Below are 57,409 nucleotides of genomic sequence, written 5' to 3' on the forward strand. Positions count from 1 at the left end.
AAGCTTCAACCACTGCGGAGTGGTAGTTCAGTTGGTTAGAATACCTGCCTGTCACGCAGGGGGTCGCGGGTTCGAGTCCCGTCCATTCCGCCACTATTTTCCTTTCTTTTCGAAGTGCTGAAAAGATCGTATATAAGCCATCTGCTTAGTGGGCGTGTAGCTCAGTTGGGAGAGCGTCGCCCTTACAAGGCGAATGTCGGGAGTTCGAGCCTCTCCACGCCCACCACTAAGCCGAAGTGAAAGCTTCAACCACTGTGAAGTGGTGTTTGTTGGTTTGATTATCTATCTGTCACTTCTGTGGGGATAGGGGGTCACGGGTTCGAGTCCCGTCCACTGCGGAGTGGTAGTTCAGTTGGTTAGAATACCTGCCTGTCACGCAGGGGGTCGCGGGTTCGAGTCCCGTCCATTCCGCCACTATTTTAAGATGAAGGTTTTGAATACCTATCTTTCATCTTTCAAGGTAATGACTCGCGGTCTAATCCCGTCATTGCTATGCTTTTTTCTAGATTATCTTCGTTTTATAAATACCCTACTCTTCGTGCTGCATACTTTTCCCTTAATGGTTTAGCTCTTTTTCGTCTTATGTTTTAGGGTCTTGTCTGTATTCAATGTTTCTATATATGTCACTTTGAGTATTGGGAATAATGCTGTTGGCTGATACTGTGGTATAAACGTCAGCTACTTTTCTCCTCCGGTTTGTTGTTATTAGGATCTTATTGGGGATACTGGCTCTTTTGTTGCGGTCACTATTAAATGCACATGAATATTAATCAAGCAGAATTGATTTCGATCTGTCCTGATCCTGTCATTTCTATAAATAGACACGGAATTATTTCTGTGTTCAATCCGGCGGCTGAAAGTCTGCTGGGGTATGACGCTACGCAAGTCATAGGAAAGATGAGTATTCGTGAAATCTATCCAAGTGAAGGTGAAGCCAGGAAAATCATGCAGCTTATGATGGATAGTGAGTTGCAGGGAGCCGGCAGAGTCGAAGGGTATGAAACCTACGTACTTAATTGTAAGCGTGAGCGGGTGCCTATTCGGCTGTCTGCGGCGGTGTTGATGAAAGAGGGGCAGTATCGGGGCAGTGTTGGTTTCTTTCACGATATGACTCGCCAGAAGGCACTGGAAACCTCTTTATTAAAGCAGTCTATTACTGACGAGCTGACCGGTTTGTTTAACCAACGGCATTTTTATGTGCAGGTTGCCCGAGAGATGGTTCGGACAAGCCGGTATGGCGGAGAGCTGAGCCTGGTATGCATAGATCTCGATGGTTTTAAGCAAGTTAATGATAACCTTGGGCATCTTGAAGGCGATCAGATCCTTCGTCAGATTGGTAGCATACTAACAGACGGAATGAGGGGGTCTGATCAGTCATTCCGTTATGGTGGCGATGAGTTTATGGTGCTGCTCCCTAATACGTCACTGGATGAGGCGATGCTATTGGGTAATCGTATTAGAGAGGTGTTTAATGCTGAATGCACCTACTCACCTAACTCTCAAAGTAGCAGCGAAATAGTTGTGTCTATGAGCGTTGGTGTTGCTACTAGTTTGGGCATCGATCGGGTTGATTACTTTGTGCAAAAAGCCGATATGGCTATGTATAATGCCAAGCAGTCCGGGGGCGATTGTGTGAAGTCCTTTTTAGTTAATCAGGGCTAGCAATCCCTTACATATCGACTCCTTCGTCACAGTCAATGTCATCTTCATACTCTTCGTTCAGGCTTTCCAGTAACAGTTCTTCTGTGTACTCTTCCATTCTATTATCCTCTTGTTTTCTGGCGGATATCATATTTCTTATTTATGACGAAAAAGTGACAGGTACTTTACCGATTTATGAATGTTAATGAGTCTTCTTGTGTTGTAAATCCCAAGGTTCCGGTTGTTCCTGTAGAGCTACCCGATTTTCAAAAGGCTGGAGTCCGTTTAGATCTGCTGCGCCTAGATCGGGTGCATCCTCTGATTAGCGGCAATAAATGGTTTAAGCTGAAATATGCCCTTGAGGCTGTCCAGGATTCAGCGTGTCAACGTGTTCTCAGTTTCGGAGGGGCCTGGTCTAACCATATTCATGCGCTTGCTTATGCCGGCAGAGAGAAGGGGGTTGAGACTGTTGCAGTTATACGGGGGGAGCGATCGTCACTGCTATCGGATACCTTAGTCGATGCAGAAAACTGGGGAATGTCTCTGGAATTTGTATCCAGAGAGCAGTATCGCAATAAAAGCGATGAGCTATTTCTTCAACAGTTGCGAGCAAAATATGGAGACTATCATCTGCTACCTGAAGGTGGGTCAGGTGAATGGGTTGTTAAGGGTTGCCGTGAAATTCTATCGTTGTGTGTGGCTTCTGATTATGACGTTGTTTGCAGTGCCTGTGGAACAGGAGGGACTCTTGCAGGGCTTATTGCAAGTAAGCCAAAAGGGCTGCAGGTATTAGGTGTGCCTGTTCTGAAAGGGGGTGTTTTTTTGTATCAGGATATTCGTCGACTGTTACAGCAGTCAGGAGTTGATGATCCTGGTGGTTGGGAGCTAGATCTCGATGGTCATGAAGGTGGCTATGCTAAGGTAACATCTGAACTGGCTGAGTCCATGCAGCAATTTTTTGAAGCGACAGGAATTGAGCTGGAGCCGGTGTATACAGGGAAAGCATTTTTGGCGCTGCAGCGTAAAGTTGCACGGGGTGAATTGGCGCGGGGGTGTCGGGTTCTATTAATACACACTGGCGGTATGCAAGGGCTTAGGGGGATGCGTGAAACCCTGTTAAAAAAGCTTAGGCAGAGCAGAGAAATCAGTTAAAACGCTTTAATTATGAGTATAATGTTTTAAAAACAATCGGATAGATGTGATTGCAGAGTCATCATAAAGGTTCAGTAAAATGGCAATGGATAACTTTCGAAATATTGGTTTGATCGGGCGATTGGGTAGTACCAAGGTTCTAGATACTCTTAAGCACCTGATTCGGTTTCTTGATGAGCAGGGGCTGACCCCTATTTTGGATGAAAGGATCGCTTCGGTAATGCCTGGGCATAGTCAGCAAACCAGTACTCAGCGGATGATGGGTGAGATTTGCGACTTAGTTATTGTGGTAGGTGGCGATGGTAGCTTGTTAGGTGCAGCGCGTAATCTTGCACAATCTAATGTGCCTGTTTTAGGTGTTAACAGAGGTAGTCTGGGGTTCTTAACTGATATTTCGCCGGCTGAAATCGAAGCGAAAGTTGGTGAAGTGCTTCAAGGTCAATATACGGTTGACCGCCGTTTCTTGATTGATGTAGTGGTTAAAAGAAATGGTGAGCCTATCGGTGAGTCTACGGGACTCAATGATTGCGTTCTTCATCCAGGCAAGTCCGCTCGTATGATTCAATTTGAACTCTATATCGAAGGTCAGTTTGTTTACACCCAGCGCTCAGATGGACTTATTGTTGCGACCCCTACCGGCTCAACCGCCTATGCGCTGTCGGGCGGTGGCCCAATAATGCATCCACGTTTGGATGCTCTGGTTCTAGTGCCTATGTTCCCGCATACATTGTCCAGCCGTCCGATCGTAGTAGATGGCAATAGTGAGCTTAAATTGGTAATCAGCAAAGGGAATGAAACCTATCCAACTATCAGTTGTGATGGCCAGAAGCATATTAGCTGCGCACCAGGGGATACCATTACCATTCATAAGAAGCCCCATAAGCTTAAATTGCTTCATCCTCTTAGCCATAACTTCTACCAGACCTGCCGGGAAAAACTCGGTTGGGCCACTCCGTTGATCGATTAACCGGAACTGCTATGAGAAAAGCGTACAAGGGCTATGATTTGATCGGTGATGTGCATGGTTGTGCTCTGTCCCTTGAATTGTTGCTACAAAAAATGGGTTATAGTCGCAAAGCTGGGGTATATCAGCACCCACAGCGTCAGGCTATTTTTCTCGGCGATATTGTTGACCGTGGACCACGTATTCGTGAAGCGCTGCATATTGTCCGGGAGATGGTTGAGGGTGGACATGCCCAGATAGTGATGGGTAATCATGAGTTTAACTATCTGTCATACCTGACACCAGGACGACCCGATTCAGGCATGGAATATCTGCGAACCCATAATCGCCGTCACTCGCGAATTTTGAATGAAACGCTGGAACAATTTGCTAACCATCCTCAGGATCAGAAAGATTTTCTCCAATGGTTTATGGAGATGCCTCTGTTTCTCGACTATGAGCCGTTCAGGGTGGTTCATGCTTGCTGGTCTCAGGCTCATATAGATCAATTCGTTAAGGCTCAGGGAGGAAATCAGATTGATGATGATTACCTTCATCGTTCAGCTCATTACGGAACCCCAGAGTGGGAAACAATGGATAGGCTGTTGCGAGGTACCCACCTGAAGATGCCTAACAATGAGTTGATGGTGAGCAAAGATGGCTTTAAAAGGCGATTTTTCCGGACAAAGTTTTGGGCAGATAAGCCCCAGCACTATATTGATGTTGTGTTTCAACCTGATCCGTTACCTGAGCATGTCGCACGCTACCCGTTGACTGAGCAGGATCATAAGGATTTGCTCTATTACAGTGAGGCTGAACCTCTTCTATTCGTTGGTCATTACTGGTGTGATGGTGAGCCAAAGCCAGTGGCCCCGAATGTGGCTTGTATCGACTACAGCGCTGTTAAGTTTGGCAAGCTGGTCGCTTATCGCTTGGATCAGGAAACAGTGCTCGACCCTGCAAAGTTTATCTGGGTGGATGTATTGAAGGAGATTCGTGATGAATCTTGATGCTTTATTGTTGCGTATTAGCTCCCTATGAATGAAGTATTCCGTGTTCCTCTTAATGAGGATCTGAGTGGTTTTACCGCTATTCTATGGCAACACAAAATTCCTCATCGGGTTCTTGAGCAAGATGGAGAGCAGCTGGTGCTGGTGCCTTACAATGTTAATGCTGAGCAGATTGCTCAATTGTTTCAAAAGTGGAAAGAGGGTGCTGATCTCTCTGGATTGCAGGTTCAGAAACAAGGGCAGCAGAACAGTATCAGAGGTATTCTGCGTGCTAAGTTAACTCTGTTTCTGATCGCTATCAGCGTCATTATCACCCTAATGGTTTCTCTGGGTGAAAACCTGCAGTTAATGGGTTGGTTTACTATTGTTGAAATTCAGATAAAGGGAAATCAGGTCTATTACGCAAACCTGATTTCAAGCCTAACTGATGGACAAATCTGGCGTTTTTTTAGTCCGGCGTTTATGCACTTTAATCTGGCACATATTGTCTTTAATCTGCTCTGGGTCTGGGTGGTTGGGCGGCGGATCGAGCTGCTGCTCGGTTGGCCTTCGCTGCTCGGCTTGTTTATGTTTTCGGCACTGGCCTCAAATGTTGCACAGTATTGGGTGAGTGGGCCAATGTTTGGCGGTATGTCGGGCTTCGTTTTTGCGTTGCTGGGTTTTGCCTGGCTTTGGGACAAGGTAAACCCATCCCGTATGATAGGTTTACCGTCTGCGCTGATGGGATTTATGATGTTCTGGTTGGTGTTGGGCTTCAGTGGTGCCCTTGAGTCTCTGGGACTGGGTTCAATAGCGAATACGGCTCACTTGATCGGTTTGGTTGCTGGCCTTTGTTTTGTACCTATTGTTAGCTTTATACAGCGTCGATGAGCGGCGTTTCCCTATGATATTATTGCCGCTCACCGCGGAGGAAATGTAATGAATTTTGAAAAGATGATTGAGGCGATGACGCCCGATGTATACCAGAGTCTGAAAACAGCAGTAGAGCTGGGTAAGTGGCCAAACGGTGACAGACTTACCAGTGAACAGCGTGAAACTAGCCTTCGTGCCGTGATTGCCTATGATCAGACTAAACTGCCAGAACATGAGCGAACTGGTTATATCAATCGGACTAAGAAAGATGGGTCTCAGCACGGAGCTGATCCTCTCGAACCTCAAGTTCTTAAAATTTTGAGCGATGACTGATGCAGGTTATCGCACAAGGGGCATTACAGAAGATGCCCGCAGAGATTGATTCTGAAGTTAAATATCGGTTGAAACTGGGTGATCAGTCAATCGACCTGAATAGCTATGTGGGCCAATCTATTCAACTGGTTTATCAAGGACAGATTCATTGCACTCATTGCGGTCGCAAGACCAATAAAAGTTTCGCACAGGGTCACTGTTACCCCTGCTTTAAAAAGCTACCGCAATGTGATCTCTGTATCATGAGTCCGGAAAAGTGCCATTTTGATCAGGGTACTTGCAGAGATCCTGCGTGGGGAGAGCAGTTCTGTTTTCAAAGTCACTATGTCTATCTTGCAAACTCTTCAGGTATTAAAGTCGGTATTACACGTGGTACTCAGGTGCCGACTCGCTGGATAGACCAGGGTGCTATTCAGGCATTACCGATTCTCCGGGTTGATACACGTTTTCAATCAGGCTTGGTAGAACGGGTTTTTGGTGAGCATGTAGCGGATAAAACCAACTGGCGTGCAATGCTCAAAGGGCAGGTTGATCCGCTGGACCTTATCGCTGAACGGGATAGGCTGTTTGAGCTGTGCCGCTCAGAACTGTCTGAACTTGAGAATCGCTTTGGCCTCCAGGCGATTCAAAGACTACCTGATGCTGAAGTGCTGGAGCTGAACTATCCTGTACTTAATTATCCAGCCAAGGTAACCAGTCTTAACTTTGATAAGAACCCAGTTGTTGAAGGTGTTCTACAGGGTATTAAAGGTCAATATTTGATTCTGGACACCGGTGTGATAAACCTTAGAAAGTTTACCGCTTATGAAGTTCAGTTCAGCGGCTAAGATCTGTTAGTTAATTGTCTAATTGTCATTGCAGGATTTTGAATGAATCAGCCAGCTATAGAGCAACCCAGTGTTATCTTTTTAAAGGATTATGAAGCTCCCGCATTTCTGGTAGAGCAAACAGACCTTCGATTCGAGTTGGAGGAGGAGCAAACACTGGTTCGCTCACAGGTCCGTTATAGTCGTAATCCGGCTAGTGTAAATCGGCAACGGCCTCTGGTGCTTGATGGTCACGAAAGTCTTGACCTGCAAAGACTGAGTATCGATGGCGAAGTGCTCTGCGCACAGGATTACCGACGAGAGGGTGAGCAGCTTACTATTCCTGAGTTACCCGATTCTTTTACTCTGGAGTGTGTTACGCGAATCGAACCGCAGAATAATACGGCTTTGGAAGGACTATATAAATCCGATGGCATGTTTTGTACGCAATGCGAAGCAGAAGGGTTCCGGCGGATAACTTTTTATCAGGATCGTCCGGATGTGATGACGCTGTTTGAAACGACTATTGTTGCCGATAAACAGCTCTATCCGGTTCTTCTGTCTAATGGAAATCTGATCGACAGCGGGGATGAAGAGGGCGGACGACACTGGGTTCGTTGGCAGGATCCATTTCCTAAACCGGCTTACTTGTTTGCCTTGGTTGCCGGGAATCTTCAGTGTATTGAAGATCGTTACACTACCTGCAGTGGGCGGCAGATAGTGCTTAAAATCTTTGCTGAAGCAAAAGATCTGGACAAGTTGGATTACGCTATGACCTCCCTGAAGCATTCTATGCAGTGGGATGAGCAGGTTTATGGTCGCGAGTATGATCTGGATATCTTTATGATCGTCGCGGTCGATTTCTTCAATATGGGGGCGATGGAAAATAAAGGCCTGAATATCTTCAATACCTCCTGTGTTCTTGCTCATCCTCAAACCACAGTAGATGCGGGTTTTCAGAGGGTTGAGGGAGTTGTCGCGCATGAGTATTTCCATAACTGGTCGGGTAACAGAGTCACCTGTCGGGACTGGTTTCAGTTAAGTCTTAAAGAGGGCTTTACAGTCTTCCGTGATTCTGAATTTTCTGCAGACATGAATTCCCGTACGGTTAAACGTATTGAGGATGTGACCCTACTACGTACCGCTCAGTTTGCGGAAGATGCTGGCCCCATGGCGCATCCGGTTCGTCCAGCTTCTTTTATCGAAATCTCGAACTTTTATACGCTGACAGTGTATGAGAAAGGATGTGAAGTAGTGCGTATGCTGCATACGCTGTTAGGTGCCGATACCTTCCGTAAAGGGTCAGATCTGTATTTTGATCGTCATGATGGTCAGGCGGTAACTACGGATGATTTTGTGCAGGCGATGGCGGATGTTAGCGGCCGTGATATGAGCCGTTTTAAGCTTTGGTATAGCCAGTCAGGAACGCCTAAGGTTTCTGTCACCGGTGAGTATGATGCTCAAAATCAACGATACACACTGCATATGCATCAGAGTTGTCCAGCCTCTGCAGATATGGCATCGAAGCAGCCTTTTCTCATTCCTGTAGCGATAGGTCTGCTTGACCCTCAGGGAGATGATATCCCTCTAAATGGAGGGGCTACGACAGAAGTGCTTGAGTTGTTGGCAACTGAGCAAAGTTTTGTTTTTGATAACATATCAGTTGAACCGGTTCCATCGTTGCTGCGGGGATTTTCTGCCCCGGTTAAATTGAAATTCCCCTATAGCCGTGAGCAGTTAGTGTTTTTAATGCAGCATGACAGCGATGGGTTTAATCGTTGGGATGCTGCTCAACAGTTGGCTGTTGGTATTATGTCTGAGCTGATTGGTGATTATCAGCAGGGTAAAGAGTTGATACTTGATCCGGCTTTGGTCAATGCATATGGGGAAGTGCTGAGTAATCAGCGTCTCGATAAGGCGATGGTGGCTAAGGTTCTGACACTGCCTTCAGAGGCGTATCTGAGTGAACTGGCTGACGAGATTGATGTTGAAGCTATTTACAACGTTCGTCGTTTTATCAGGGGCTCTATTGCCGAAGCGCTTGAGCCTGTTTTCCTTCAGGTATACCAAGACAACAATCTGACTGAAGATTACAGTCCTGACGCGCAGTCTGTGGCGCGAAGAAGTTTGAAAAACTTGTCTCTGGCTTATCTGATGGCGACTGAGAAGGAAGATTATCTGGAGTTGGCGCGACAGCAGTTTGAATTGGCGAATAATATGACTGACAGTCAGGCTGCACTGACTCTGATAGCTCATTCAGAGAATCAGGATGCTGCCACGGAAGTGCTCGAGGCGTTCTATCAGCGCTGGCAGAATGAGTCGCTGGTGGTTAATCAGTGGCTCGGTGTGCAGGCAAGTGATCCTAAAGCGGGTGCTCTGGTGCGGGTTAAAGCCCTAATAGAGCATCAGGCTTATGATGCAACAAACCCTAATAAGATTCGCTCCTTGATTGCCGTTTTCTGTGCTCAGAATATGCTGAATTTTCATAATTCTGATGGCAGTGGCTATCGTTTTCTTGCAGATCATATTATTGTATTGAATAAGCAAAACCCGCAGATTGCGTCCCGGTTAATAACACCGCTAACTCGCTGGAAAAAATTTCCTGCTGAGCGTAGTGCGATGATGAAGGCTGAGCTGGAAAGAATTAGTGCCAGCGGCGACCTGTCCCGTGATGTATATGAAGTATTGAGTAAAAGTCTGGCAGGCTAAGGCCTGTATTTAAAGGATAATAAAATGCCAAGAACGATTTCCGAACAGGATAAATTTGAACTGCAACAGAATTTTCGCCGCTATCTGAAGTATCAGGATCAATATGATTCGGCGTTTAATGCATTAAAACATTCCCGTGCCAGCCGAGTATGGCTTGCGGGTCTGGCTACGCTGTTAATCAGCTTTGGCTCAGAGTTTTTTCTAGGAGCATCCGCCGCGCTGTTTGGTGTTTATTTTTATCGGATAGCAGCCGCTTGGTATAGCAGTTTTCAGATAGATGAGGGGCGCGAAGAGGTGTTGCGCTGGTTTTCCTCTAAAGGCTTGAAGTTTGAGGGCCGGATTCTCTATTTTAGAGATGATCAGAAGCTGGAAAAGCCTGTTGATCCATTTTCAGATGAGGTCTATGCCTGAGGCCGGGAGTTTGCCCGATGTCCGTACAACGAGAATACAGAGGGATAAGCCAGCGGGCTAAAAGTCTTCTGGCAAAGCCAGAAGGAATTGATGTTGATTTCAAGCGTGAAATCAATGGCATCAAAAGCCGTGATCTGGTCTCCTTTGCTAATTCGTTGTATGGCGGTGCCATTCTTGTTGGTGTTGATGAATATACCAGTAAAGATGGTTTGCAGCGTGGCCGGGTGGTCGGCTGTGATGTAGATGATGGCTCGCGTTTGAGTCTCATCAATAAAGCTACCGATTGCTACCCTATAGTTGATATTGAACTGATTGTTGAAAACATCAGTAGTAAACCTTTTTTTCGAATAGAAATTGCCCCAGGTGCTAAGCGACCTTACTGTACGCAGAGAGGTGAATACGCTATGCGTGCCGATGCCCGGTCCCGGGCGCTGTACCCTGAAGAATTATTAGCTATGTTTATGGATCGAGAGGGTGAGCTGTTCGTCAGTCGCTTTCGTGAAGCCGTAGCTCAGCTTGAGCACCGGTTAGGGGAGATGGATCATGCATTTGGTTCAGGAATGTTGCAGCTTGTGACACACCTTGATGAGCTTGATGGGCAGGTGCGAAGAACGCTGAATCGGGTTGATCAGATGACTGATAGTGCCAAGAAACGATCCCGAAATATGCTCCAGGCTTTGAAAGATTCCCAAGATAGTATCTCCGGGCTTGAGTCTTTGTTACTCGCCCAGAATGGCAATCCAACTGGGAGGATCGAGATGCTTCGGGATATCCGTAGTCGCCTTGATTTGCTGACAGAAAATCTGACTCCCGAGCACTTGAATCCGGAACAGATGAATCTGAAAAATGGTCTCACTGATGATTGAGCATATTCGAGGCGCTAAATACTGGGTATTTGATCTGGATGGGACTCTGACGCTGCCGGTACATGATTTTGAACATATACGTTTGGAACTTGGGCTTCCTGCGGGCTGCGATATTCTGGCGACTATCGAGGCTAAGCCTGATCCCGAACAGCGGCGTCTGAATCACCAGCTTGATCTGTTGGAGTATTTCTATGCTGAGCAGGTTGTTCCGGCAGAGGGGATTAAAGAGCTTCTGGGCTCACTTGTGCAAAGAGGTTGTCACCTGGGTATTTTGACTAGAAATAAACGGGATGTTGCTTTGCTCTGCCTTGAGAAGATGGGTGTTCAGCATCTTTTCAGTAATGCTGCTGTACTGGGACGGGATGAAGCGATGGCTAAACCTAACCCTGAAGGTATTAATATATTGCTTGGCCTCTGGCGTGCTGAGCCAGGTGAAGCGGTTATGGTAGGCGACTTTAGATATGACCTTGAAGTTGGGCGGGCCGCAGGCCTGGCGACGGTCCATGTGGATCAACGGCCTGACCGAGACTGGCCCGAGTTAACTGATCTTAAGGTTGCTTCGCTGGTGACATTAAACCAATGGCTAGGCTTTTGAATAGGGTGTTTTTGACTCCGGTCAAGATCAAGACGCAAAGCTGAGGTATAGTATTTGTTCTCAAAGGAGGGCGTTATGACTGTATTGAATGAGTTACATCAGGATCATGTAAACCTGAATAAGTTATTGGCAGTGTTGGGTTATAAGCTGGATAAACTGAAACAGGGTGAAATGCCAAACTTTGTATTGCTTAGTGATGCGGTTGATTATATCAGTAACTACGCAGATGCTTACCATCATCCCCTTGAAGATCAGATGTATGAATACTTTAAGGACTCAGGTTGTCCGGAGCTGGATGAGGCAATTATTCAGTGTGGTAAGGAGCACAAGCAGTTAAAGCTAAGCGCAGAAGAGTTGATAGAGGCGGTAGATTGTATTTTAAATGACGCCGTTGTACCGATGGATCAATTTGCAGCTAAGCTTGAAAGTTTTCTTGATCGCCAGGTTGAACATTTGAATTTGGAAGAGGGGACTCTGTTTCCGCTTCTGGATGAGATTGCTAGTGATGAGCAATGGAATACCCTGATCAAAGAATTACCGAAAATGGATGATCCGCTTTTTGGTGAACAACAGAAACAACGTTATATCGATCTTTATTCTGAGTTGCTGCAAGATATGCAGTAAGCTTAGTTCCCGTTGAGGCTGGGGCTCAAGGTGTTGAAGAGTTCTGGCTTCATATTCGGGAGAGGGCAGTATTCAATACGATTTCTGCCTCTGTCCTTCGCTTGGTACACCGCTTCATCGGCTGCTTTCAAGAGTGCATGAGCTTGGGCGTCCAGATCATCAAAGGCAAAACTCTCCGGTGTGCAGCAGGTTACGCCGATAGATGCGCTGATTCTGAATGGTTTGCATTCGCTATCATGAATCACCATATGAAGAATTTTTTGCCGTAATTGATTGCCAATCTCTATCGCTTTTTCCGAATTACAGTTAGGCAGTAGAATAGCAAATTCTTCACCGCCGTAGCGGGCGATAAAGTCTGTTTTGCGCAGGTTTTTCTTGAGCAATATCCCCACTGACTGTAAAACTTTGTCACCTATCTGGTGGCCAAAATTATCGTTAACCAGTTTAAAGAAATCCAAGTCGATAAACAGGCAACTCAACGCCGTTTTGTGGCGGCTGGCTCGGGATAGTTCTTTAACGATTTCTTGGTCAAAGGCGCGGCGATTATTCACCTTAGTCAGCATGTCGATAATACTGAGGCGTTTCAGATTCTGTTGGTTGATACAGTTTTCGATGCAAACTGAGATGACCGACGCCATATGACCGATATAGTCATAGTCAAAATGCTCGCTATATCGTGTTGGATCGTTGCTTCCAAGATGTAGGCTGCCAATGAGACAGTTATGACGAACCAGAGGTAGTAGCGCGCTGCTTAGAACTGAGGGAGTGCTTGGAAAAGCGATACTTTTCAGTGGGGCGCTGAGTTCTCCGACTCTCAGTTTAGGTGTGGGAAACAGGCTTGTTAATAATCTTTGATTATTAACAAAGCGCAGTGAATGTCCTGGCTCCGGAGGTGTGTAATCATCCAGTAGATCACGGGCAGCATTTTCTGGATCTAACAATATGAGGTTAACTGCTGTAAGCCGGAAATGCTCACGGAATTCAATCAGAATTAGATCAAGTAGCTCGTTAAGAGAGCTACAGCTGAACAATCGAATCTCCATTTCAAAGAATGAACGAAGAATAGCCTCATTTCGCTCGACCTTATTGGTAAGCAAATGAAGCGATCGGCGTAACTCTTTGTTTTCTTTTTCGATTGATCCCATACAAAGCCCGTTTTGCTCTGTGCTATGAAAGGTTTATCGGCCACGAGGGTCAACTATAGAGGAAAAAAAGCGAATAAAGAGAGAAAGATTAGACCTATTCGGAATAAACTTTGTGTTGTTTGACGTAGATGCTTGTTTTGCGGAGGCTTGCGAGGGATTTTGTTAAAAAATCCCGCTACCCAAAGTGAGTAGCGGGCTTAAAAAATAGCATATTTACGCGCTTGTTAAGCTGGCTGACCAGAATGTTCTGGATGTGTACTGATGAAGTGATTCAGTACTTTACGCAGCAATTCCTCGTGGGCTTTATCCCCTTTGAGTTGCGCATTAGCAATGTCATCAAGGATTATTTTCTTCACCTTAGCTTCGCCCTGATGGGTACATAGGTAATTGCCTATTGCCATGGCGATGATCGGGTCGGTGTGCTCATGTTCAGCGATCGCTTCAACTTCATCTTGTGTGAGGTCGCTCAAGTGGAGGCACTCTTCATAAGTTAGCATTACATTCCCCTTGTTATTCTAATGCTGTTTGCTTTCTATGCTTTTTGAAAGGCTCATAAGAAATTATGTACGGCTGCCTGCTACCTATAATACTAGGCCGGAGATGACCTTTTATCTAACCGTTTTGGATGATTTCTTATATAACTTTCTTCTTATAAATAAGTAAATGATATATCTCCGGGTTATAAATTCACCGTTACTGACTACCCCCTTGATCGCTGACGAAGCCTGTCTTAAAAAGCGATCAGATATCACTGTATTATGAGGCTTATATTTATATATATTAGTTTATGCTAAATTAGCATTTATGAAAAGTTATTATGCTGACTGGCAATAGCTTAGCTTTGATTAAGATCGACTATTTTATAAATTGGAAGTCACGGATGATGGGCAAGTTAAATGATGGATACTAAAGCAGAAGAAGGTATTGGTAAGCCTAGGAGACAGTGGGTTTTGATGATAGTTATCGTCGTGTCACTGGCATTGGGTTTTATCTTTTCTCAAATATTTCACTCAGCGCAGGGGCTCGCGGTTACTTTTCATAACAGCAGCGAAGAGGTGATTGAGTCTATTCAACTCGATTTTGGTAGTTCAGATACTCAGTCACGGATTCAGGCATTTCGTATACCGGCGGGACAGGAACGTCTGTTATTCCTGAATCATGAACCCGGCATGGGCTTTAATGTGCTGGTGAAATATAGGAATGGAGCTCAACAAGAATTCTGTGCACTGAGAGGAGATGAACAGTCAGCGCCGGTTCTATATTTACATCCCTGATTTTTGTCTATTCTTTTCTGAAAGGCAGTCGTTGCCGCAGAGTTTCCATGTCCTGTCGAAGAAGCTGTTCTTCTTCCTCGGTAAAGCGTTGTACCGCGTCGTTGAATCCTGAATGGGCAAGCCAGTGAGCAGACCAGGTTTCAATAGGCTCAAAGCCTCTCTGAATCTTATGCTCTCCCTGAGCCCCCGGATCGAATCGTTGCAGCTTGTGGCGAATACAGTATTCAATCCCCTGGTAATAGCAGGTTTCAAAATGCAGAGAGTCATATTCAGCCTGAGCGCCCCAATAGCGGCCATATAGCGTCGACTCTCCTTGTAAGAACATCGCTGCGGCGACAGGGTTTTTATCGCTGTAGTTGAGGTCAAAAGCAAAACAAATATGTAATTGTTCAGCCAGCGTATCTCTAAGCAGTTTGAAAAAAGTTTGGTTCAGATAACCCTGGCGGCCCCGCTTTAAATAGGTAATCTGATAGAACTGGTAAAACTGATCTAAGAGGTCATCGGTTAACTCTGCACCGCTGATAAAGCGATGCTGGATATTCTGTTGGGTTATTTTGCTACGCTCTTTACGCAGGTTCTTCCGCTTTCGGGAGCTGAAAGTGTCAAGAAAATCCTCGAAACAGCTGAAATTATGGTTAAACCAGTGATACTGAGTGCCAAGACGATAACTCAGTTCACTGAACTCTTGTTGTTCCAGTAGTTGTCCTTCAAGAAACAGTCCATGCCACCCGGATGCGTTGTATTGAGATGCCAGCTGTTTAATAGCTGAAAGACTATCCCGGGTAAGTGCCAGTTGCTCAGATTCATCCAGATGAGTAGCGAAAAGTTGTCTCGGCCCGTAGCAGGGAGTGAAGGGTATAGCGGTGATTAATTTTGGATAATAATCGATGCCGTTTCGCTGATAGGCTTCAGCCCAGCTCCAGTCGAATACATATTCGCCATAGGAGTGGTTTTTAAGATAAAGGGGCATGATTGCAAGGGTCTGTTCACCTTCTGTAATTTGGAGGTGGCAAGGCTGCCAGCCCGTTTCTGGCGTAACGCAACCGGATTGTTCGAGGCAATGAAGGAACTCGTACCGCAAAAAGGGATAATCGATCGGGCAGAGGCTATTCCACTGTTTCTCTCCGATCTCATTTATTGCGCTGTGGAAATTGAATTGCGGCATTTTGTCCTATACTGTTCTGAACAGTGATTATTATCTAACTGCCCGATAATAAAGCTAAAACTATATGATAAATGTACACATCAGCAGTCACATTGTGTTCAAGATAGCATGATTGTAGATATCTTTACTTTAGGAGATTAGGAATGGATGAGCTGGAGTTAGAATTTGAGCTGAACTCTCGTCTGGAACAGGATTGCATAACGCTGGGCGATTTTCCTCTATCGCGTTTGTTGCTTTTAAATGATGCTAATTTCCCTTGGTTTATTCTTGTGCCTAAGCGGGTAGACGTTAGCGAGATATATCACCTATCACTGGCGGATCAGGCTCAGTTACTGCATGAATCTTCGTTTTTGGCGGAAAATCTCCATGATGTATTTGATGCGGATAAGATGAATATAGCGGCGATAGGCAATATGGTGAAACAGTTGCACCTGCATCATATAGTTCGCTATGAGACAGATGCTGTTTGGCCTGCGCCGGTTTGGGGCGCGCTTCCTGCAACGCCTTATACCGATGCACAGATTCAGGAAATTCATCACAAATTACAGATGATGATGCCTCAAGAGGTTAATTTCGTAGCCAGTAATCTACTGAACTAGTTTCTCTTCTAAAATGGCCTAATTGCCCCTGTCAGTGGGCGATATTTCAGGTATAATTCGCGCTTTTCTTAGTAAGGTGGCTGTGCTTGAACATAAGCATGGGCTCTTTGTGTTTGTAGTGCTGTTTTTTAAAGGAACGTTGTTTTCCGAGGAAACGTTGCTAGCTATGCCTATCTTTGATTTTGAATGCCGCAAATGTGGCAATGAGTTTGAAAAACTGGTGCTGAAAATATCTGCACCAGCGCCAGAATGTTCTGCATGCAAGTCTGCAGATGTGGTGAAGAAAATATCGGCCCCTGGTTTTAGATTGTCCGGTAGTGGCTGGTATGAAACTGATTTTAAAACCGGAAAGAAAAAGAACCTGGCGAATAGTCAGGACTAGTCCGGAAACTGATTTTTAATTGTCTGAATGAACATTGATTCAGCGTGCTAAGTAACAGGAACATTTAACTATGCGCAGTCATTATTGCGGCGATCTTAGAAAAGAGCATATCGGCGAAGATATTACACTGACCGGGTGGATCCACCGTCGTCGGGATCACGGGGGAGTAATCTTCCTTGATCTTCGTGATCGTGAAGGTCTTACTCAGGTGGTGTTTGACCCTGATCGCGAAGAGAGCTTTGCACTGGCAAATAGCTGCCGTAATGAGTTTGTGGTTGAGATTAAAGGTACTGTTCGTCACCGCCCTGAAGGTACCGTTAACTCGGATATGCCGACCGGTGAGATCGAAGTATTAGGTAAAGAGATGGTAATTCTGAATAAATCAGAAACACCTCCTTTCCAGTTGGATGAACATCAGCAGGTGGGTGAAGATGTACGTCTGCGTCATCGCTTTATCGATCTACGTCGTCCAGAGATGCAGGAAAAATTACGTTTTCGCTCAAAAGTCAGCAACTCTATCCGTAATTTCCTGGATGACCATGGCTTCCTGGATATCGAAACGCCGATCCTGAACCGTGCGACGCCAGAGGGTGCGCGTGACTATCTGGTACCTAGCCGGGTTCATGAGGGTCACTTCTTTGCGTTGCCGCAATCTCCGCAGTTGTTTAAACAGCTGTTGATGGTAGCGGGTTTTGATCGTTACTATCAGATCGCTAAATGTTTCCGTGATGAAGACTTACGGGCAGATCGTCAGCCTGAGTTTACGCAGATCGATATCGAAACCTCTTTCATGAATGAAGAGGAAATTATGGGCATCACTGAAAAGATGATCCGTAAGCTTTTCCTTGAGCTGAAAGGCGTTGAGCTGGGTGAATTCCCACGTATGCCATATTCTGAGGCAATGTCACGTTTTGGCTCTGATAAGCCTGACTTGCGTTTCCCTATGGAGCTGGTTGATGTTGCTGATCTCATGGCAGAGATTGAGTTTAAGGTGTTTGCTGGTCCTGCTAACGATCCTGGCGGCCGTGTCGCTGCATTAAGAGTTCCGGGTGGCGCTAAGCTGACCCGTAAGATCATTGATGAGTACACCAAGTTTGTTGGTATTTATGGCGCTAAGGGTCTTGCCTGGATCAAAGTAAACGAGCTTGAGAAAGGTGCTGAAGGTCTGCAGTCTCCGATTGTTAAGTTCCTTGGCGAAGAGGTAGCGATGGCTATCATGACGCGTCTGGGTGCAGAGAACGGCGATATTATCTTCTTTGGCGCAGATAAAGAGAAGATTGTCTCTGAAGCGTTGGGCGCTCTGCGTATTAAAGTAGGTGAGGATCTGGAGATGTCCCAGGCCGAGTGGGCGCCTTTGTGGGTCGTTGACTTCCCGATGTTTGAAGAGACTGATAAGGGTGGTCTGACCGCGTTACATCACCCATTTACAGCACCTAGCTGTAGTCCGGAAGCGCTTAAGGCTAATCCGTTGGATGCGCTTTCCCGTGCTTACGATATGGTTCTGAATGGCTGTGAGTTGGGTGGAGGTTCTATCCGTATTCATGATCAGCAGATGCAGTCTACAGTACTCGAGATTCTGGGTATCTCTGCTGAAGAAGCAGATGATAAATTTGGCTTCTTGTTAGACGCGCTTAAATACGGTGCACCACCGCACGGTGGTTTGGCGTTCGGTCTGGATCGTCTGCTCATGCTGATGACCGGTTCCGATTCTATTCGTGAAGTTATCGCCTTCCCTAAAACTCAGAGTGCTTCTTGTCCATTGACGGATGCGCCGGGTGAGGTAAGTGCTGCTCAGCTACGTGAATTAAACATCAAGCTACGCAAAACTCCTTAAGGTATTTTGCAGTTAATTATAAAGCCGTGCACTGCACGGCTTTTTTTATGCCCGGTTCTGGGGTATTGTGCTCTGTATAAATAAACAGTGTTTTTGGATTGATAAGCGGTTATGTTGATTTTAGGGATAGATCCGGGCTCGCGGATTACCGGTTACGGTATTATCAATTCCGTTGGGGCCAAGAATGAATATGTGGCCAGCGGCTGTATTCGTATCAAGGGCGATACGCTCCCTGATAGGTTGAAGCAGGTTTATGCCGGCGTAACTGAAGTTATAGAGCTGTACTGTCCTCAGGAGATGGCGATTGAACAGGTGTTTATGGCGCGTAATGCAGATTCAGCGCTTAAGCTGGGGCAGGCTCGCGGTGTAGCAATTGTAGCCGGGGTCAATCAGGGTTTGGAGGTGGCTGAGTATGCCGCCCGAAGAGTTAAGCAAGCCGTTGTCGGTAAGGGGTCTGCGGAAAAGTCACAGGTACAGCATATGGTGAGCTCTATTTTGAAGTTGCCAGGCTTGCCCCAGGAAGATGCAGCCGACGCGCTGGCAATCGCTCTCTGTCATGCTCACACCCGTAGTAGCCTGATAATGATGGCGGGTGCTAAAGGCAGTCGCGGAGGGCGATTGCGTTGAATGATTTTATCACCATGGAGCAGATGATTTACCTGTTTGATATGGCGGGAGTCTCCGTATTTGCAATAACGGGCGCACTGGCTGCACGGGGTAAAAAACTGGATATTCTGGGTGTTGTGGTGCTAGGTATAGTGACGGCGCTGGGAGGAGGTACCATCCGTGATATATCTTTGAACGATCACCCGCTTATCTGGGTTGAAGATACGGCTTACCTCTGGACAGCCATTATCTCGTCGATCAGCGCGTTTATTCTGTGTCGTTATCTGTCATATCCGCGCCGGTTGATGCTGTTGCTGGATGCGCTGGGAATGTCTCTGTTTGCTGTATTGGGTGCTCAGAAAGCGATAGCACTGGGAATGCCTCCGGTTATTGCTGTAATGATGGCGATGATTACCGGCTGTGCTGGAGGGATGATTCGTGACATTCTGACCGGGCAGATTCCACTAATTTTGCAACGAAATGGCGAGCTCTATGCAACCTGTGCCATGTTGGGCGCAATCGTATATATAGTTTTCAGCGAAATTGTTGATGGTGGAGTGCTTATGCTGGTCTCTATTACTGTTGCGCTGGTCGTTCGTTTAGCATCGATGTACACCGGACTTGAGTTACCTGAGTTCGTTATGAAGGGACATAAACTTGAGCCCAAAGATAAAGTTAATCGGGAGATGAAATAATAGTGATAGGACGACTGAGGGGTGAGCTGCTGGAGAAACATCCGCCGCAACTGGTTTTAGATGTTAACGGCGTGGGTTATGAAGTTGATGCGTCAATGAATTCCTTTTATCAGTTGCCTGAGGTGGGTAAGCAGGTCACCTTGTATACTCATATGGTGGTGAGAGAAGATGCTCAGTTGCTGTACGGATTTTATGATCGTTCTGAGCGTTCACTGTTTCGTACTTTGATTAAAGTGAATGGTGTTGGGCCGAAGCTGGCTCTTACTATTCTATCGGGTATCAGTGTGAATGAATTTGTTCAGTCAGTTGAGCATCAGGATACGGTTGCGCTGGTGCGTTTGCCGGGCGTAGGCAAAAAAACAGCTGAGCGACTGATTGTCGAAATGAAAGATAAATTACAGGACTTCCATATCACTGATGCTGATGAATTTACGTTGAGTGGTGAGATGGGAGCTGCCCCTCTGGGAGCTTCAGCTGATTATAGAGCAGAAGCGGAAAGCGCTTTAGTGGCATTAGGTTATAAGCCGGTTCAGGCTACTAAAGCGATCTCCCAGGCTGAGAAGGTTAAGCCTGGAGCAAATAGCGAAGAATTGATCCGTGCAGCGCTGAAAAGCATGGTGCAAGGTTAATAACAAAGTTGAATAAGTAGAGTACAGACTATGATCGAAGCTGATCGCTTTGTTTCTCCCGTAAGTGCGCCTCAGGAAGAGGTGCAAGATCGTGCAATCCGACCTAAAACATTGCAGGAATATGTTGGCCAGCCAGTGGTGCGTGAGCAGATGGATATTTTCATTGGCGCCGCTAAAAAGCGTAAAGAAGCGCTGGATCATACGCTTATTTTTGGTCCTCCTGGATTAGGTAAAACTACGTTAGCCAATATTATTGCCAATGAGATGGAGTGCGGTATTAAAGCCACATCTGGTCCGGTATTGGAAAAGGCCGGTGATCTGGCTGCGATGCTGACTAATCTTGAGCCTGGGGATGTGCTTTTTATTGATGAGATTCACCGGCTAAGCGCGTCGGTGGAAGAGGTCTTGTATCCAGCGATGGAGGACTATCAGCTTGATATTATGATTGGCGATGGTCCTGCCGCCCGTTCAATTAAATTGGAGTTGCCTCCTTTCACGTTGGTAGGTGCGACGACTCGTGCTGGTCTGTTGACATCACCGCTGCGTGACCGGTTTGGTATTGTGCAACGGTTGGAGTTTTATAATATAGATGACTTAACCTCTATCGTAGAGCGTTCTGCGCGACTGTCAGGTAGTGGAGTCGATCATGAAGGGGCGATTGAGATTGCCCGCCGTTCTAGAGGTACTCCGCGTATTGCCAATCGCTTACTGCGCCGATCCCGGGATTATGCCGAGGTGAAGGGCGATGGCAAGATAACTCTGGAGATGGCTGATTTAGCGCTGAATATGCTGAACGTTGATGAGCATGGCTTTGATCATATGGATCGCCGTTTACTATTGGCCATGATTGAGAAATTTGGCGGTGGTCCTGTGGGTGTTGATAGCCTGGCTGCGGCCATCAGTGAAGAACGAGATACTATTGAAGATGTGCTTGAGCCCTATCTGATTCAACAGGGCTTTCTGATGAGAACCCCCCGCGGACGTGTAGTGACCGACAACGCCTATCGTCATTTTGGTCTTGAATTGCCTGACCGGGATCAATAGAACCGGGATCTGCCTGCGATAACTGATTTATATCAAAGCACAAACTGATTTCAGGGTTTAACTTTTAAGCTGTAAGCATAAAACAATAATGTTTAAAGCGTTAAAAGGTGAATAACATGAAACCCTGCTGCCTGAGTGATTCACAACTAAGTACCCTGAAGCGCGAAGTACAGTCTCTGGAAGAGCAGCTTCAAGCTGACCTGGAGGCCGAGCAGAGCGATAAAAAGGCTGAATTGAGTCTTGTTGCATCCTCGGAGGTGCTTGATCGTGCTGAAGCGGTCAATGTCGCGGTGGGGCAGCAAACCGTTTTGTCTCATATTGTACAGCTTGAAGAAGAAATCATTGAGTGTCGCAATGCTCTTCAGAGAATTGAAGATGGCCGCTATGGCTGTTGTGGCAGTTGCGACGAGGAGATTGAGCTGAATCGTCTTATGGCGAACCCTGTGGCAATCTTATGTGTTGGTTGTCAGTCTCAATATGAGTTACACCGTACAGACAATAAGGCCGCTTCTTTCTGAAGCCCTTTACAATAAGATTAAACCGCCAATCTGGCGGTTTTTTTATTCTTATCTGCGTTATATTGAACTTAAACGATTGCAAACCATCCAATCGACGAATATGGCTGATCAGGCTGAGCTGAATCCCTGTAAATACCATTTTATGTCAGGAAAAATGCAGATTTTCAACGCTGATCTCGCTACTATCAGAACCAGTTTGTCAGCTTTTCATAGAAGGGGTTAAAACGTGCCGGATAAAATGTCGATCTGGAGCTTAGTCGTCAACGCAAGTGTAGTGGTTCAACTGGTTATGTTGATTCTACTAATGGCGTCAGTTATTTCCTGGGTAATGATTTTTCAGCGTCATTTTATCTTGCGTCAGGCGCAACAAAAATTACGTAAATTTGAAGATCGATTCTGGTCCGGTGTCGACCTGAGTCAGTTGTTTCGGGAAGTAAATGCCGACCCGGATAGCGATGACGGTGCTGAGAATATTTTTCGCGCCGGTCTGAAAGAGTTTAGTCGCATGAGTCAACAATCAGGTGTTGATCGTGATGCCATAATGGAAGGTGCTCAGCGGAGTATGCGGGTGGCGCTGGCGCGGGAAGAAGAGAAACTGGAGCAACATCTACCATTCTTAGCAACAGTGGGGTCTACCAGCCCCTATATCGGCCTATTTGGTACTGTTTGGGGGATTATGAACTCTTTTCGAGGGCTGGCTAATGTGCATCAGGCAACGCTGGCTTCGGTTGCTCCGGGCATATCTGAAGCGCTGATTGCGACAGCTATTGGTCTTTTTGCAGCTATCCCGGCGGTCATCGCCTATAACCGGTTCTCTGCTAAAACCGAGTCGCTGATGAACAGCTATGAAACTTTTGCAGATGAATTCTCCAGTGTGCTGCACCGACGTGTACATGCTTCTAGCTGATCTGTAGCAGGCTAATATTATGATTCGCAGAGCAAAAAAGAAGCGTAAGCTCAATGCCGACATCAATGTAGTACCCTATATTGATGTGATGATGGTATTGCTGGTTATCTTTATGATTACAGCGCCTATGTTGACACAGGGTGTTGACGTTGAGTTGCCAAAGGCCAGCTCCGATCCGGTAGATACTCAGGATAGTGAGCCTGTGATAGTGACCGTTGATAAGGATGGTCAGTATTTTATTGATGTGGGAGGGGACCCTCTTGCACCTGTGACCGGAGAAGTTGTAGAAGAGAGGGTCAGTAAGATCCTCAACGGTAACCCTAAGAAGCTTTTACTGGTTCGGGGGGACAAGGGGGTTGATTACGATCACGTTATTCAGTTGATGACTTTGCTTCAGAAAGCCGGTGCTGAAAGTGTCGGACTGGTAACAGAGTAAGCCATTGTGAATTTACGAAGTTACCTCTTACCTGCACTGCTTGCGCTGATACTCCATTCAGTGATTCTGAGTGCCCTGTTCTATAGCTGGTTCGGCTATGCTGAGGATCAACGCCAACTGACACCACGTCATGTTAAAGCCCAGATGGTTGATCTTAAAACACAAGTTAAAGCTTCGCAGCAGGCAAAGCAGGCTGAAGCACAAAAGAAAAAGGAAGCCCGCAAAAAAGCCGAGGCTAAGAAAATAGCCGATGCAAAAAAGAAGGCAGACGCGAAGAAGAAACTAGATGCAAAAAAGAGGGCAGATGATAAAAAGAAAGCCGATGCAAAAAAGAGGGCAGACGCGAAGAAAAAGGATGCTCTGAAAAAGAAAGAAACGCTTAAAAGAGAAGCTCAGAAGAAAGAGAAGGCACGGATAGCGGCTGAAAAGAAGCGTCAGCAAGAGATCAAGCGAAAGGAGCAAGAGCGCCAGGAAAATGCACGCAAAGAGGCTGAGCGACAACAGGCTGAAAAGGAACGACAGGAGACCGAGCAGCAGGAAAAAGCGCAGCGAGAAGCTGAATTGGACGCTGCAATGGCCGAAGAAGAGCGAGAGATGCAGGCAGAACAAGATCGGCAGAGTGTTGCGGGTTACCGTGATTATATTGCTGCTGAAATTGAACAAAGTTGGCGTCGCCCACCGAGTGCTCGAAATGGCATGAAGGTGCTGCTGGCGCTGCATCTGTTGCCGACCGGTGAAGTTGATAATGTCTATGTAGTAACAGGTAGTGGTAACAGTCATTTTGATGAGAGTGCCATTCGCGCGGTAAAGCGAGTAGGGCGCTTCTCTAAACTCCAGGAAATGGATCCGGTATTGTTTGACAGGTACTACCGAAAGTTTAATCTGGAATTTATTCCGTCAGATCTACGCAGGTGATCAGTGATGCAACGTAGTTTTATTTTTGTTTTTTTGTTTTTCTTCAGCCTGTTGGCACGGGCAGAACTAACTATTGAAATTACTCAGGGTGTGGATGAGCCTACTCCGGTGGCGGTTGTCCCCTTTGCCTGGAGTGGTGTTCAGGCGTTGCCGGAAGATGTAGCCCAGGTGATCAGCGATGATCTATACCGCAGTGGCATGTTTAAGCTGATGCCACGGGAAAACATGCTGAGCTTTCCTTCGGATAGAGACTCTCTGTATTTCAGGGATTGGCGTATTAGTGGAAGTGATTTTATTGTCATTGGCCGGGTGAGTGAGGCTGACGGGCAGTTAAATGTTGCTTTTGAGCTGTATGACATCCTTAAGGAAGAGCGCGTTCTTGGTGAAGTGGTTAAGGCAAATCGAAAAAACCTTCGCGCTGTTGGTCACTATATTAGTGATAAAGTGTTCGAGGCGCTTACCGGTGTTCGGGGAGCCTTTTCTACGCGTATCGTCTATGTCACCGCTGAGCAACCGCGCCCAAAAGTATATCGTTATCGGTTGATGCTGGCTGACGCAGATGGTCATAACCCTCGCACAATTCTGGAGTCGAAAGAGCCGATCATGTCTCCGGCCTGGTCACGGGATGGCAGTAAGCTGGCTTATGTGTCATTTGAATCGGGCCGTCCTGCGGTGTATATCCAATACCTGGCGACAGGAAAGCGTGAAAAAGTTCAGTCATTTCGCGGTCTGAACGGAGCGCCTGCCTGGTCGCCCGATGGGAAAAAGTTAGCACTGGTGCTGTCTAAAGATGGAAATCCTGAAGTCTATATTCTCGATCTGCAGCAACGTCGTCTAAATCGTGTCACCCATCACTTTGGTATTGATACTGAACCATCCTGGTCGCCAGATGGACAGTCGCTGATCTTTACTTCTGATCGAGGTGGTCAGCCGCAGATCTATTCAATCTATCTGCCGACCCGCGATGTCACGCGACTGACATTTGAAGGGCAGTATAATGCCCGGGGGCGTCTGACCCAGGATGGGCGCTTTCTCGCGATGGTGCATCAGAACAATGGTTCATTCCATATAGCGGTTCAGGATCTTCGTACAGGTCGTGTGGATCTACTGACGGAAACATTTATGGATGAGTCTCCGACTATTGCGCCAAACGGCAGCATTATTTTATATGCCACTCAGGAAGGTGTACGTGGAGTTTTGTCTGCTGTGTCATTGGATGGGCGGGTGAAATTTCGTTTGCCTTCCTCTGAGGGTGATGTTCGTGAACCTGCTTGGTCGCCATTTCAGTAAGGCGTCTGAAATCTGTATTTATTTGAGTAGTGACTGCACTTAGGTACAAGGTGACTGCTCTAAGGTACAATGTTAAATCAAATAGTTAGAAATGCCATCCGATTGTGGTGTGGCTATTGCAATCAGGCTTAGCAAGCTTTACTTTAAGCAATATTAAGGTTCTGTTTGTATTAAATTTTATAAAACATATTAGGAGTTTTCGATGCGTGCTATGAATATTGGCAAGGCCACTGCTTTGGCTCTGACGGTCGTTTGGGCAGCAGGTTGTAGTACTACAAACACATCAGATACGGGTGGCATGGGCGGCGAACCTGCGGCGACTACTACTGAAGCGACTTCTGGTACTTCAATGTCTGGTACTTCAATGGAAGATATTAAGAACCTGGCAACTATCTTCTACTTTGACTTTGATACGTCTCAGGTTAAGGCTGAAGCTGTTCAAGCACTGCGTGGACATGCGAAGTACCTGGTAGCTAATCCTTCAGCTAACGTTGTTCTTGAAGGCCATGCTGATGAGCGTGGTACTCGTGAGTACAACATCGCTCTGGGTGAGCGCCGTGCACAGGCAGTTGCTCGCGTACTGACAGTTAATGGCGTTTCAAGCAGTCAGATTGAGCTGGTTAGTTTCGGTGAAGAAAAGCCAGCGGTAATGGGTCACAACAATAGTTCTTGGGCTCAGAACCGTCGCGTAGAACTTCAATACTAATCTGCCATTGGTTATTAGTATTTATGCGAAAAACGTCTAGTCTTGCTGCGGTACTGGTGCTTTCAAGCGCCGGTGCCTTTGCAGCGGATCCTGTCCCTGTCATTGAATTACAGATAGAAGACAGTCCTAATTCCTCGTCGATATACAATACCTCTGGTCCGCTTCAGGGCAGTGGTAATGATATTATGTTATTGCAACAGCTGCAGGACGAGATGCGCGTACTTCGCGGCATGGTTGAGCAGCAGCAATATCAAATTCGGCAGATGGAGCAGCAGCAGCGAGATCGGTATCGTGACCTTGATCGCCGAATAGCTGCCGGGCAAAGCCTGCCAACGAATGGATCTGCACCTTCTGTATCTTCGACTGGAGTGGGTGGCTCTACCGCAGGGAGTGCAACTGTTACTCCCCCGGTGCCGTTACCTGCAGCTGATAGCACACCGACCGATGCGCAGGCATACCAGCAGGCATTTTCTCTTGTAAGACAGAAAAGCTTTCCTGCTGCCTTAGCGGAATTTGATAAGTTTATTGAGCTTTATCCAGAGAGTGTTCGGCTTCCGAATGCGTATTACTGGGTAGGCGAAGTGAATCTTGCTGAGCAGAAGCTTGAACCGGCCAAAGCGGCTTTCGAACGAGTGTTACAGATGTTTCCTCAACATCGGAAAGCGGCTGATGCATCTTATAAATTAGGTGTGATCTACCATCAGATGGGTGATCAGGTAAAAGCTGATAAAATGTTCAATGATACGGTCTCCCGCTACCCTGAGAGTTCAGCCGCCAATCTGGCGCGCGACTATTTGAAACGATAACAACCGAAAAATCCTTAAGGTTTGAAGATGAGTACTCCCTCCAACAATGCCGTCGTATTGTTATCCGGTGGTCTTGATTCAGCGACTACGCTGGCGATGGCTTCCGAACGTGGTTTTAACTGTTATGTGATGAGTTTTGACTATGGTCAGCGCTCTCAGACTGAACTTGCTGCGGCGAAGAGAATTGCTGCGGATCTTAAAGTGAAAGAACACCGTATTGTGCGTCTTAATCTGGAAGATTTTGGTGGTTCTGCACTGACTGATAACAGCATCGAGGTTCCAGATCATGAAGAGGAGGGGATTCCGGTTACGTATGTACCTGCCCGTAATACCGTCTTTATGTCTTTGGCGCTGGCCTGGGCTGAAGTGCTGCATGCGCAACATATATTTATCGGTGTGAATGCAGTTGATTATTCCGGCTACCCTGATTGCAGACCAGAATATATTGCCGCTTTTGAGCACATGGCTAATCTGGCGACCAAAACAGGCGTCGAAGGTGAGCGACTCAGTATAGAAACGCCGCTGATCGACCTGACTAAAGCTGAGATAATTCAAGAAGGAATGCGTTTGGGCGTTGATTACGGCCTGACCGTTTCCTGCTATCAGGCGGATGATGAGGGCCGAGCCTGTGGTGTCTGCGATAGTTGTCGACTCAGAGCAAGTGGCTTTAAGGATGCAGGAGTTTCTGATCCTACTCCTTACATGCCCGGAGTAAGTGATTAGGGTATTTTTACCTGTCTGGACAAAAGGAGCTGATAATCAGCTCCTTTTTTGTTGCAGCTTAGCCCTCATTGCGTAGATTTAACATTTCCAGTGAAGCAGTGATGGTATAATATCTATCCGTTTCAAACCCGTTACTGTTTCATTACCCAATTAAGAATATTTATTGATGTTAAATAAAGAAGAGCTGTCAGATCGTATTCTGGTCCAGGAGTATTTTGCTAGAGAACACCTTCCCGGTGAGCTGAATACACTGCAGCAGGATGAATACAAGAACCGTATTAAGCAACTTCTGAAAGAGAAGGATGCCTGTCTGGTTGCGCATTATTATACCGACCAGATTCTTCAGGAACTGGCCGATGAAACCGGTGGCTGTGTCTCCGACTCTCTTGAGATGGCTCGCTTTGGAAATACGCATCCAGCGAAAACGCTGATCGTGGCCGGCGTGAAATTTATGGGTGAAACGGCAAAGATATTGAATCCTGAGAAACGGGTTCTAATGCCGACGCTTGAAGCAAACTGTTCCCTGGATATTGGCTGTCCTGCCGATGAGTTCACCGCTTTTTGTGATGCCCATCCCGATCATGAAGTGGTAGTTTATGCCAATACCTCTGCTGCCGTTAAGGCGAGAGCGGACTGGGTGGTGACCTCTGGTATCGCCCTTAAAGTCGTTGAGCATTTGGCTGATCAAGGTAAAAAGATTATCTGGGCGCCGGACAAACACTTGGGTGCCTATGTGCAGAAGCAGACCGGTATCGAGATGCTGATGTGGGATGCTGCTTGTATAGTGCATGATGAGTTTAAAGCGCAGCGTCTGCTAGATCTTAAAAAAGTTTATCCAGATGCTGCGGTATTGGTTCACCCTGAATCACCGGATCCCGTTGTCGAGTTGGCTGATATGGTTGGTTCAACAACGCAGATTATCAACGCTGCACGAGATATGCCTAATAAGCAGTTTATAGTGGCTACAGACCGGGCTATTTTTTATAAAATGCGTCAGGCTGCCCCCGATAAAGAGTTCATAGAAGCGCCTACAGGTGGTTCCGGGGCTACTTGCAGAAGTTGTGCGCACTGTCCCTGGATGGCTATGAACGGGCTGGAGAATGTTCTTCAGGCGTTGGAGCAGGGTAGTGGTGAGATTATTGTCGATGAGTTATTGATCGATGATGCCCGACGACCGCTTCAGCGAATGCTTGATTTCTCTGCCAATAACGGTTGATATATTTTTTGACTTCAGAGAATTGAAAAAGCCTGCGATAAGCAGGCTTTTTTTGTATCAGCTAAGTAGTGCTGATTAAGGCGTTATTGATTATGCGCCGCGTTTATCAACCATAAAGATACCGTAGCCGGTAGCAACCAGCTTCTCGCCGACATGTACATCGGTACGCATCTTAACCCGGCGACGTTTCTCATCGATCTCTTCAATGGTTCCGGTAGCTTTGGCTGTGTCGCCAATGTATACCGGAGCTTTAAACTTAATAGACTGATCGATATAGATAGCACCAGGTCCTGGCAGACGGGTACCTGCAACCGTAGAGATCAGGGCCGCAGAAAACATACCGTGAACAATACGGTTTTTGAATGGGGTGGTGGCTGCATATTCACTGTTGATGTGGATTGGATTGTTGTCCCCAGAGATACCGGCAAACATATATACATCGGATTCAGAAATAGTTTTGGCGTATGAGGCACTCATGCCAATTTCCAGATCTTCCAGGTAGTAACCGTGCAGTTCATCCATTTGTAATTCCTCTTTTATCGGGATGTAGCTAAGGCCAAAAAGTGAGACAAGTTGGCCTTAAATAGTGTTGTTGAAGCAGATGTAGGTGAAAACCTGAATGCAGGTAACGACCACTTACAATTTATTTTGCTCCCTATCAGTAAGTAAAACAGGTTTTTGTTGCAGTGCGAAGTGCTAATTCATAGATTTACTGATGCAATGCCTATAGCGGGTGATTAAACTACCACTTGTTAAGGTTTAGAGTATTTATCGGCAATCAGAGTGGTTTTGCCGTTATGCTGTTGCAGTTTATGCGGGGCTATGGACAATGGCCCTTCCAAAGGGGTGAGGGTGTACAGTTTATGGTAACTAAAGTAGTGCTGACGTTGCTGGTAATTCTGGCGGCCTATATCTATTTAAAGCGCAGACGAGTTGTTTCTCAGCCACGCTTAAAGCCTGTTGAAGTGAATCAGGCTTCAGATAAGCCTTTTCGTATTATTGCGATTCTTCTATTGCTCGTATCTCTTGTCGGGACATCGGGCTATGTTATCTATCATTGGGTTGATGGGCATCAGTTACTCCAAGTCACCCTGACATCCCCAGGAACCAATGAGCCTCAGCTTTATCGGGTACATAAGTCTGAGCTGAATGAGCGAAGTTTTACCACGGTTGAAGGGCAGATTATCCGTATTGGATCTCAGGATCGCTTACAGATTGAGGCGATGCCTGAATAATTACTCGGATAGCTAAAGAGTTTGTGCCTCAGAGGTAGAGAAACGGATGCTTTTAGTTTTTATGCCGATATAATGTCGTTTGCTGCAACTGCGTAATTTGGTTTTCGTATTACGCGTCTAAAGTGTACATCTTGTAATCGTTTATTCTTTTTCGGGTCTGACGGTAATCAACGCTGAGTTTGATCATAGCGCTTTTTATGTTGAGCTAGTGTTTCAAACTTAGCTTTGCGGGCTTAGTGTTTCAGGGATTTTTATGTTTCAACGAACCAGTCTTCATAGCCATAAAACATTACCTTCCAGTATTAACAGTGCAGGGGATCATAAATTACTTGCCAGCTCAGGTTATCAACTGCCTTTGTGCTGGTTACTGCTGTTTCACGAAAGTGACCTGCAGTTACAAAAAGTGTATAGCTTTGAGGGTGAACAAACCTGCGAGTACACCACTCTGATCTGTTCCAAGTCAGATGCACTGGAACGATATCAACATGCTGCCGAACGTTTTAAAAGTTTGCTAGGTAAGCGCTGCGGTACATATTTTGACTATTGGCAGCAGTACCTAGAGTATAACGTTGAAGATTATCTTTATCTCGATGCTACCGCGCTGTGGATGAACGGCGATTCGAAAGCTTATCTCGATAATCTCAGTCTGAGCCTAAGTGGTGTAAGTTGGGTAGCATCAGATGAATGTCGATGGAAACGAAGTCGGCTTGAGTCGTTGCCGTTCGTGGGGCGTGCATTCGACCCGATTGAACCCGCCCTTAAGCATAATGGAGTCCGTCACCTGCTATCGCAATGCGGAGTGTTAGATGCAGATGGTGGGATCTATATTGATAAGTCGGTGCTTCAGGGGGACGTCTGAATAGAGCGGCCGCTAAATCTATGAACGGCGATAAATAGACGGAATTTTTATGAATCGTAATGTGATCTTGTTATCTCTCTGTCAGGCTTTACTGACAACCGGTAACGTACTGCTTATCTCGGTCAATGCGCTGATTGGTCAGCAGCTATCTCCCTCTCCGGGGTTAATTACTTTGCCGGTGGCGATGCAATTTGTCGGTCTTATGTGTGCGACTATTCCTGCTTCTTTGATCATGGCGCGCATTGGTAGGAAAAATGGCTTCTATCTCGGTAACTCCGTTGGCATAGTCGGTGCCCTTTGTTGTATTTTTGCTCTCCAGCAGTCACAGTTTTTTATCTTCTGTCTGGGTACCTTTTTGCTGGGTATCGGTATTGGTTTTGGTACGTTGTATCGCTTTGCGGCTGTAGAAGCTTGTCCGGATGATCAAAAAAGCCGGGCGATCTCCATGGTGATGGCAGGGGGTGTAATCGCCGCTGTTTTGGGGCCGAACCTGGCTATCAGTAGTCGGGACTGGTTGGATGATAGTGTTTTTACGGGTGCCTTTGTTGGCTTGGCAGTTCTCTATGTTATTGCGTTGGTCTTACTCTCTTTTATTCGGATAGCGCCGCAAAAAGTGAATTCGGCCCATGAGATGAATAATAGCCGACCTATACTGGATATCGTTCTGCAGCCGGTATTTATCGTGGCTGCGACGGTCGGCATGATCAGTTATGCGGTAATGAATCTGATTATGACGGTCACTCCGGTAGCGATGGCTCGTTGTGGTTTTGATTTCAGTACCGCTGCCTGGGTTATTGAGTGGCATGTATTAGGTATGTTTCTACCCTCATTTATTACGCCGGTTCTGATTCGGCGATTTGGTTTATTACCAATGATGGTTCTGGGTGCTGTGTTTATGCTGGCTTGTATAGTCCTCAATCTGAATGGAGTAAGCCAGTGGCACTTCTGGGGGGGCTTAGCTTTATTGGGTGTTGGTTGGAACTTTATGTTTATCAGCGCGACCCAGTTGGTGACCTCTGCATACAGAACCGAGGAAAAAGCTAAAAGTCAGGCGGCCAATGAGTTTCTTATATTCGGCATGGTAACCGTTTCAGCGTTTAGTTCAGGCTGGTTAGAATCTAGCTTGGGGTGGCAGATGCTTAATACGCTTATGATACCGGTCGTTATCTGGGCTGTTGTCGTTATTCTGTTTTACCGGAAACCGGTAAATCAGCATCTTTTGGCACACCAGTAAGCTAAAAAGAAACATAAAAAAAGGGCCACTGACAAAAGTCAGAGGCCCATTAAGTGTTGATGAGTAATACATTGTTGATGAGTAATACGTTACTGGGGAGACCTGTTTTAGAAGTCAACCTTTAACTCGATCTTTAAGCCAATCTTAAATATGAGCCTTTTAAAACAATGCGTTTACTTTCTAAACGCGTCTTCTTAAACAGGGGATTTCAGTATTGGTCGGGATTCTTAATTCGTCAAGAAAATATCTGGTTATTAGCTTAGACTAAAATTTTCAGTAGCAGTCTATTTCAAAAACTTAAGCTGATCACTTGATAGGTGCCGCTTAGCCAGAAGGGCTTGTACAAAGCTGGAAACTAGTGTGCAATGCAGCTTATAAACCGATGATGGAATGAGTCAATGAAGAGTTACCTGTTTACCACTGAAACCGACCGTGGTGGTGTTATGTTATGTGACATCGAAGACTTTGATACAGCGGTTACCTATCTATGCAAGCGTTTTGATGGCGTGGTAAAGATCGAGTCTGCAGAGCAGGTATGGCAACTGACAGAATCAGATCAGCTTAGTTCTGACGTTATTACCTCAGAGTCGGAGATTGCTGAGTCTCAAGCTCTGGAGCATAGTGAGGCCTCTCCCGCATCCGACGATCTTTTTGCATAGCGGATAAAACAGGTTCATCCGTCTAGCTGCATCAGGTATTCTTACAGTCAGTAAAATCAAAGGATTACACAGGGCTGGCTGAATGTTTCAGATCTATCATTCGAATAAGCTTGATCTGCAGAAAGACCTGCTGGTTGAGATGATTAGTCGTCACCCTATTGAAGACCCATTTCAGCCCGAAACTATTCTGGTGCAAAGTCCGGGTATGGCCCAATGGCTCAAGCTCGAGCTCGCTGATAAGCTACAGATAGCCGCTAATATAGATTTTCCACTACCTGCCAGTTTCCTCTGGAGCAGTTTTACCTCAGTACTCAAAGATGTACCGGCCCGTTCAGCATTCAATAAAGAAGCGCTGACCTGGGGCTTGATGGAACTTTTGCCCCAGCAATTAACCCAGCCAGAGTTTGCTCCTTTACAGCGCTATCTCGAAGAGGATCAGGGCCAATTTAAGCTTTATCAGCTTTGTGGGAAAGTGGCGGATATATTCGACCAGTATCTGGTCTATCGTCCTGATTGGATCGCCAGTTGGGAAGCCGGTGATGATTTGCCGGATATCTCCGACTCGCAGCCATGGCAGCCCATACTATGGCGGCTGCTGCAGCAACATATTTTGGGTCTGGGACTGTCCCATTGGCACCGGGGTAATATGTTCAGTGGTTTTGTAGATGCGCTTAATCGTGGTGATTTCGATTCTGCGTCCCTGCCATCCAGGTTGTTTGTATTTGGCATCTCTGCCTTACCGCAAAATTTTGTTGAAGCCTTGCAAGCCCTAGGTCAGAAAATAGATGTTTTCCTATTGGTGACTAATCCCTGCCGTTACTTTTGGGGCGATATTGTTGATCCTAAATATCTGGCTCGATTAAATCAGCGCTGGTTAGCTAAACCCGGTATGACCACTGAGAATTATTATAGCCAGGGCAATCCGATACTGGCGTCGATGGGCAAGCTGGGAAGGGATTACCTATATCAGATACAAGATCTGGGTGCCCCTGAGGTTGAGCTGTTTGAAGACTTTGGCCGCAACAGTCTGTTGAGTTCGATACAGCAGGATATTTTGCAATTGGAAGATCCTTCTGCCAATGCTGTGCTGGATAGTGGTCAGAAGCAGCGACTGCAAGCTGAGGATAGGTCGTTGCAGTTACACAGTGCGCATAGTCCGTTGCGGGAAGTTGAGGTGCTCTACGATCAGCTGTTATCGATGTTAGATGAACAGCCTGAACTGTCACCCAGGGACATCATCGTGATGATGCCGGATGTAGCTGCCTACGCGCCCTATATCGAAGCGGTGTTTGGCAATGCTCCTTATCAACGCTATATCCCTTTTTCAATATCTGACCGGACACTGCAGCAGGAAAGTCCGCTGCTACAGAGTTTTCTTCGTCTGTTAGGGATGCCGGAGAGTCGGGTAACGGTGTCCGAAGTACTCGAAATTCTTGAAGTTCCTGCGGTGCTGCGCAAGTTTAGTCTGGATGCTGATCGCTTTGACCGCATCTGTCGCTGGATTGAAGCCTGTCAGATTCGCTGGGGAATAGATGCCGCTCAACGCCAGGAGCAGGGGTTGCCCTCTTTTGAGCAGAACAGTTGGCGTTTTGGGTTGCGCAGAATGTTGGCGGGCTTTGCGCTGGGACAGACCGAAGATCTGTGGCAGGGGATTGATCCCTATACCGAGATTGAAGGTCTTGAAGCGGAGGATCTGGGGCAGCTGGCTGAATTTGTCGAGCTGCTTGAGTTCTGTAGTGATGGTTTAAAAGCGGATCAGCCGGTAGCCGACTGGTTTGAAGTGATTAACGAGATTCTGCAGCGCGCTTATCAACCCGATGAGCAAGATGAAATTCTGCTTATGCAGATTCGCCAGGTATTGGAGAAGCTCCAGCAGCAGCTCAGTGATAGTTGTTATGCAGAGCCTCTCAGTTGGGCGATAGTGCGTGATTATCTAACCACTGAGCTGGGTAACAGTAAATCCAGTCAGCGTTTTATGATGGGGGCTGTGAATTTTTGTACCTTGATGCCGATGCGCTCCATTCCGTTTCAAGTGGTGTGTCTGTTAGGGATGAATGATGGCGTATATCCACGCGCGATACCGCCTATGGGTTTTGATCTCATGGCAGACGTTCCTCGCCGGGGCGATCGTTCCAGACGGGATGATGATCGCTATCTGTTTCTTGAGGCGTTGCTTTCCGCCCGGCAAACACTCTATATCAGCTACATTGGACGTAGCGTTCAGGACAACAGTCCCAAAGTACCCTCGGTATTGATCAGTGAACTGCTGGAGTATTGTCAGCAGAGCTATTGTTTTGAGCATCACCTGGAAGCAGAGGATCTGCATAAAACGCTGTTAGTTCAGCATCCGTTACAGCCTTTCAATGAGCAGTATTTCACGCCGGACTCGCCTCTGTTTAGTTATGCTAGTGAGTGGCTGCCTCTGTTAAAAGATGAGGGAGAGGCTGAGCAAAGCTTTATCACCACTCCATTGGCCGCAGAACCCCTGGTAGAGTTGGAACTGTCTGAGCTGCTGGCATTCGCACGTAATCCCATCAGATTTTTCTTTCAACGCAGGCTCAAAGTTTTCTTTAATGATGCGACCATTGAGCAGCAAGATGAAGAGCCGTTTCAGTTAGATGGCCTAACCGCTTACCAACTGAAACAGCAGTTGCTTGATGCCGCTATCAAAGACGGTCTGGATCACTGTTTTAATCGTATTGAGGCCTCGGGGCTACTACCGGTGGGTATTGCCGCTCAGCTACAGACACGAAAACTACGCTACGACTGCCAGGATATGGCAGAAAAGATCAGGCCCCATCTTGATAAGCCAGATCGGGCTGAGTGTCAGTTAGTGGTGGTAGGTATCAAACTCAGTGGCTGGCTAACCGGTCTGCATTCTACCGGGTTGGTTCGTTATCGGGCGGCGAACGCGAAGGGCCGGGATATTATTCATCTCTGGCTGGAGCATCTGGTGCTCTGTGCCAGTGGCAGAAGCCTCCAGTCTAGTTTTTTTGGTTTGAATGGCAGGCATTGGTTTGAACCTTTGGAGCAAGGACGGGCAATGGATTACCTTCAGGAATGGCTGAATGCATATCGCCAAGGCTATTGTGAACCGCTACCCTTGCCTGCCGATACGGCATGGGTTCTTGAGTCTAAGACTATTGAGAAAGGCGAAGAGAAGGGCGTGGCTGAGGCGGTGAAGTGTTTTAATATCGATGCCTTTACGGGAATGGGTGAATCCCGTGATCTGTATATCAGCCGAGTCTATCCGGACTTCAGTGCATTGGGCCCCCGATTTAATGCGTTATCTGAGTTGCTCTATCAGCCGGTAGCTGAGTTACTGCTGCAGAGTGACGGGGAGGCGGATGATGAGTAAGGTTCAGCTGCTTGATCCACTTAGTTTTCCGCTTTCCGGACGCCGACTGATAGAAGCCAGTGCCGGCACCGGTAAGACCTATACGATTACCGCCCTGTATCTGCGTTTATTGTTGGGCAGTACTGAGGCTGAGACGGCATTGCGTGTGGATCAGATTCTGGTGGTTACTTTTACCGAGGCGGCGACAGAAGAGCTTCGTGACCGGATTCGAAATCGAATTCAGGAGGCCTGTCAGGTCTTCAGAGGGGCTGAAACTAAAGATCCCTTCCTGAAGGATCTTTATGAGCAACAGAGTGATCTGTCCCGCTCTGCACGGTTGCTTGAACTGGCTGGTCGACAGATGGATGAAGCGGCGATTTTTACCATCCATGGTTTTTGCCAGCGGATGCTGCGCCAGCACGCGTTTGAAAGCGGCAGTCTGTTTGAGACTGAACTGGTTACTGATGCGGGGCCACTGTTGCGTCAGGCTTTGTTAGATTGCTGGCGCGGACTTATCTATCCAACGGATAGTCAGTTGAGTGAAGCGATACAGGCGATCTGGCCGGGGCCTGATTCACTGTTGGCGGCACTCAGACCTCTACTGGGGCGTCCCGGTGTGCAGCTTATCCCGGAACTGAAAACCGATAATTTGCAGCAGCTGTGGCAGGCGAGTCAAAAGTGGCTGGCGGGCTTTCGGCAGCAATGGCTGAGCTACGTGCAGGATCAGCAGCTTGATCTGGCGGAGTTGATTCAGGCTTCCGGGATCAATAAAAACAGCTATCGTAAGACTTCTGTTCCCAAATGGTTGGCGGCCATTGACCAGTATGCGCTGGGGGATACAAACAATGTACCGGAAACTGAGATTGGCAAGTTTTGTCAGTCATTGTTAGAAGAAAAAACACCAGCGGGTAAGAAAATCCCCGAACATCCGCTGTTCCTGCTCTGTGAAAGCTATTTCGAGCATCGTTTACCTCTGCGAGAACTGTTGCTGACCTATACCTTGCAAAAGGTGGAGCAGCGGTTCAATAAGTTAAAGCAGGATTATCGCCTGTTATCCTTTGATGATCTTCTCAGTCAGTTGGATGCCGCATTGCAGGGGGGCAGCAGTGAAGCGCTAGTGAAGGCGATCAATACGCAGTTCCCGGTGGCAATGATCGATGAGTTTCAGGATACCGATCTGCTGCAATACCGTATTTTCAGCACCCTGTATCCAGATACCCCGGAGCGCGGGTTATTTATGATCGGCGACCCGAAACAGGCGATCTATGGTTTCCGTGGTGCAGATATTTTCACCTATATCAAAGCGCGCAGAGCAGTAACCGAACACTATACGCTAGGCACTAACTGGCGTTCATCGAAAGCGATGATAGAGGGGGTCAACAAGCTCTTTGGCGGTTGCGATGCTCCCTTTATTTACAACGATGATATTCCTTTCCTGCCGGTAACGGAGGGGGGGAAAGCAGATAAGACGCCGTTTACCTTGTATGGCCGAACGCCGGCTTCACTGCAATTCTGGTTTTGTGATGCGCCGGTACTTAGTAAACAAGACTACCTTCAACAGATGGCGGGTGCCTGTGCCTGTGATATTGATACTAAACTGACGGCTGCGTCTGAAGGTGAAGCGCTAATCGGAGATCAGCGACTGCAGGCTAAAGATATCGCCGTGCTGGTGCGGAATCGTCAGGAAGCTGCGGCGGTCATGGGGGCATTGTCCGACAGGGGAATTCACAGTGTCTACCTCAGTGGCAGGGATAGTGTTTTCAGTACCCGGGAAGCCTATGACCTGAAACTGCTTTTGTTGGCTGTAGCAGAACCACAGAATGAAAGCCGCCTTCGGGCAGCGTTAGCCACTGGGTTGATGAACTATCCGGCCGCCTGGTTAGATAGGCTGAGTATCGATGAGCAGCTCTGGGAGCAGCTGGTGGCGGAGTTTACCGAATACCGGGAAGCTTGGGTAGATCTCGGGGTACTGCCCATGCTTCGTCGGCTGATACGGCGCCGTAAGCTGGCAGAGTCGTTACAACGGCAGGTACAAGGAGAACGGCGTCTGACCGACCTTTTGCATCTGGGGGAAATTCTTCAACGCGCCAGTATGGAGCAAGAAGGTGTCGCTGCGCTTATGCGCTGGTATAGCGATCAGTTGTTGAATCCCAATGGTGAGAGCGATGAACAGCGTTTGCGCCTTGAAAGTGATTCCGGCCTGGTAACGGTCATTACCGTACACAAGAGTAAGGGGCTTGAGTATCCGTTGGTCTTCCTGCCTTTCGCCTGTACCTTTATCAAGGCCCGTGAGCCGCTGTTCCATAATCAACAAGATCAGCTTTGTTATCACCTCGATAGCAAAGACAGTGATAGTTTGGCCTTAGCTGAGCGAGAGCGCCTGGCTGAAGATCTGCGCTTGCTCTATGTTGCGCTGACCCGTTCTGTTTATGGCTGTTATATCGGTCTGGCAAACATTGCTGATGGTCGGTCAAAAAAGAGTGGCTTGCATCGAACCGCCCTTGGCTACCTGGTATTAAATGGCGCAGACAGTAATGAAGAGCTGCAAGCGCGGCTGAGTCAGCTGTCTGAAACCGGATCAATTGCGCTGTCTGAGCCGCCCCAGGGCGAGCAGCAACGCGGGTTGTTTGATCTGCCACAACCCGAGCTTCCGGAGTATGAGGCGCGACAGTTTAATCGGCGGTTGCGGCGTGACTGGCGTATCTCTAGTTATTCCGCGCTTGTTAGTCATCACAGCACAGCACCGCCGCTTCCGGGATTGGATCTGGAGGTTATAGATGAGCAGGATCTGCCAGCGGTTGAGCAGGATGAAGCGGTACACAATATTTTCAATTTTCATAAAGGGGCTCAAGCGGGTACCTTTCTTCATGAGTTGTTTGAAGAGATCGACTTTACTGATTATCGGAACAACCTTGCAGCGCTGTTAGAGCAGAAATGCCAGGTCGCTGGTTACGAAGAGCACTGGGTTCCGGTGTTGGAACAGCTGCTCGAAGATGTGCTTTATACCCCATTATCATCTACCTGGTTAGCGACAGAGAAGGCTCCGTGCTTGGCGGATATCACAAATGCTAAGAGATTGATTGAAATGGAGTTTATGCTTCCATCTCAAGGGCTTAATGCAGGTAAGTTAAACCAAATTATACGCAAGAGTGATTCGCTATCTAGGCCGGCAGGCGATCTGGTGTTTGATGATTTAAAGGGGATGTTGAAGGGATTTATCGATCTGATATTTGAATATCAGGGGCGCTATTATATTCTCGATTACAAATCGAACCACTTAGGTAGCCAGCCGGAAGATTACACTGTTGAGGCTCTTGAAGTCGCGATGCTGGAGCATCGGTACGATCTTCAGTATCAGCTTTATACCCTGGCTCTGCACCGCCTGTTGCAAACCAGGTTGCCTGATTACGATTATGAGGTACATTTCGGAGGTGTGTTTTATCTCTTTTTACGGGGGATGAAAGCTGACTCTGCCGGGAGTGGCGTTTTCCACTGTCGACCAGCAATAGAGCTGGTTGAGCAGTTAGACCAGTTATTCAGGGAGGGGTGCTAATGCAGCTGCTGCAACAGTTACGTCAACAGCATTTGGTTCGTCCGCTGGATGTGCAGTTCGCCCGCTTTATCAGGGATGAGGAGTTGTCGATCAGCGGTCAGACTGAGGTAAGTGATACTTTACCGCTATTGGCGGCGTTGGTGAGTTTGCAGTTGGGTCGAGGAGAGGTCTGTCTGCCGCTAAATAGCTGGAGTTCGTTAATGGAAAACTGGCCCTCTGTCTTGCGTAAACCAGCTGAACAACTGTTGCAGGAGCTGTCCAGGAACGCTCTGATTGGCTTTTCTGTAATTTCGGATGGACAACAGGAAGCGCCATTGGTGCTGAGTAATGGTCGGCTCTATCTCTATCGATACTGGCTTTACGAAACCGAAGTCGCGGGACGAATCCAACAATTAACGGCCCCGATCCCACTGAACCGGGACAGTATCAAAGCAGGGTTAAGGCGATTGTTTGTTGATAGGCTAGCCGGTGAAATAGATTGGCAGCAGGTGGCCGTTGCGATAGCGATTAGCCGTCGTTTCAGCGTCATCAGTGGTGGTCCGGGAACCGGTAAGACCACCACTGTTGCACGTTTACTAGCGCTCTATGCTGAGTCATTCAGTCAGCAGATGCAGCGTGCGCCTCTGATTAAGTTGGCGGCTCCAACTGGAAAGGCTGCTGCCCGGTTGAGTGAGTCCCTGGCTGGTGCACAGGAAGCGCTCCCGGTTAGCGATGCTATTCGCGCAATGATTCCTAACCAAGCCGTCACACTTCACCGTTTGTTGGGGCCGCGTCCGGATAGTAAGAACTTTCGCCATAACGCTGAGAACCCGCTGCATTTGGATCTGCTGGTGGTTGATGAAGCATCAATGATTGATCTGCCGATGATTTACCGTCTGCTAGCGGCACTGCCTCCGCAAGCGCAATTGATCATGATTGGCGACCGGGATCAGCTGGCCTCGGTTGAGGCGGGCAGTGTACTGGGTGATATCTGTGCCTGGGATAGTCAGGAAGGGGTTTCAGAAGAGCGGCCAGGACTATGTTACAGCCCAGAGCAACTGGATTATCTTCAGCAAGTATGTGAATTGCCCGTTCCGGCATCAGAGCCGGGAGACAGTCCTGTTGCAGATGCTCTGGCGTTGTTGCGCCGTAGTTACCGTTTTGATGAAAACAGCGGTATAGGTCATCTGGCCAGGGCGGTTAACAGGGGTGAAGGTATTGAGGCGATGCAACTGTTTGATCAGAGTTGGCGCGATATTCGTTTTATGGCGCTCTCAGATGTGGGCTATGGGGAGATGGTGTCAGAAGTGTGCGCAGGATACTCAGTCTACCTGAAATGCCTGCGACAGGGCTCTGAGCCGAGCTTATTGCTCAAAGCTTTCAATCAAATCCAGTTGTTGGCGGTAGTTAGGCAGGGGGCTTATGGTGTTGAAGGGCTTAATCAGGCAGTGGAAGAGCGTTTGCAGCGACAGGGGCTGATTAGCCTTTCTGGGAACTGGTACACAGGCCGTCCGGTAATGATTACCCGTAATGACTATCAGTTGGGCCTATACAACGGAGATATCGGTATTACGGTTGCTGATGAGGATGGCCGCTTACGGGTTTGGTTCGAGCTATCAGATGGGGAGATGAAAGGGGTGCTGCCGGGTCGGTTACCAGAACATGAGACGGTGTACGCTATGACAGTACATAAGAGTCAGGGGTCTGAGTTTGATCAGGTAGTGATGATATTACCCGCAGAAGACACGCCATTGTTGACTCGAGAGCTGATCTATACCGGTATCACCCGTGCCAGATCAAAGTTTACCCTGCAGGCAACATCTCAGGCGCTAGTCAGAGGAAGTCGCCGACGTACAGAGCGGGCCAGCGGGTTAAGCTGGCGTCTGTGGCATGCGCCGGGACTTCTGAAGTAATCAGCTGATTAAGCCTTAGCTTCTTCGGCATCAACAAAGGCTGCAAACTCGGTAAATCCGCCGATGTGTTCCTTACCGTGGAAGATCTGAGGTACAGTATCAACAGGTTTGCCGACTGTTTTCTCAAGATCTTCTTTGGTGATCCCTTCATCGTGGATATCGATGTAGCGGTGGTCGATATCCTTCATTTCACATAATTGTTTAGCTCGGGTACAAAATCCGCAGCCTTTACGGCCAAATATAGTAATTCGTTGCATATATTGCTCTCCTTAAATCTGTTTGAATGTATTGAAACAGGTTAAGAAACACAAGACCAATTGCCTTTTTTAATGTTTTAGATAGGTAGAGGTTATCGTTGTGGCATTCTTGGTTTAAAATGGTAGTGATACAGAGATGAACGGGTAGCGTTGTGCCAGAGAATATTCCGATCCACCGGCTAAAAGATATGCCGGTTTTTGGTGGATTGCGTGAAGATATCGTCAAGCAGATACTTGAGGGTAGTCATTACGTTGAGCGTAAAGTTGGAGAGCCGTTCTTTCTTGAAGGAGAGCGTGGTGATTCCTCTTTTATCGTTGAGACGGGCAGCGCAGCCCTTTTTAAACTGGGTGAATCAGGACAGAGTCATCAGATACGCTCCTTCCTGCCGGGTGAGTGTTTTGGCGCTATGGCTTTGTTAGGCGTCTATCCTCGCAGCGGGGTTGTTAAAGCGCTGGAGACTTGTCGTGTCGTAGAAATTAAGGCGGACCAGCTGTTTTCTGTTTATCAGACCGATCCTGAGCAATACCTTTTGATGTTTATGAATATGGCTCGAGATCTGAGCCGACGGTTAAGGGATACCGATGACCAGCTCGTCGTGAATCTTGATGAACAGACCCATTCAAACTAATTATTAGTAATGTCAGATTGACCCGGTTTATAAAAGGTAGATAAAAAAGGGTAGCCATTGGCTACCCTTTTTTAATGCGTTCACGGTTACTGAGAAGTACCAGAGCTCTTTACCAGGTATCGTGACGTTTTCTGCGTTTGGGTAGATAAGGGATCATCAGACCTAGTATTAAACCACCAAAAGCGACTAAACCACCGTAAGTGAACCAGCGCATCAGGTTGCTCTCGTCCATACCATTAATAGTTCTGTTAAGGCTAACAATCTGTTCCTCAAGGGCCGATACCTTGGCGGCATTTCCTTGATTTTCTCCTGCCAGGGTGTGATTTTGCTGTTTCAGCGCGCTGATCTCCTGAACCTGGCTATCAAGATTATTATCATTGCTCTTCAGTTGTTCCTCCAGCTTGGGGAACCGTTGAGCCATGCTAGTACCAGTAGAGACGTTGTCTGCGCTGATCCAGCCCACTTTACCGCTGGGGGTCTTTATCCTAATGAAATTGGTCTTTTCATTACGACTAAGCACGGTTATCGGGGTGCCGCTACGTATGCGTCCCGTAATCCGATAGTCCGTACTGGGGCCTCCATGATAGAAGGTGAACACATCATCGCTGATGTAATTGGCGGCTTTCGCTGAAGTGGCAAGCAGTAAGGCAAAAAGACAAGTGACTAATTGTTTACTTGGGAGTCGATTTAACAAATTCATGTTGTTCCTGTTTAAAATATGCAGTTCAGCTTTCCCCCCCCTAAAACCGAAATATGGTTTTCAGGTAAAGCTGGTCAGGATAGACCTGTAACCGAAAGATTAGTTCCGTGCATTTGAGTAAGAATGTAACATTATACAATTAAACGGCTATTGTATAATCCGTGTTTTTTTTAAGGATATGATTTAAGTGGATAGTGGTATACTACCGCGCGAAATACAAGGCCGTTATTAGCCGTTAACCCAGGAGTTTTTATAGTGTCATTTATTCGTTGGTTTTTGGGTAGGATTATACTGCTGTTCAACTTTATCTTTAGCCCTCGTCGTCTTAAAAGAGAGCCAGAGCTGCAGCGTGCACTGGATCTGCGTACGGCTAACCTTTCCCTGTATCAGTATGAAGCTTGTCCCTTCTGCGTCAAAGTACGCCGCTCCCTGCGCCGTAACAGTTTGAATATCGAGCTGCGTGATGCGAAAAAAGTAGAACTTCATCGAAATGAGCTACTCGAAGGCGGGGGCCGGTTAAAAGTACCTTGCCTGCGTATCGACGAAACAGATGGAGAAGTTCGCTGGATGTATGAGTCATCTGACATTATCCATTACCTGGAACAGACCTATGTAACTGCATAGCTTCTGGTTTATGTAAAAAAGCAGCAATTGGCTGCTTTTTTTGTGCCTACAACTGGCGCTTGCCCGTTAATTAAGATAATTTATCTGTATATTTAACCAGTAGTCTTTCATATGATCTTATATATTGCAGAAAAGCCCAGCCTTGCCAGGGCGATAGCTGAAGTCTTGCCCAGGCCCCATAAGAAACAGGATGGCTATATTGAATTAGGTAATGGTGACTGCGTCAGTTGGTGTCTGGGGCATCTGTTAGAGCAGGCCGACCCCGCCGACTATAATCCCGACTTTAAGCCCTGGCGATTTGAACACCTGCCGATTATCCCCGACGAATGGAAACTTAAACCCCGCAGCAAGACTCGCTCTCAATTAACCGTTCTACGGCGTTTAATTCGTCAGTCTAAACAGCTTGTACACGCTGGAGATCCCGATCGCGAAGGGCAGCTGCTCGTGGACGAAGTGATTAATTATCTGGGTGCCAGTGCCACTAAAAAGCGAACTGCACAGCGGGTTCTGATCAGTGACCTTAACCCTAAAGCCGTCACAACCGCGCTAAATAACTTAAAATCTAACAGTGATTTTATACCGTTATCTACATCGGCATTGGCGCGCTCACGCGCTGACTGGATATACGGTATCAATTTAACCCGGGCGTACAGTATTCAGGGGCGAAAGGCCGGCTACAATGGAGTGCTTTCTGTTGGGCGGGTGCAGACGCCGTTGCTGGGCCTGGTAGTACGACGTGATAATGAGATCGACGGGTTTGTCTCCAAACCCTTTTTCGAAGTGCAGGCGGTGGTTGAAACTGAAGCAGGTGAGAGCTTCAAAGCTCGCTGGAAACCTAGTGAAAGTTGTCAGCCCCATCAGGATGAAGAGGGACGGGTTTTAAACCAGAAGCTAGCCGAGAATGTGATAACCCGGATCAAAGGGGAGCTGGCAGAATTGGTAAAGCTTACCCAGAAACGTAAGCGGGAAAATGCGCCGTTGCCTTTTAGCCTGTCTGCTTTGCAAATTGAAGCGGCAAAGCGCTTTGGTATGAGTGCTAAAGAGGTACTAGATACCTGTCAGGCCTTATATGAACGACATAAGTTACTGACTTATCCGCGTTCAGATTGCCGTTACCTTCCTGAAGAGCATCATGCTCAGGCAGCAGATGTGGTTAATGCGATCACGGCAAATCACCAGAAGCTAAAAGAGTTTCTTCCACAGATTACAGTTTCGCGGAGATCATCGGCCTGGAATGATAAAAAGGTTAGTGCTCATCATGCCATTATACCGACGACACGACAGGCTAATCTCGCGGTATTGAGTCAACAGGAATCTCAGTTATATGAACTGGTGAGTCGTTACTATCTGGCCCAGTTTATGGCGCCCTATGAATATGATGATACCCGGGTTGAGCTGAAGATCGCGGGTGGTGAATTTATCGCAACGGCGCACCAGACACAGATTTCCGGTTGGAAACAGCTACTGTCATCATCAGAAGCGAAACAGAGTACGCTGCCTCTGTTAAAAGAAGGGCAGTCGTTACGCTGCACTGATGCTTTGTTGGAAGAAAAAAATACTCAGCCACCTAAATATTTTACGGATGCGACACTGCTTGCCGCGATGACCGGGATCAGTCGGTATGTGACAGACTCCGAGATCCGCAAAGTACTGAAAGAAACCGATGGTCTGGGAACCGAAGCCACACGGGCAGGGATTATCGAGCTGCTGTTCACCCGAAACTTTATCCAGCGTGAGGGTAAAACCATCCGTTCAACAGCAGTGGGCCGCGCTCTGGTTGATTGTTTGCCAGATAGCGCAACTACTCCGGATATGACAGCTCTGTGGGAATCAGAACTGAGTCGGATCAGCCAACAGGAAACCAGTTATAGCCATTTTATGCAGCCGTTAACAGAACGACTTCGTGATCTGATCGCGCAGTCCGCTCAGGTGGTTATTCCCGATACACTGAAAGCGTTAAGCCCTCCCGCCAAAAAACGCACGACACGTACTCGTGGTAAGGCTAGTACAAAGACGAAGAAAGCGGTGAGTGGCAAAAAGCGTACCGTTACCAAGGCGAAACGGCCTGTTAAAACAAAGTGAGACTGGCGGGAATGCCAAGTCTCAATCAAGCTAAATAGGCTTGTCATACCCCACTGTTTCAGGGCTTCACTAATCGCCTTTTCAGCTATTTTTCAGAAATAGAAGCTACTCTTTTTTTAAGTATTTGAGCTATCTGAAACTGAGCTTTCAGAAGCTTAATTAATGAGGAGTTTTCAGATGAATATCGGAAAAACAGTAATAGCGCTAGCAGTAGCATCGTTGTTGTGGGGGAGCAGCGTAGTTGCAGAGGAGCCTTTTGGTAATAAGGATTCGGTTAGTTACGCGAATAATCTATGGAGTTTCATGGTTGAGCATAAGCTTGCGGGGAATGATTCTATTATGACCCGTCCCTATACCGGGGCACCTCCCCATGGAATGATTCTTGAGCTGATAGAGCAGAAAGCGACACTGATGGGAGTCAGTGGTGAGTTGGTCGTTAAGCGAAACTACGGTGGCGATGGGCTGACGATTGATGATGTTATCAATAGTCCAGGTAAGTATCTCCAGGCGGTCACCGTAATGTTCCAGCGAGAAGAGGGTTACGACAGTGACAACAAGAACTGGTTCTACGCTAAATATGCACCGGACGGTTCGCTGATGAATAACCCAAAAGGGATACCATTGGCCGGGCGAGTTGCGAAAGGGATGCCAACGGGTTGTATCGCTTGCCATAAGGCGGCAGGTGGTGGCGACTATATCTTTAATCACGATCGCTACAATAAAATGCAGTGATTAAGGTTATAACAACAGCAAAAAAAACGGCGCGATTGGCGCCGCTTTTTATCTGATCGGTTTGCCGTATCGACTAATCTAACTTCGGCTCGTGCCAGTTGATGCACTTGAGAAACTTATGAGCAGGGTAGAATTTACCGTCTTTACCGGTCTGATCTTCTGATGATTTGATGAAAGCTTTTGGCAGCTCACCGCCACTGTATACATCTAGGCCTTTTTCAGATCGGTAAAAAGCCAGTGTCTCTTCAATCTCTGCCTCAGTTTTGCAGAGTTTTGACAAGTTGCTGTCTTGAACCTCCGCCATGTCTTTATCTGCGTCGATACCCAGCACATGCGCCATGCCGTAGGTTACTACCAGGATGTCTGCAACGGCATCTCGTACTTCAGACATATCTTTATTTTGAATACCCTCAACCAGCTCAGCCAGTTCCTCCTGGATCAAATGCAGCTGCTTACCTGCTTTCTCCCAGTCAGGGTTATCCCTGTTGCCCAGTTGATTGCCAAAAACAGTGTTCAGAAAGGAAACGTCGGTGAAATTGCTCATGCTTGTATCTATACCGTTAACAGTTAAAAACGGGCTATATGATGACGGTTTAGAAGCTTAATCGCAATCGAGAATAATTGAATGCTTTTGTCAATTTGGAGAGACGCGTGTCGGGTATTTAATTTAAAAAAAACGGGCGTTGCCCGTTTTTTCATTTGAATAGAAACGGCTTCTATAAACCTAACTTCTCAGCCACGTAGTCGGCGTCTTTGTCACCACGGCCGGACAGGTTGATAAGAATGGTCTTATCTTTATCCAGGGTTGGTGCAACGCGCATCGCCCAAGCGACGGCGTGGGCGCTTTCCAGTGCCGGGATGATACCTTCAACCTGGGATAGGGTCATAAAGGCGTTGAGACACTCGTCGTCGGTGACTGAGTCGTACTCCACCCGTTCGATATCTTTCAGATAGCAGTGCTGAGGGCCCACACCCGGGTAGTCTAGTCCTGACGCGATAGAATGCACCGGCATAGGTTCGCCGTCTTCCGTTTCCAGTACATAGCATTTCATGCCGTGGATCTGGCTTGGCTTACCCAGGGTCATAGTCGCTGAGTGTTTGTCTGTATCCAGCCCTAAACCTGCAGGTTCAACACCGACGATTTTCACCTCGTCATCATTCAGGAATGCGGTGAACAGACCAATGGCGTTTGAGCCACCGCCGACACAAGCGGTGATGATATCGGGGTTTTTACCATGCCTGTCGTTGAATTGCTGACGGGCTTCACGACCGATGATGCTTTGGAAATCTCGCACCATTTTAGGGAATGGGTGAGGGCCTACGACTGAGCCGATAGCGTAGATAAACTCATCTGGGTTTTTCAGGTATTCTTCGAAGGCGCTGTCGACTGCATCTTTCAGTGTGGCGGTGCCTCGAGTAACCGGGACCAGTTTACAGCCCAGAATCTTCATTTTGGTAACGTTAGGGTGTTCTTTCTCGATATCAACCTGACCCATGTGGATTTCACAAGGGATACCCACCAGCGCACAGGCTGTCGCCAGCGCTACGCCGTGTTGGCCGGCACCTGTTTCGGCGATGACTTTCTTTTTGCCCATGAACTTGGCCAGCAGGGCCTCGCCCAGGCAGTGGTTTATCTTATGAGCGCCGGTGTGATTCAGGTCTTCGCGTTTCAGAAAGATCTGAGCACCGCCGAGTTTGTCACTCAGGCGTTTGGCATGATAGATCGGGCTGGGACGGCCAACATAATCCTGATTCAGTTGCATTAATTCGCTCTGAAACGCTTCGGTTTTGCAGATCTCTTCGTAAGCCTGATTGATATCATTCATAACCTTGATCAATTCAGGTGGGAGAATCTGGCCGCCATAGTTACCGAAAAATCCGTCTGTGTCGGGCATTGGGGCAAAATCAAACTTACTCATAAGACCTCTCTTATCTCAAATTGGCGGACACTTATCGGATACCGCTGTCACTGCTATTTGTAATTTTGTTATATAGGAGGGAAATATATCGCTGCTGTGGAAGGATGCCAACAGCTAAGAGTAATTAATTTATTAACAATAGAAGGATGGAGTCTGAGAGATTAGCCGAAATCGAGCTCTCTCTGCTGTTCTTTGGATACCGTTTTTTTGAACCCCAGTGATTTTTGGCGCCGACTTATCTCTCTAAGCTGAGTGCTGGCTTCATGGTAGCAATGAAAAATGGTGTGATTAACGGCACCTTTGTTGTTTAGGGTATTTCCCCAGGATTCGCTCAGCACCCAGTCCCCCATCAGATCCTGATAGAGTCGGACTATGAAATAATCCTTTTGTTTGCGCCAACGAATAATCAAAAAGTAACCTGAATTAAATTTGCCTGAAAATGATGTCAAACCGTAAGGCGGGCAATTATAATCGGCGTTTCGCCCCTAAACCAGCTGATTTTTAACCTTTGGAGTCTTCTTTGAAGCTAACCAATCTGAATATAGTCGTAGATGAAAATATTCCCTCTGTGGATCGTCTATTTGGTCACTTTGGCAGCATTCGTAAACTGCCGGGAAGAACTATTCAAAGCATTGACCTTCAGGATGCTGACCTACTTCTAGTGCGTTCAGTAACAAAGGTTAATTCGCAGCTTATAAAAGACGCTCCGGTTGGTTTTGTTGGTACTGCGACGATTGGTACAGATCACATCGATAAAAGCTGGTTGAATGAGAAAGGCATAGGTTTTACCAGTGCCCCCGGCTGTAACGCTGATGCGGTTGCTGAATATGTCATTAGTACTCTATTGATGGTTGCTGCAGAACAGAGCTTTGAGCTTCAGGACAGGGTAGTGGGCATTGTTGGCGTGGGTAATGTGGGTCGTCGCTTGCAGCAACGGCTGGAAGGATTAGGGGTGAAATTATTGCTCAATGACCCACCTCGGGCAGAGACGGGAGAACAGGACTTTGTCGCGCTTGAGTGTTTATTAGAACAGGCCGATATAATCTGTCTGCATACACCTTTGACAGGGGATGGAGATCATCCCAGCTATCATCTTCTTAATGCTAATAATCTGCCTGTGATTAAGCCTAACTCAATATTGCTAAACGCCGGTCGAGGGCCCGTTATCGATAATGTAGCCTTGCTGAACTGGCATCGACAGCGGCCTGATGTCACATTGCTGCTGGATGTGTGGGAAGAAGAACCGACAGTCGATGAGTCATTGGCGCAACAGGTTAGGATTGGAACACCGCATATTGCAGGTTACAGCCTTGATGGCAAAATCAGGGGTACATGGATGCTCTACACTGCGTTTTGCCAGCATTTGGGTGTTAAGCCTGAGATCGACCTCGCTGATTGTCTGTGTGATGCGGGTAATGAACTCCAGATAATGCTGGATGGCAGTGAAAATCTTACCGATATCGTGCATCGGGTTTATCAGCCGGAAGCGGATCATAGCCGTTTCATGGATTCCCTAATGGATAAAAAGGCTCAGCCTAAGAACTTTGACCTGTTGCGTAAACAATACCCTGTGCGCAGGGAGTTTGCTGCAGCCCAGTTACAGGGTGTTAAACCTGATAAATTACTGGCAGACCAATTACAAGCTGTTGGGTTTCTTCTCGAATAACGCTTTGTTGCACTATAAGTTTATTGGATAATGATCTGCTTACACTCCTTAATGGATTGGGTTTAATGACCTTGCAACTTGAATCAACTGAAACTGATAAACCTCTGTCTGAATTGCGACTTCAGATTGGTGAGCCTGTTCGGGTTGATATCCGCTCCCCCCGAGCACGTTTTACTTCTAAGTTACTAGGCTATTCCGAGAATAATGGCATTATGATTTCAGCGCCGTCGCTAAAAAACGGTGTTTCTTCATCAATTAATGAAGGTAATATTGCCAGTCTGCGCTTGATTAGTGGCAACCGTATCTGCAACTTTAACTGCAAAATACTGAAGCTACACGAGCAACCATTCGGCTACTGGGTATTAGAGTATCCGCAGCAGGTTGATCAGAAACGCATTCGTGAACATACACGGGTTTCGGTTAGGCTCAGCTGTTCAATGGATGATCATGATGAGATGGCGGAGAGGGAAGGTCTGCCTGCCAGTGCTCTCTGTATTGATATCAGTATGGGCGGTGCTTGCCTTCAACTGCCTCAGGCCTTGGGTAATGTAGGTGATTTTTTTTATTTAACCACCCGTCTGAAAATTGGCGATATTGATCAGGTATTGCTGGTGCCTGTTGAGCTGCGAAATGTTCATTCAACCTCGGTTGAGTCCGGCAGCGTTTATAATCATGGTTTTAAGTTTTTTGATCTGGATGAAGATACTCGTTTGATCATTGCTGCATTTGTCTACCAGCAATTTCTGATTGAGACAGGCAATCTCGATCACTTCGGACAGGAGCTGTAAATGTTTCGTTTAGGTTTAATTATTAATCCACTGGCGGGTGTTGGTGGCAGTGTGGGGCTGAAAGGTAGTGACGGTGAAGCCACCGCGCTACAGGCTTTAGCGTTGGGAGCAGAGCCCAAAGCGAATCTGCGAACCCAGCAAGCTCTGGAACCTTTAAAAGGGCTGGAGGTTGAGTTGATAACCTATCCTGGCGAAATGGGTGAAGAGAGTGCCCGTATTGCAGGGTTTGAGCCACGGGTTATAGGTTCTATTAATCACGGACATACCTCTGCTGAAGATACCGAACGGGCAGCCCGAGAAATGGCTGCGTTGGGTGTCGACCTCATCCTGTTCGCAGGAGGCGATGGCACCGCAAGAAATATCTGTCATGCCATCGGTGACTCTACACCGGTATTGGGAATTCCGGCGGGGGTGAAAATTCATTCTGGAGTGTATGCAGTGACGCCCAAAGCTGCGGGTGAAGTCGTTGCTATGCTGGTGCGTGGAGAGTTAGTCACCCTGGCGGATCAGGAAGTACGCGATATAGATGAAGTTGCCTTTCGTGAGGGACGGGTTCGCGCCAAATACTATGGTGAACTTCTGGTACCGGAAGAGGGGCGTTACCTTCAGCACGTTAAAAATGGTGGCAGGGAATTAGAAGAGCTGGTGCTGGATGATATCGCCGCAGATTTTGCAGAATCGATGGAGGACGATGTTCGCTACATCATGGGGTCGGGCTCAACTGTTCAGGCTTTGATGGAGAATTTAGGGCTTGAAAATACGCTGCTGGGTGTCGATCTGATTGAAAATGGTGAGTTGATCGGCAATGATCTGACCGCCCAGCAACTATTGGCAATGACCGAGGGTCATAAGACCCGCTTGGTGATAACGGTTATCGGTGGGCAAGGGCATATTATTGGTCGGGGTAATCAGCAAATTAGCCCAGAACTACTCAAGCGACTGGGGCGGGAAAATATCATTCTGGTGGCGACTAAGAGCAAGATAAAAGAGTTAGAAGGACGTCCTCTGATCGTTGATAGCGGTGACATCGAATTGAATCATCAGCTTTCGGGTCTGATACGAGTTATTACCGGTTACCGGGATGCCATTCTCTACCGGGTAGCAGATTATTAAACGGTTAGATGCGAGCAGCTGATTCACGCGCTGTATCTAAATTTTTTTAATACATAACCAGCAAAATCCCCAATCTTTGATAAGCTGAAGAGTGAGCTTTACAGATGGGGATGGTTATGGGAATTGCACTGTTAAGGTTTTATTTGTACCTGCTGCTACCCGAGTGGATGAGTAATCAATATCCGGATAGTCGACATTTTTTTCGTCGTAAATTTACCTCTGCGTATCGCGCAAGGCTTCGCTGTGTTCGTCGTCTCTGGCTGGGATCAGGATTGTTAATGCTGGCTTTGCCGATCCCTCCAGTGGTTATAACGCTTGGGCTATTCACCACCTTCATATCGTTTTCTTTACTGGATGAGCATTAAACCCCGGTTCATTCTGACGGTTGCCTTTTTCTTTTGATTGACTGTTATTGGTTCGAAATCTTCTGGAAACTTCACTGTAATTTCTACTAATGACTCTCTTAGGCGGTTTTTCGGGCATACCGGTGAATGCAAGGGAGGATCTACCCGTTTGTTATAGAGGTGCTGGCACCGAACAGAAAATAGTTTCAACGGTGTTTATAGGCCTGTATAGAGATACTTTGATTGGCTTTATGACTTCAGTCACAAAAGCTGATTAATACTGTTTATGCTGCACCTGCGTAATGTAGAATAGAGGTAGTAGTTAGATCGGGTCACTGCGACCTGTTCTCAGGTCATCGGAGAGTCTCTTGAGTACACAATATCTCAAACGTTTTTTTAAGCCTAAATCGATAGCAGTGTTCGGGGCATCTGAAAAAGAGAACAGTATGGGGGGGATTGTCCTCCAGAACCTGCTGGATAGTGGTTATCAGGGCAAACTGATGGCGGTCAATAAGCGCGGCTATGATCAGGTTTACGGCGTGACTTGTTACAAAGGGCTGTCAAAATTGCCTGAGATGCCAGATCTGGCGATTATCTGTTCCCCACGAGAGTCAGTTGCGGAACTGATCCGCAAACTGGGTGCAAATATGGTCAAGGCGGCTATGATTTTAACGGGAGGCTTATCCCGAGCCAGTGAGCCGCTGGGCAGAAGTATGCGGGATGAGATAATGGAGGCTGCAAGGCCTTATGGTATCCGTATATTAGGCCCTGACTGTATGGGTATGCTGGTGTCAGGCCACAAGATGAATGCCAGTTATTCTCACCTGAATATACGCAAAGGTAAGGTCAGTTATGTGGGTCAGTCGGGTCTGCTAGGGACTGCGATGATCGATTGGGCGAATGGTCAGGAGATCGGTTTTTCCCACTTTCTGACTTTGGGGGAAGGGGTAGATGTTGATCTTCCCTCTATTATTGATTATTTCGCTCAGGACCCCTATACCCAGTCAATCCTTATTCAATTGGATCACCTGGTCGGTTCCTCACGAAATCTGCTTAGTTCGTTGCGGGCTGCATCGCGGAACAAACTGGTGCTGGTACTTAAATCCAATATGGTCTTCGACGAAGATAAAGAGAATCAGCCCGCTCTGGGGATCAAAGATGAGGACCTTATCTATGATGCCGCACTACGCCGTGCCGGTGTGGTACGGGTAGATACCGTCGATCAATTATATAACGCATTGGAGACCCTGACGCGGATGAAACCGATGCGAGGTGAGCGTCTGGCGTTAGTCTGTAACGGTATGGGGCCAAATGGTCTGGCTGCCGATCAGTTGTTACGAAGCGGGGGCGAGCTGTCTGAGCTTTGTGAAGAGACCGTCACCGCGTTGCGAGAGGTTTTACCCGATCATTGGAACCTGAAAAACCCTATTGATATGCACTCTGACGCAACGCCGGAACGTTTTGCCAAAGTTACCCAGTTATTGACGAAAGATCCTAATGTGGATGCGGTGCTGGTAATACATGCGCCAACGCGTTTAGCACCAGGGGTAGATACCGCGGAAGAGGTAATCAAAGTCGCGCGTAATACCCCACGCAATATTCTCACCTGTTGGATGGGGCGTAGCACAGCGATTGAATCGAGAAATCATTTTAATACTGCGGGCATTACTACTTTTATTACACCTGAAGAAGCGGTTGACGCTTTCATGCATATGGTTGAGTTTCGTCGTAATCAGGAAGTGATGAGACAAACCCCTGCACCGTTTCTTGATCAGAATGAACAGAACCATCTGCGGGCCAAAAAGCTGATCGCTGACGCGTTGGCAGAAGGGCGTGATTATCTAACCCATAATGAAGCCACTGATCTGTTGGATCAGTACGACATTCCGGTATCGCATACCCATTATGCAGATGATGTTGAAGGGGTTGTTGAGATAGCTAAAAAGCTTGGTGGAGCTGTTGCGGTTAAAGTGATGCACCGGGAAAATGTTTACCCGTTCAATTATGACAACAAAGACAACCCTCGCTGGAAAGATCTCGCGCTGGATCTGTTCTCCTGTTCAGATGTTAAGCAGGCGGTTACCCAGTTAGCTTATCGGGTCAGGGAGCGTTTTCCAGAAGATGATGTGCAGGGTTTTTGTGTGCAGCAGATGAAACGTGGCTTCCAATCGCTGCAGATCAATATGGGCATCACCCGGGATGATGTGTTTGGTCCGTTGCTGGTCTTCGGGAAAGGGGGTTACTCCGTAGATGTACTGGCGGATCGGCAGGTGATGTTGCCGCCACTGAATCTGAGCCTGGCGCGCCAGCTGATTACTACTTCACATATCTATTCGGTATTGAGTGAAAATAGCGAGCAGTTGGAACGGGACCTAGAGCAACTGAGTAACCTGCTGATTAAACTATCGCAAATGGTTGTAGATCTGCCTAATCTTAAGGGACTGGAGATTAATCCGATGCTGATCAATCGCCGTGGTGTATTGGCGGTTGATGTTTCAGTTTCATTGGGTGAGCCCTCGGTTCTGGCGATATCACCTTATCCTGAATATCTGAGTGAGCATGTGACCCTGCGTAATTCGGGTCGTAAGGCTGTTGTACGCGCCATCCGTGGTGAGGATGAACCTAATCATCTGGAGTTTTATAATACCCTCAGTCCTGAGTCGATACGTTTGCGTTACTTTTATAGTCGGGGGGTGCCAACTCATCAGGAGCTGGCTAACTGGACTCAGATAGATTACGACCGTGAGATGGCATTTATTGTGACATCCCCCCGTAAGGATGAGGCGGGATGGGAAACCCTCGGCGTAGTGCGGGCGGTGACCGATGCCGATAATATTCGCGCAGAGTTCTCGGTGGTGATTCGTGATGACCTTCAGGGTGAAGGCTTGGGTGTCGTGCTGATGCAGAAGTCGATTGATTACTGCAAAGCCCGGGGTACCCTGTTACTGGTGGGATCAACACTAACCTCTAATAAAAGTATGCAGGGACTGGCTTTGAAGCTTGGGTTTAAAAACCACTATAATATGGAAGAGGATGTTGTAGAGATGGAGATGATGTTGAACGAGCCAACTGAAGATTGGCAACGGTATCGGTTACAGCACTGATATAATTACGTTTAATGCCCAGAACAAAGATAAAAACCACCGATAATCCGGTGGTTTTTTTATATAAGGATTAAACGGTCGGGCAGAACATCTCGTGTAGCGTATGAATGATACGTGTAGCGGTATCACCTGAGAGGGAGTAGTAGATTGTTTGTGATTCACGCCGGGTATTGACCAGGCCATCTTTGCGTAGCACTGCCAGATGTTGTGACAGAGCAGACTGGCTCAGATCTAGGCACTCATTAAGTTCTGTTACCGAAAGTTCTTTACCATCCAGATAGCAGAGAATCAGCAAACGACTCTCATTGCCTAAAGCTTTCATAAGTTGAGCAGCCTTACTGGAGTTCTCTTTCATCATCGCCAGTGTTTCGGGCGTCATCTGCTGGGGAGCCGTGTTCAATCTGTTTACCGCCTTTTCTTATTATCCTGTAGAGCTCTGATGGATCTTTATATTCCCTACAATGCATAGGTCATTCTACTGTAGAGACGGCTAAATCTCAATTTACTAATGTAGTACTTTTAAATATTAGTATATTCTAATATAATATCTAAATTGAACGTTTAGTTATAAGTGAAACAGGAACTGCAGATGCTCCAATCGACACTGATGAATCTCTCCATGAATCGCCCTAAGTGGGTGTTTATCGGGGTGTTATTGCTGACTGCACTGGCAGGGTTTCAGATCCCCTCTATTCAGGTGGATACCGATCCTGAAAATATGCTGCCGCATGATAATCCGGCCAGAGTTTTCCATGACGAAGTGAAGCAGCGATTCGGTTTGCACGATATGATCGTTGTCGGAGTCGTCAATAATTCGGAGCAGGGAGTCTTTAACCGGGAGAGCCTATCTGAATTGAAGCAGCTGTCTGATTCGATTGTTCATATGGAAGGTGTCGTCAGCCAGGATATGATGTCTCTGGACCGGGTTGATAATATTAGCCAGGAAGGCCCTGGTACTATCCGCTTTGAATGGATGATGAAGCAAGTCCCACAAGATCAGGCCGGCATTGATCTGATTCGTGAATCCGTTGAGCGTTTGCCCCTGTTGAATAACACTCTGGTTTCCGGTGATGGTGAGGCTGCAGGTATCTATATACCGATCACTAAGAAGTCCGAAAGCTACCGGATCTCAGGGGAGATTCAGGCAGAGATTGAGAAGCTCAGCGGTAATAACCAGTATTACATCTCAGGCTTACCAGTGGCAGAAGACACTTTTGGTGTTGAGATGTTTATTCAGATGGCGATCTCTGCTCCCCTGGCCGGACTGATGATCTTTATCCTGATGTGGGTCTTTTTCCGTAGCTTCCTTCTGATTACAGCGCCGATGCTAGTGGCGATGGGCTCTGTGATTATTACGATGGGCTTGTTGATTGGGCAAGGCTATACCGTGCATATCATGAGCTCGATGATCCCTATTTTTTTAATGCCAATCGCGGTGGTCGATTCAGTGCATATACTGTCTGAATTTGCTGATCGGTATCGCCCGGGAGATGACCCCAAGAAAGCATTGTCAGAGGTTTTAACGCATCTGTTCACGCCGATGCTGTTTACCTCAGTAACCTCTGCGGTTGGCTTTGCTTCGCTGGCCTTTACGCCTATTCCTCCGGTGCAGATTTTCGGTCTGCATGTGGCGTTTGGCATTATGCTAGCCTTCCTGCTGACCATCATACTGGTACCCGCTTATATCGTTAGCCTTTCGTCAAAGCGGATGGCGCAACTGCAAAACCATAGCATTGAAGAGGATGACAGCTCGTTTTTAGGGCGGTTATTGATTTTTACCGGACGTTTCTCTATTGCCCGTGCTAAGACCTTGCTGGTGGTGTTTACGCTGATCGTTGTCGGTAGTGCTT

56 protein-coding genes and 4 tRNA genes (1 of these 60 cut by a window edge) are annotated in these 57,409 nt (G+C 47.2%); 50 read left to right on the plus strand and 10 right to left on the minus strand.

What is annotated here, in order from left to right; all coding sequences use genetic code 11:
* Nucleotides 1-16: 16 nt before the first annotated feature.
* From QZZ54_RS14740 to QZZ54_RS14815, 16 genes are all read left to right on the plus strand, one after another.
* A tRNA-Asp gene (locus QZZ54_RS14740) sits at nt 17-93 on the plus strand.
* Nucleotides 94-150: 57 nt separating this feature from the next.
* Nucleotides 151-226 (plus strand) — tRNA-Val (locus QZZ54_RS14745).
* Between the two features lie 32 nt (nt 227-258).
* Nucleotides 259-338, plus strand: a tRNA-OTHER gene (locus QZZ54_RS14750).
* Nucleotides 338-414, plus strand: a tRNA-Asp gene (locus QZZ54_RS14755). Before QZZ54_RS14750 ends, QZZ54_RS14755 begins: the two co-directional genes overlap by 1 nt.
* 345 nt (nt 415-759) lie before the next feature.
* Entirely contained in the window at nt 760-1,662 is a 903-nt protein-coding gene (locus QZZ54_RS14760) for a GGDEF domain-containing protein (protein ID WP_290703657.1), read from the plus strand.
* Nucleotides 1,663-1,836: 174 nt separating this feature from the next.
* Nucleotides 1,837-2,793, plus strand: coding sequence for a pyridoxal-phosphate dependent enzyme (locus QZZ54_RS14765; protein ID WP_290703527.1), 957 nt, complete (start codon nt 1,837-1,839; stop codon nt 2,791-2,793).
* Nucleotides 2,794-2,878: 85 nt separating this feature from the next.
* Nucleotides 2,879-3,760 (plus strand): NAD(+) kinase, encoded by an 882-nt coding sequence (locus tag QZZ54_RS14770; RefSeq protein ID WP_290703659.1) that lies wholly within the window; start codon nt 2,879-2,881, stop codon nt 3,758-3,760.
* 11 nt (nt 3,761-3,771) lie between these two features.
* Nucleotides 3,772-4,746, plus strand: coding sequence for a metallophosphoesterase (locus QZZ54_RS14775; RefSeq protein ID WP_290703529.1), 975 nt, complete (start codon nt 3,772-3,774; stop codon nt 4,744-4,746).
* Between the two features lie 27 nt (nt 4,747-4,773).
* Nucleotides 4,774-5,616: a rhomboid family intramembrane serine protease gene (locus QZZ54_RS14780; RefSeq protein WP_290703531.1), complete on the plus strand. Its 843-nt coding sequence runs from the start codon at nt 4,774-4,776 to the stop codon at nt 5,614-5,616.
* Nucleotides 5,617-5,664: 48 nt separating this feature from the next.
* The gene (locus QZZ54_RS14785; protein WP_290703533.1) at nt 5,665-5,931 is read left to right on the plus strand and encodes a DUF1315 family protein; all 267 of its coding nucleotides are present in this window, start codon (nt 5,665-5,667) and stop codon (nt 5,929-5,931) included.
* Nucleotides 5,931-6,758: a DUF2797 domain-containing protein gene (locus tag QZZ54_RS14790; protein ID WP_290703534.1), complete on the plus strand. Its 828-nt coding sequence runs from the start codon at nt 5,931-5,933 to the stop codon at nt 6,756-6,758. Before QZZ54_RS14785 ends, QZZ54_RS14790 begins: the two co-directional genes overlap by 1 nt.
* A 42-nt stretch (nt 6,759-6,800) precedes the next feature.
* Nucleotides 6,801-9,446, plus strand: coding sequence for an aminopeptidase N (pepN, locus tag QZZ54_RS14795; protein WP_290703536.1), 2,646 nt, complete (start codon nt 6,801-6,803; stop codon nt 9,444-9,446).
* A gap of 24 nt (nt 9,447-9,470) precedes the next feature.
* A complete protein-coding gene (locus tag QZZ54_RS14800; RefSeq protein WP_290703538.1) occupies nt 9,471-9,857 on the plus strand; it encodes a hypothetical protein in 387 nt (128 codons plus the stop codon).
* 17 nt (nt 9,858-9,874) lie between these two features.
* On the plus strand, nt 9,875-10,723 hold the full coding sequence (locus QZZ54_RS14805) for an ATP-binding protein (protein ID WP_290703540.1): 849 nt from the start codon (nt 9,875-9,877) through the stop codon (nt 10,721-10,723).
* Entirely contained in the window at nt 10,716-11,318 is a 603-nt protein-coding gene (locus QZZ54_RS14810; protein WP_290703542.1) for an HAD family hydrolase, read from the plus strand. Before QZZ54_RS14805 ends, QZZ54_RS14810 begins: the two co-directional genes overlap by 8 nt.
* 75 nt (nt 11,319-11,393) lie before the next feature.
* Nucleotides 11,394-11,942 carry a hemerythrin domain-containing protein gene (locus tag QZZ54_RS14815; RefSeq protein WP_290703544.1) on the plus strand — a complete coding sequence of 183 codons (549 nt, stop codon included), beginning with the start codon at nt 11,394-11,396 and terminating at the stop codon, nt 11,940-11,942.
* A 2-nt stretch (nt 11,943-11,944) separates the two neighbouring features.
* Here the strand turns inward: QZZ54_RS14815 and QZZ54_RS14820 are convergent, their stop codons facing one another.
* Entirely contained in the window at nt 11,945-13,087 is a 1,143-nt protein-coding gene (locus tag QZZ54_RS14820; RefSeq protein WP_290703546.1) for a sensor domain-containing diguanylate cyclase, read from the minus strand.
* Between the two features lie 224 nt (nt 13,088-13,311).
* Complete coding sequence (locus tag QZZ54_RS14825) at nt 13,312-13,584, minus strand: hypothetical protein (protein WP_290703548.1); 273 nt, start codon at nt 13,582-13,584, stop codon at nt 13,312-13,314.
* A 399-nt stretch (nt 13,585-13,983) separates the two neighbouring features.
* Between QZZ54_RS14825 and QZZ54_RS14830 the strand changes: the two genes are divergently transcribed.
* On the plus strand, nt 13,984-14,361 hold the full coding sequence (locus tag QZZ54_RS14830) for a hypothetical protein (RefSeq protein WP_290703550.1): 378 nt from the start codon (nt 13,984-13,986) through the stop codon (nt 14,359-14,361).
* Between the two features lie 7 nt (nt 14,362-14,368).
* Here the strand turns inward: QZZ54_RS14830 and QZZ54_RS14835 are convergent, their stop codons facing one another.
* Nucleotides 14,369-15,526, minus strand: a complete 1,158-nt coding sequence (locus QZZ54_RS14835; protein ID WP_290703552.1) for a GNAT family N-acetyltransferase — start codon at nt 15,524-15,526, stop codon at nt 14,369-14,371.
* 143 nt (nt 15,527-15,669) lie between these two features.
* On the opposite strand from QZZ54_RS14835, the gene QZZ54_RS14840 reads away from it, so the two are divergent.
* The 16 genes from QZZ54_RS14840 (at nt 15,670) to nadA (ending at nt 28,832) form a co-directional block, all read left to right on the plus strand.
* On the plus strand, nt 15,670-16,125 hold the full coding sequence (locus QZZ54_RS14840; RefSeq protein ID WP_290703554.1) for an HIT domain-containing protein: 456 nt from the start codon (nt 15,670-15,672) through the stop codon (nt 16,123-16,125).
* A gap of 34 nt (nt 16,126-16,159) precedes the next feature.
* A complete protein-coding gene (locus QZZ54_RS19205; RefSeq protein WP_366645697.1) occupies nt 16,160-16,507 on the plus strand; it encodes a zinc ribbon domain-containing protein in 348 nt (115 codons plus the stop codon).
* Between the two features lie 70 nt (nt 16,508-16,577).
* On the plus strand, nt 16,578-18,341 hold the full coding sequence (gene aspS / locus QZZ54_RS14850; protein WP_290703555.1) for an aspartate--tRNA ligase: 1,764 nt from the start codon (nt 16,578-16,580) through the stop codon (nt 18,339-18,341).
* Nucleotides 18,342-18,452: 111 nt separating this feature from the next.
* The gene (ruvC, locus tag QZZ54_RS14855; RefSeq protein ID WP_290703557.1) at nt 18,453-18,968 is read left to right on the plus strand and encodes a crossover junction endodeoxyribonuclease RuvC; all 516 of its coding nucleotides are present in this window, start codon (nt 18,453-18,455) and stop codon (nt 18,966-18,968) included.
* On the plus strand, nt 18,965-19,642 hold the full coding sequence (locus QZZ54_RS14860) for a trimeric intracellular cation channel family protein (protein ID WP_290703560.1): 678 nt from the start codon (nt 18,965-18,967) through the stop codon (nt 19,640-19,642). Before ruvC ends, QZZ54_RS14860 begins: the two co-directional genes overlap by 4 nt.
* 2 nt (nt 19,643-19,644) lie before the next feature.
* The gene (gene ruvA / locus QZZ54_RS14865; protein ID WP_290703562.1) at nt 19,645-20,271 is read left to right on the plus strand and encodes a Holliday junction branch migration protein RuvA; all 627 of its coding nucleotides are present in this window, start codon (nt 19,645-19,647) and stop codon (nt 20,269-20,271) included.
* 30 nt (nt 20,272-20,301) lie between these two features.
* On the plus strand, nt 20,302-21,315 hold the full coding sequence (ruvB, locus tag QZZ54_RS14870; RefSeq protein ID WP_290703564.1) for a Holliday junction branch migration DNA helicase RuvB: 1,014 nt from the start codon (nt 20,302-20,304) through the stop codon (nt 21,313-21,315).
* A gap of 116 nt (nt 21,316-21,431) precedes the next feature.
* Complete coding sequence (locus QZZ54_RS14875; RefSeq protein ID WP_290703566.1) at nt 21,432-21,833, plus strand: TraR/DksA C4-type zinc finger protein; 402 nt, start codon at nt 21,432-21,434, stop codon at nt 21,831-21,833.
* Between the two features lie 226 nt (nt 21,834-22,059).
* Nucleotides 22,060-22,740 (plus strand): protein TolQ, encoded by a 681-nt coding sequence (gene tolQ, locus QZZ54_RS14880; RefSeq protein WP_290703568.1) that lies wholly within the window; start codon nt 22,060-22,062, stop codon nt 22,738-22,740.
* A gap of 19 nt (nt 22,741-22,759) precedes the next feature.
* Nucleotides 22,760-23,176: a protein TolR gene (gene tolR, locus QZZ54_RS14885; RefSeq protein ID WP_290703569.1), complete on the plus strand. Its 417-nt coding sequence runs from the start codon at nt 22,760-22,762 to the stop codon at nt 23,174-23,176.
* Between the two features lie 6 nt (nt 23,177-23,182).
* Nucleotides 23,183-24,091, plus strand: coding sequence for a cell envelope integrity protein TolA (gene tolA / locus QZZ54_RS14890; RefSeq protein ID WP_290703571.1), 909 nt, complete (start codon nt 23,183-23,185; stop codon nt 24,089-24,091).
* 6 nt (nt 24,092-24,097) lie between these two features.
* On the plus strand, nt 24,098-25,381 hold the full coding sequence (gene tolB, locus QZZ54_RS14895; protein WP_290703573.1) for a Tol-Pal system beta propeller repeat protein TolB: 1,284 nt from the start codon (nt 24,098-24,100) through the stop codon (nt 25,379-25,381).
* Between the two features lie 202 nt (nt 25,382-25,583).
* Entirely contained in the window at nt 25,584-26,087 is a 504-nt protein-coding gene (pal, locus tag QZZ54_RS14900) for a peptidoglycan-associated lipoprotein Pal (RefSeq protein WP_290703575.1), read from the plus strand.
* Nucleotides 26,088-26,110: 23 nt separating this feature from the next.
* On the plus strand, nt 26,111-26,893 hold the full coding sequence (gene ybgF / locus QZZ54_RS14905) for a tol-pal system protein YbgF (RefSeq protein ID WP_290703577.1): 783 nt from the start codon (nt 26,111-26,113) through the stop codon (nt 26,891-26,893).
* A 27-nt stretch (nt 26,894-26,920) separates the two neighbouring features.
* Nucleotides 26,921-27,616, plus strand: a complete 696-nt coding sequence (gene queC / locus QZZ54_RS14910) for a 7-cyano-7-deazaguanine synthase QueC (protein WP_290703579.1) — start codon at nt 26,921-26,923, stop codon at nt 27,614-27,616.
* Between the two features lie 166 nt (nt 27,617-27,782).
* On the plus strand, nt 27,783-28,832 hold the full coding sequence (gene nadA / locus QZZ54_RS14915; protein ID WP_290703581.1) for a quinolinate synthase NadA: 1,050 nt from the start codon (nt 27,783-27,785) through the stop codon (nt 28,830-28,832).
* A 90-nt stretch (nt 28,833-28,922) separates the two neighbouring features.
* Here the strand turns inward: nadA and QZZ54_RS14920 are convergent, their stop codons facing one another.
* Nucleotides 28,923-29,354 (minus strand): MaoC family dehydratase, encoded by a 432-nt coding sequence (locus QZZ54_RS14920; RefSeq protein ID WP_290703583.1) that lies wholly within the window; start codon nt 29,352-29,354, stop codon nt 28,923-28,925.
* A 341-nt stretch (nt 29,355-29,695) separates the two neighbouring features.
* Here QZZ54_RS14920 and QZZ54_RS14925 point away from each other — a divergent pair, with 341 nt between their 5' ends.
* The 7 genes from QZZ54_RS14925 (at nt 29,696) to recD (ending at nt 41,601) form a co-directional block, all read left to right on the plus strand.
* Nucleotides 29,696-30,067 (plus strand): hypothetical protein, encoded by a 372-nt coding sequence (locus QZZ54_RS14925; RefSeq protein ID WP_290703585.1) that lies wholly within the window; start codon nt 29,696-29,698, stop codon nt 30,065-30,067.
* A gap of 253 nt (nt 30,068-30,320) precedes the next feature.
* Nucleotides 30,321-30,926: a hypothetical protein gene (locus QZZ54_RS14930; protein WP_290703586.1), complete on the plus strand. Its 606-nt coding sequence runs from the start codon at nt 30,321-30,323 to the stop codon at nt 30,924-30,926.
* 49 nt (nt 30,927-30,975) lie between these two features.
* Nucleotides 30,976-32,160: an MFS transporter gene (locus QZZ54_RS14935; RefSeq protein WP_290703588.1), complete on the plus strand. Its 1,185-nt coding sequence runs from the start codon at nt 30,976-30,978 to the stop codon at nt 32,158-32,160.
* Between the two features lie 398 nt (nt 32,161-32,558).
* The gene (locus QZZ54_RS14940) at nt 32,559-32,819 is read left to right on the plus strand and encodes a hypothetical protein (protein ID WP_290703590.1); all 261 of its coding nucleotides are present in this window, start codon (nt 32,559-32,561) and stop codon (nt 32,817-32,819) included.
* 82 nt (nt 32,820-32,901) lie between these two features.
* Nucleotides 32,902-36,177: an exodeoxyribonuclease V subunit gamma gene (gene recC / locus QZZ54_RS14945; RefSeq protein ID WP_290703592.1), complete on the plus strand. Its 3,276-nt coding sequence runs from the start codon at nt 32,902-32,904 to the stop codon at nt 36,175-36,177.
* Nucleotides 36,167-39,709, plus strand: a complete 3,543-nt coding sequence (recB, locus tag QZZ54_RS14950; protein WP_290703594.1) for an exodeoxyribonuclease V subunit beta — start codon at nt 36,167-36,169, stop codon at nt 39,707-39,709. Before recC ends, recB begins: the two co-directional genes overlap by 11 nt.
* Complete coding sequence (gene recD / locus QZZ54_RS14955) at nt 39,709-41,601, plus strand: exodeoxyribonuclease V subunit alpha (protein ID WP_290703596.1); 1,893 nt, start codon at nt 39,709-39,711, stop codon at nt 41,599-41,601. The genes recB and recD overlap by 1 nt, the downstream gene beginning before the upstream one ends.
* A gap of 8 nt (nt 41,602-41,609) precedes the next feature.
* On the opposite strand, the gene QZZ54_RS14960 is transcribed toward recD, so the two are convergent.
* Entirely contained in the window at nt 41,610-41,858 is a 249-nt protein-coding gene (locus tag QZZ54_RS14960) for a GrxA family glutaredoxin (protein WP_290703598.1), read from the minus strand.
* 152 nt (nt 41,859-42,010) lie between these two features.
* On the opposite strand from QZZ54_RS14960, the gene QZZ54_RS14965 reads away from it, so the two are divergent.
* Nucleotides 42,011-42,487 carry a Crp/Fnr family transcriptional regulator gene (locus QZZ54_RS14965; protein WP_290703600.1) on the plus strand — a complete coding sequence of 159 codons (477 nt, stop codon included), beginning with the start codon at nt 42,011-42,013 and terminating at the stop codon, nt 42,485-42,487.
* Nucleotides 42,488-42,596: 109 nt separating this feature from the next.
* Here the strand turns inward: QZZ54_RS14965 and QZZ54_RS14970 are convergent, their stop codons facing one another.
* Nucleotides 42,597-43,187, minus strand: a complete 591-nt coding sequence (locus QZZ54_RS14970) for a TIGR04211 family SH3 domain-containing protein (RefSeq protein ID WP_290703602.1) — start codon at nt 43,185-43,187, stop codon at nt 42,597-42,599.
* A gap of 255 nt (nt 43,188-43,442) precedes the next feature.
* Here QZZ54_RS14970 and QZZ54_RS14975 point away from each other — a divergent pair, with 255 nt between their 5' ends.
* The 3 genes from QZZ54_RS14975 to QZZ54_RS14985 all read left to right on the plus strand — a co-directional run bounded on the left by QZZ54_RS14975 (nt 43,443) and on the right by QZZ54_RS14985 (nt 46,625).
* Nucleotides 43,443-43,811, plus strand: a complete 369-nt coding sequence (locus QZZ54_RS14975; protein WP_290703604.1) for a glutathione S-transferase N-terminal domain-containing protein — start codon at nt 43,443-43,445, stop codon at nt 43,809-43,811.
* 111 nt (nt 43,812-43,922) lie between these two features.
* Nucleotides 43,923-45,893 (plus strand): DNA topoisomerase III, encoded by a 1,971-nt coding sequence (locus tag QZZ54_RS14980; protein ID WP_290703606.1) that lies wholly within the window; start codon nt 43,923-43,925, stop codon nt 45,891-45,893.
* A 177-nt stretch (nt 45,894-46,070) separates the two neighbouring features.
* Nucleotides 46,071-46,625: a cytochrome P460 family protein gene (locus tag QZZ54_RS14985; protein ID WP_290703608.1), complete on the plus strand. Its 555-nt coding sequence runs from the start codon at nt 46,071-46,073 to the stop codon at nt 46,623-46,625.
* 73 nt (nt 46,626-46,698) lie between these two features.
* Here the strand turns inward: QZZ54_RS14985 and QZZ54_RS14990 are convergent, their stop codons facing one another.
* The 3 genes from QZZ54_RS14990 to QZZ54_RS15000 form a co-directional block, all read right to left on the minus strand.
* Nucleotides 46,699-47,169 carry a nucleoside triphosphate pyrophosphohydrolase family protein gene (locus QZZ54_RS14990; RefSeq protein ID WP_290703610.1) on the minus strand — a complete coding sequence of 157 codons (471 nt, stop codon included), beginning with the start codon at nt 47,167-47,169 and terminating at the stop codon, nt 46,699-46,701.
* A 172-nt stretch (nt 47,170-47,341) separates the two neighbouring features.
* On the minus strand, nt 47,342-48,544 hold the full coding sequence (trpB, locus tag QZZ54_RS14995; protein WP_290703612.1) for a tryptophan synthase subunit beta: 1,203 nt from the start codon (nt 48,542-48,544) through the stop codon (nt 47,342-47,344).
* Between the two features lie 161 nt (nt 48,545-48,705).
* Nucleotides 48,706-48,954 carry a hypothetical protein gene (locus QZZ54_RS15000; protein ID WP_290703614.1) on the minus strand — a complete coding sequence of 83 codons (249 nt, stop codon included), beginning with the start codon at nt 48,952-48,954 and terminating at the stop codon, nt 48,706-48,708.
* A 110-nt stretch (nt 48,955-49,064) separates the two neighbouring features.
* On the opposite strand from QZZ54_RS15000, the gene pdxB reads away from it, so the two are divergent.
* The 5 genes from pdxB to QZZ54_RS15025 all read left to right on the plus strand — a co-directional run bounded on the left by pdxB (nt 49,065) and on the right by QZZ54_RS15025 (nt 55,559).
* Entirely contained in the window at nt 49,065-50,210 is a 1,146-nt protein-coding gene (gene pdxB, locus QZZ54_RS15005) for a 4-phosphoerythronate dehydrogenase PdxB (RefSeq protein ID WP_290703616.1), read from the plus strand.
* Between the two features lie 65 nt (nt 50,211-50,275).
* On the plus strand, nt 50,276-50,998 hold the full coding sequence (locus QZZ54_RS15010) for a flagellar brake protein (protein WP_290703618.1): 723 nt from the start codon (nt 50,276-50,278) through the stop codon (nt 50,996-50,998).
* Complete coding sequence (locus tag QZZ54_RS15015; protein ID WP_290703620.1) at nt 50,999-52,111, plus strand: ATP-NAD kinase family protein; 1,113 nt, start codon at nt 50,999-51,001, stop codon at nt 52,109-52,111. It abuts the gene before it with no gap.
* A gap of 116 nt (nt 52,112-52,227) precedes the next feature.
* Nucleotides 52,228-52,476 (plus strand): hypothetical protein, encoded by a 249-nt coding sequence (locus QZZ54_RS15020; RefSeq protein WP_290703622.1) that lies wholly within the window; start codon nt 52,228-52,230, stop codon nt 52,474-52,476.
* A 347-nt stretch (nt 52,477-52,823) separates the two neighbouring features.
* On the plus strand, nt 52,824-55,559 hold the full coding sequence (locus QZZ54_RS15025; RefSeq protein WP_290703624.1) for a bifunctional acetate--CoA ligase family protein/GNAT family N-acetyltransferase: 2,736 nt from the start codon (nt 52,824-52,826) through the stop codon (nt 55,557-55,559).
* 70 nt (nt 55,560-55,629) lie between these two features.
* Here the strand turns inward: QZZ54_RS15025 and QZZ54_RS15030 are convergent, their stop codons facing one another.
* Nucleotides 55,630-55,938 carry a metalloregulator ArsR/SmtB family transcription factor gene (locus QZZ54_RS15030; protein WP_290703663.1) on the minus strand — a complete coding sequence of 103 codons (309 nt, stop codon included), beginning with the start codon at nt 55,936-55,938 and terminating at the stop codon, nt 55,630-55,632.
* A gap of 210 nt (nt 55,939-56,148) precedes the next feature.
* On the opposite strand from QZZ54_RS15030, the gene QZZ54_RS15035 reads away from it, so the two are divergent.
* Nucleotides 56,149-57,409, plus strand: the beginning of a protein-coding gene (locus QZZ54_RS15035; protein ID WP_290703626.1) for an MMPL family transporter. Its footprint extends 1,298 nt past the window's final position; 1,261 of the gene's 2,559 nt are visible here — the first part of the coding sequence; the start codon lies at nt 56,149-56,151; its stop codon lies beyond the right edge, outside the window.

Source organism: Amphritea sp. (assembly GCF_016744155.1).
Taxonomy (GTDB): Bacteria; Pseudomonadota; Gammaproteobacteria; order Pseudomonadales; family Balneatricaceae; genus Amphritea.

Bases quoted from the DNA above. Each gene is read 5' to 3' on its own strand.
- recC (WP_290703592.1), top strand. From the start codon at position 32,902: ATGTTTCAGATCTATCATTCGAATAAGCTTGATCTGCAGAAAGACCTG.
- recB (WP_290703594.1), top strand. From the start codon at position 36,167: ATGATGAGTAAGGTTCAGCTGCTTGATCCACTTAGTTTTCCGCTTTCC.
- QZZ54_RS14780 (WP_290703531.1), top strand. From the start codon at position 4,774: ATGAATGAAGTATTCCGTGTTCCTCTTAATGAGGATCTGAGTGGTTTT.
- QZZ54_RS14990 (WP_290703610.1), bottom strand. From the start codon at position 47,169: ATGAGCAATTTCACCGACGTTTCCTTTCTGAACACTGTTTTTGGCAAT.
- pal (WP_290703575.1), top strand. From the start codon at position 25,584: ATGCGTGCTATGAATATTGGCAAGGCCACTGCTTTGGCTCTGACGGTC.
- QZZ54_RS14770 (WP_290703659.1), top strand. From the start codon at position 2,879: ATGGATAACTTTCGAAATATTGGTTTGATCGGGCGATTGGGTAGTACC.
- nadA (WP_290703581.1), top strand. From the start codon at position 27,783: ATGTTAAATAAAGAAGAGCTGTCAGATCGTATTCTGGTCCAGGAGTAT.
- QZZ54_RS14815 (WP_290703544.1), top strand. From the start codon at position 11,394: ATGACTGTATTGAATGAGTTACATCAGGATCATGTAAACCTGAATAAG.
- ybgF (WP_290703577.1), top strand. From the start codon at position 26,111: ATGCGAAAAACGTCTAGTCTTGCTGCGGTACTGGTGCTTTCAAGCGCC.
- ruvB (WP_290703564.1), top strand. From the start codon at position 20,302: ATGATCGAAGCTGATCGCTTTGTTTCTCCCGTAAGTGCGCCTCAGGAA.
- QZZ54_RS14835 (WP_290703552.1), bottom strand. From the start codon at position 15,526: ATGCCGCAATTCAATTTCCACAGCGCAATAAATGAGATCGGAGAGAAA.
- QZZ54_RS15030 (WP_290703663.1), bottom strand. From the start codon at position 55,938: ATGACGCCCGAAACACTGGCGATGATGAAAGAGAACTCCAGTAAGGCT.
- QZZ54_RS14820 (WP_290703546.1), bottom strand. From the start codon at position 13,087: ATGGGATCAATCGAAAAAGAAAACAAAGAGTTACGCCGATCGCTTCAT.
- QZZ54_RS14980 (WP_290703606.1), top strand. From the start codon at position 43,923: ATGATCTTATATATTGCAGAAAAGCCCAGCCTTGCCAGGGCGATAGCT.
- QZZ54_RS14790 (WP_290703534.1), top strand. From the start codon at position 5,931: ATGCAGGTTATCGCACAAGGGGCATTACAGAAGATGCCCGCAGAGATT.
- QZZ54_RS14940 (WP_290703590.1), top strand. From the start codon at position 32,559: ATGAAGAGTTACCTGTTTACCACTGAAACCGACCGTGGTGGTGTTATG.
- aspS (WP_290703555.1), top strand. From the start codon at position 16,578: ATGCGCAGTCATTATTGCGGCGATCTTAGAAAAGAGCATATCGGCGAA.
- tolR (WP_290703569.1), top strand. From the start codon at position 22,760: ATGATTCGCAGAGCAAAAAAGAAGCGTAAGCTCAATGCCGACATCAAT.
- QZZ54_RS15010 (WP_290703618.1), top strand. From the start codon at position 50,276: ATGACCTTGCAACTTGAATCAACTGAAACTGATAAACCTCTGTCTGAA.
- ruvC (WP_290703557.1), top strand. From the start codon at position 18,453: ATGTTGATTTTAGGGATAGATCCGGGCTCGCGGATTACCGGTTACGGT.
- queC (WP_290703579.1), top strand. From the start codon at position 26,921: ATGAGTACTCCCTCCAACAATGCCGTCGTATTGTTATCCGGTGGTCTT.
- tolB (WP_290703573.1), top strand. From the start codon at position 24,098: ATGCAACGTAGTTTTATTTTTGTTTTTTTGTTTTTCTTCAGCCTGTTG.
- QZZ54_RS14840 (WP_290703554.1), top strand. From the start codon at position 15,670: ATGGATGAGCTGGAGTTAGAATTTGAGCTGAACTCTCGTCTGGAACAG.
- QZZ54_RS14800 (WP_290703538.1), top strand. From the start codon at position 9,471: ATGCCAAGAACGATTTCCGAACAGGATAAATTTGAACTGCAACAGAAT.
- QZZ54_RS14760 (WP_290703657.1), top strand. From the start codon at position 760: ATGAATATTAATCAAGCAGAATTGATTTCGATCTGTCCTGATCCTGTC.
- QZZ54_RS14960 (WP_290703598.1), bottom strand. From the start codon at position 41,858: ATGCAACGAATTACTATATTTGGCCGTAAAGGCTGCGGATTTTGTACC.
- pepN (WP_290703536.1), top strand. From the start codon at position 6,801: ATGAATCAGCCAGCTATAGAGCAACCCAGTGTTATCTTTTTAAAGGAT.
- QZZ54_RS15020 (WP_290703622.1), top strand. From the start codon at position 52,228: ATGGGAATTGCACTGTTAAGGTTTTATTTGTACCTGCTGCTACCCGAG.
- QZZ54_RS14935 (WP_290703588.1), top strand. From the start codon at position 30,976: ATGAATCGTAATGTGATCTTGTTATCTCTCTGTCAGGCTTTACTGACA.
- QZZ54_RS14970 (WP_290703602.1), bottom strand. From the start codon at position 43,187: ATGAATTTGTTAAATCGACTCCCAAGTAAACAATTAGTCACTTGTCTT.
- recD (WP_290703596.1), top strand. From the start codon at position 39,709: ATGCAGCTGCTGCAACAGTTACGTCAACAGCATTTGGTTCGTCCGCTG.
- QZZ54_RS14985 (WP_290703608.1), top strand. From the start codon at position 46,071: ATGAATATCGGAAAAACAGTAATAGCGCTAGCAGTAGCATCGTTGTTG.
- QZZ54_RS15015 (WP_290703620.1), top strand. From the start codon at position 50,999: ATGTTTCGTTTAGGTTTAATTATTAATCCACTGGCGGGTGTTGGTGGC.
- QZZ54_RS14920 (WP_290703583.1), bottom strand. From the start codon at position 29,354: ATGGATGAACTGCACGGTTACTACCTGGAAGATCTGGAAATTGGCATG.
- trpB (WP_290703612.1), bottom strand. From the start codon at position 48,544: ATGAGTAAGTTTGATTTTGCCCCAATGCCCGACACAGACGGATTTTTC.
- QZZ54_RS14785 (WP_290703533.1), top strand. From the start codon at position 5,665: ATGAATTTTGAAAAGATGATTGAGGCGATGACGCCCGATGTATACCAG.
- QZZ54_RS14775 (WP_290703529.1), top strand. From the start codon at position 3,772: ATGAGAAAAGCGTACAAGGGCTATGATTTGATCGGTGATGTGCATGGT.
- QZZ54_RS14830 (WP_290703550.1), top strand. From the start codon at position 13,984: ATGATGGATACTAAAGCAGAAGAAGGTATTGGTAAGCCTAGGAGACAG.
- QZZ54_RS14810 (WP_290703542.1), top strand. From the start codon at position 10,716: ATGATTGAGCATATTCGAGGCGCTAAATACTGGGTATTTGATCTGGAT.
- QZZ54_RS14765 (WP_290703527.1), top strand. From the start codon at position 1,837: ATGAATGTTAATGAGTCTTCTTGTGTTGTAAATCCCAAGGTTCCGGTT.
- QZZ54_RS14805 (WP_290703540.1), top strand. From the start codon at position 9,875: ATGTCCGTACAACGAGAATACAGAGGGATAAGCCAGCGGGCTAAAAGT.
- QZZ54_RS14875 (WP_290703566.1), top strand. From the start codon at position 21,432: ATGAAACCCTGCTGCCTGAGTGATTCACAACTAAGTACCCTGAAGCGC.
- QZZ54_RS14930 (WP_290703586.1), top strand. From the start codon at position 30,321: ATGTTTCAACGAACCAGTCTTCATAGCCATAAAACATTACCTTCCAGT.
- QZZ54_RS14925 (WP_290703585.1), top strand. From the start codon at position 29,696: ATGGTAACTAAAGTAGTGCTGACGTTGCTGGTAATTCTGGCGGCCTAT.
- QZZ54_RS14825 (WP_290703548.1), bottom strand. From the start codon at position 13,584: ATGCTAACTTATGAAGAGTGCCTCCACTTGAGCGACCTCACACAAGAT.